Annotated in this window: 54 protein-coding genes and 1 pseudogene; 34 read left to right on the top strand and 21 right to left on the bottom strand. The window is 64.5% G+C overall.

Annotated elements, in window-relative coordinates; translation table 11 throughout:
* Positions 1 to 95: 95 nt before the first annotated feature.
* Positions 96 to 1,823, bottom strand: coding sequence for an AAA family ATPase (locus L0977_RS22150; protein ID WP_234267087.1), 1,728 nt, complete (start codon positions 1,821 to 1,823; stop codon positions 96 to 98).
* 207 nt (positions 1,824 to 2,030) lie between these two features.
* Positions 2,031 to 3,401, bottom strand: a complete 1,371-nt coding sequence (locus L0977_RS22155) for an RES family NAD+ phosphorylase (RefSeq protein ID WP_050042450.1) — start codon at positions 3,399 to 3,401, stop codon at positions 2,031 to 2,033.
* 669 nt (positions 3,402 to 4,070) lie between these two features.
* Between L0977_RS22155 and L0977_RS22160 the strand changes: the two genes are divergently transcribed.
* The 3 genes from L0977_RS22160 to L0977_RS22170 all read left to right on the top strand — a co-directional run bounded on the left by L0977_RS22160 (position 4,071) and on the right by L0977_RS22170 (position 7,280).
* Positions 4,071 to 4,895, top strand: a complete 825-nt coding sequence (locus L0977_RS22160) for a DUF932 domain-containing protein (RefSeq protein ID WP_061289679.1) — start codon at positions 4,071 to 4,073, stop codon at positions 4,893 to 4,895.
* Positions 4,896 to 4,969: 74 nt separating this feature from the next.
* Positions 4,970 to 7,006, top strand: a complete 2,037-nt coding sequence (locus L0977_RS22165) for a ParB/RepB/Spo0J family partition protein (protein WP_061289682.1) — start codon at positions 4,970 to 4,972, stop codon at positions 7,004 to 7,006.
* A gap of 61 nt (positions 7,007 to 7,067) precedes the next feature.
* Positions 7,068 to 7,280: a hypothetical protein gene (locus tag L0977_RS22170; protein ID WP_061289685.1), complete on the top strand. Its 213-nt coding sequence runs from the start codon at positions 7,068 to 7,070 to the stop codon at positions 7,278 to 7,280.
* Between the two features lie 167 nt (positions 7,281 to 7,447).
* On the opposite strand, the gene L0977_RS22175 is transcribed toward L0977_RS22170, so the two are convergent.
* Positions 7,448 to 8,116 carry a hypothetical protein gene (locus tag L0977_RS22175; RefSeq protein ID WP_061289688.1) on the bottom strand — a complete coding sequence of 223 codons (669 nt, stop codon included), beginning with the start codon at positions 8,114 to 8,116 and terminating at the stop codon, positions 7,448 to 7,450.
* A 908-nt stretch (positions 8,117 to 9,024) separates the two neighbouring features.
* Here L0977_RS22175 and L0977_RS22180 point away from each other — a divergent pair.
* The gene (locus L0977_RS22180; RefSeq protein ID WP_019726278.1) at positions 9,025 to 9,339 is read left to right on the top strand and encodes a DUF736 domain-containing protein; all 315 of its coding nucleotides are present in this window, start codon (positions 9,025 to 9,027) and stop codon (positions 9,337 to 9,339) included.
* A gap of 338 nt (positions 9,340 to 9,677) precedes the next feature.
* Here the strand turns inward: L0977_RS22180 and L0977_RS22185 are convergent, their stop codons facing one another.
* Both L0977_RS22185 and L0977_RS22190 read right to left on the bottom strand, forming a co-directional pair.
* Entirely contained in the window at positions 9,678 to 10,718 is a 1,041-nt protein-coding gene (locus tag L0977_RS22185) for a DUF4917 family protein (RefSeq protein ID WP_061289692.1), read from the bottom strand.
* A gap of 222 nt (positions 10,719 to 10,940) precedes the next feature.
* The gene (locus tag L0977_RS22190; RefSeq protein WP_074931783.1) at positions 10,941 to 11,234 is read right to left on the bottom strand and encodes a helix-turn-helix domain-containing protein; all 294 of its coding nucleotides are present in this window, start codon (positions 11,232 to 11,234) and stop codon (positions 10,941 to 10,943) included.
* 223 nt (positions 11,235 to 11,457) lie between these two features.
* On the opposite strand from L0977_RS22190, the gene L0977_RS22195 reads away from it, so the two are divergent.
* The 9 genes from L0977_RS22195 (at position 11,458) to L0977_RS22235 (ending at position 18,951) form a co-directional block, all read left to right on the top strand.
* The gene (locus L0977_RS22195; RefSeq protein WP_061289697.1) at positions 11,458 to 11,805 is read left to right on the top strand and encodes a DUF2958 domain-containing protein; all 348 of its coding nucleotides are present in this window, start codon (positions 11,458 to 11,460) and stop codon (positions 11,803 to 11,805) included.
* A 345-nt stretch (positions 11,806 to 12,150) separates the two neighbouring features.
* Positions 12,151 to 12,924, top strand: coding sequence for a DUF7011 domain-containing protein (locus L0977_RS22200; RefSeq protein ID WP_061289701.1), 774 nt, complete (start codon positions 12,151 to 12,153; stop codon positions 12,922 to 12,924).
* A gap of 83 nt (positions 12,925 to 13,007) precedes the next feature.
* Positions 13,008 to 13,298, top strand: a complete 291-nt coding sequence (locus L0977_RS22205; protein ID WP_061289704.1) for a helix-turn-helix transcriptional regulator — start codon at positions 13,008 to 13,010, stop codon at positions 13,296 to 13,298.
* 26 nt (positions 13,299 to 13,324) lie between these two features.
* Positions 13,325 to 14,185, top strand: a complete 861-nt coding sequence (locus L0977_RS22210) for a replication initiator protein A (RefSeq protein WP_061289707.1) — start codon at positions 13,325 to 13,327, stop codon at positions 14,183 to 14,185.
* Positions 14,186 to 14,438: 253 nt separating this feature from the next.
* Positions 14,439 to 15,077, top strand: a complete 639-nt coding sequence (gene parA, locus L0977_RS22215) for a ParA family partition ATPase (RefSeq protein WP_062910436.1) — start codon at positions 14,439 to 14,441, stop codon at positions 15,075 to 15,077.
* Complete coding sequence (locus L0977_RS22220; protein WP_061289780.1) at positions 15,074 to 15,349, top strand: hypothetical protein; 276 nt, start codon at positions 15,074 to 15,076, stop codon at positions 15,347 to 15,349. The genes parA and L0977_RS22220 overlap by 4 nt, the downstream gene beginning before the upstream one ends.
* Entirely contained in the window at positions 15,346 to 15,903 is a 558-nt protein-coding gene (locus tag L0977_RS22225) for a DUF2840 domain-containing protein (protein WP_061289774.1), read from the top strand. The genes L0977_RS22220 and L0977_RS22225 overlap by 4 nt, the downstream gene beginning before the upstream one ends.
* On the top strand, positions 15,900 to 16,520 hold the full coding sequence (locus tag L0977_RS22230) for a S26 family signal peptidase (RefSeq protein ID WP_061289771.1): 621 nt from the start codon (positions 15,900 to 15,902) through the stop codon (positions 16,518 to 16,520). Before L0977_RS22225 ends, L0977_RS22230 begins: the two co-directional genes overlap by 4 nt.
* Before the next feature lie 436 nt (positions 16,521 to 16,956).
* Positions 16,957 to 18,951, top strand: coding sequence for a relaxase/mobilization nuclease domain-containing protein (locus tag L0977_RS22235; protein WP_234267088.1), 1,995 nt, complete (start codon positions 16,957 to 16,959; stop codon positions 18,949 to 18,951).
* A 258-nt stretch (positions 18,952 to 19,209) separates the two neighbouring features.
* Here L0977_RS22235 and L0977_RS22240 read toward each other — a convergent pair whose 3' ends face one another.
* Both L0977_RS22240 and L0977_RS22245 read right to left on the bottom strand, forming a co-directional pair.
* The gene (locus tag L0977_RS22240) at positions 19,210 to 20,601 is read right to left on the bottom strand and encodes an efflux transporter outer membrane subunit (protein ID WP_234267089.1); all 1,392 of its coding nucleotides are present in this window, start codon (positions 20,599 to 20,601) and stop codon (positions 19,210 to 19,212) included.
* A gap of 77 nt (positions 20,602 to 20,678) precedes the next feature.
* A complete protein-coding gene (locus L0977_RS22245) occupies positions 20,679 to 20,927 on the bottom strand; it encodes a hypothetical protein (RefSeq protein WP_234267090.1) in 249 nt (82 codons plus the stop codon).
* A 79-nt stretch (positions 20,928 to 21,006) separates the two neighbouring features.
* On the opposite strand from L0977_RS22245, the gene L0977_RS22250 reads away from it, so the two are divergent.
* The 19 genes from L0977_RS22250 to L0977_RS22340 all read left to right on the top strand — a co-directional run bounded on the left by L0977_RS22250 (position 21,007) and on the right by L0977_RS22340 (position 41,779).
* A complete protein-coding gene (locus L0977_RS22250; protein WP_234267091.1) occupies positions 21,007 to 21,561 on the top strand; it encodes a TetR/AcrR family transcriptional regulator in 555 nt (184 codons plus the stop codon).
* 25 nt (positions 21,562 to 21,586) lie between these two features.
* Entirely contained in the window at positions 21,587 to 22,699 is a 1,113-nt protein-coding gene (locus tag L0977_RS22255) for an efflux RND transporter periplasmic adaptor subunit (protein WP_234267092.1), read from the top strand.
* On the top strand, positions 22,696 to 25,818 hold the full coding sequence (locus tag L0977_RS22260) for an efflux RND transporter permease subunit (RefSeq protein WP_234267093.1): 3,123 nt from the start codon (positions 22,696 to 22,698) through the stop codon (positions 25,816 to 25,818). The genes L0977_RS22255 and L0977_RS22260 overlap by 4 nt, the downstream gene beginning before the upstream one ends.
* A gap of 66 nt (positions 25,819 to 25,884) precedes the next feature.
* Positions 25,885 to 26,217, top strand: coding sequence for an SMR family transporter (locus L0977_RS22265; RefSeq protein ID WP_234267094.1), 333 nt, complete (start codon positions 25,885 to 25,887; stop codon positions 26,215 to 26,217).
* Between the two features lie 110 nt (positions 26,218 to 26,327).
* Positions 26,328 to 27,233: a LysR family transcriptional regulator gene (locus L0977_RS22270; protein ID WP_234267095.1), complete on the top strand. Its 906-nt coding sequence runs from the start codon at positions 26,328 to 26,330 to the stop codon at positions 27,231 to 27,233.
* Between the two features lie 20 nt (positions 27,234 to 27,253).
* Positions 27,254 to 27,502 carry an EexN family lipoprotein gene (locus tag L0977_RS22275; protein WP_234267096.1) on the top strand — a complete coding sequence of 83 codons (249 nt, stop codon included), beginning with the start codon at positions 27,254 to 27,256 and terminating at the stop codon, positions 27,500 to 27,502.
* A 218-nt stretch (positions 27,503 to 27,720) separates the two neighbouring features.
* On the top strand, positions 27,721 to 29,727 hold the full coding sequence (locus L0977_RS22280; RefSeq protein ID WP_234267132.1) for a conjugal transfer protein TraG: 2,007 nt from the start codon (positions 27,721 to 27,723) through the stop codon (positions 29,725 to 29,727).
* Positions 29,724 to 30,197 carry a CopG family transcriptional regulator gene (locus L0977_RS22285; protein WP_234267097.1) on the top strand — a complete coding sequence of 158 codons (474 nt, stop codon included), beginning with the start codon at positions 29,724 to 29,726 and terminating at the stop codon, positions 30,195 to 30,197. Before L0977_RS22280 ends, L0977_RS22285 begins: the two co-directional genes overlap by 4 nt.
* Positions 30,194 to 31,231 carry a P-type conjugative transfer ATPase TrbB gene (trbB, locus tag L0977_RS22290; protein ID WP_234267098.1) on the top strand — a complete coding sequence of 346 codons (1,038 nt, stop codon included), beginning with the start codon at positions 30,194 to 30,196 and terminating at the stop codon, positions 31,229 to 31,231. Before L0977_RS22285 ends, trbB begins: the two co-directional genes overlap by 4 nt.
* Entirely contained in the window at positions 31,228 to 31,620 is a 393-nt protein-coding gene (locus L0977_RS22295) for a TrbC/VirB2 family protein (RefSeq protein ID WP_234267099.1), read from the top strand. Before trbB ends, L0977_RS22295 begins: the two co-directional genes overlap by 4 nt.
* Complete coding sequence (locus L0977_RS22300; protein ID WP_234267100.1) at positions 31,617 to 31,901, top strand: VirB3 family type IV secretion system protein; 285 nt, start codon at positions 31,617 to 31,619, stop codon at positions 31,899 to 31,901. The genes L0977_RS22295 and L0977_RS22300 overlap by 4 nt, the downstream gene beginning before the upstream one ends.
* Positions 31,902 to 31,910: 9 nt before the next feature.
* Entirely contained in the window at positions 31,911 to 34,406 is a 2,496-nt protein-coding gene (trbE, locus tag L0977_RS22305; RefSeq protein ID WP_234267102.1) for a conjugal transfer protein TrbE, read from the top strand.
* A complete protein-coding gene (gene trbJ / locus L0977_RS22310; protein ID WP_234267103.1) occupies positions 34,403 to 35,140 on the top strand; it encodes a P-type conjugative transfer protein TrbJ in 738 nt (245 codons plus the stop codon). Before trbE ends, trbJ begins: the two co-directional genes overlap by 4 nt.
* A 42-nt stretch (positions 35,141 to 35,182) precedes the next feature.
* Positions 35,183 to 36,565 carry a P-type conjugative transfer protein TrbL gene (gene trbL, locus L0977_RS22315; protein WP_234267104.1) on the top strand — a complete coding sequence of 461 codons (1,383 nt, stop codon included), beginning with the start codon at positions 35,183 to 35,185 and terminating at the stop codon, positions 36,563 to 36,565.
* Between the two features lie 23 nt (positions 36,566 to 36,588).
* Positions 36,589 to 37,293, top strand: coding sequence for a conjugal transfer protein TrbF (gene trbF, locus L0977_RS22320; RefSeq protein WP_234267105.1), 705 nt, complete (start codon positions 36,589 to 36,591; stop codon positions 37,291 to 37,293).
* Positions 37,290 to 38,357 (top strand): P-type conjugative transfer protein TrbG, encoded by a 1,068-nt coding sequence (gene trbG / locus L0977_RS22325; protein ID WP_234267106.1) that lies wholly within the window; start codon positions 37,290 to 37,292, stop codon positions 38,355 to 38,357. Before trbF ends, trbG begins: the two co-directional genes overlap by 4 nt.
* A gap of 2 nt (positions 38,358 to 38,359) precedes the next feature.
* Positions 38,360 to 39,667, top strand: a complete 1,308-nt coding sequence (locus L0977_RS22330; protein ID WP_234267107.1) for a TrbI/VirB10 family protein — start codon at positions 38,360 to 38,362, stop codon at positions 39,665 to 39,667.
* Positions 39,664 to 39,936 carry a DUF2274 domain-containing protein gene (locus tag L0977_RS22335; RefSeq protein WP_234267108.1) on the top strand — a complete coding sequence of 91 codons (273 nt, stop codon included), beginning with the start codon at positions 39,664 to 39,666 and terminating at the stop codon, positions 39,934 to 39,936. The genes L0977_RS22330 and L0977_RS22335 overlap by 4 nt, the downstream gene beginning before the upstream one ends.
* A 151-nt stretch (positions 39,937 to 40,087) precedes the next feature.
* Positions 40,088 to 41,779 (top strand): phospholipase D-like domain-containing protein, encoded by a 1,692-nt coding sequence (locus tag L0977_RS22340; protein WP_234267109.1) that lies wholly within the window; start codon positions 40,088 to 40,090, stop codon positions 41,777 to 41,779.
* A gap of 210 nt (positions 41,780 to 41,989) precedes the next feature.
* Here the strand turns inward: L0977_RS22340 and L0977_RS22345 are convergent, their stop codons facing one another.
* Positions 41,990 to 42,433, bottom strand: a complete 444-nt coding sequence (locus L0977_RS22345) for a c-type cytochrome (RefSeq protein WP_234267110.1) — start codon at positions 42,431 to 42,433, stop codon at positions 41,990 to 41,992.
* 140 nt (positions 42,434 to 42,573) lie between these two features.
* On the opposite strand from L0977_RS22345, the gene L0977_RS22350 reads away from it, so the two are divergent.
* Positions 42,574 to 43,251: a cytochrome b/b6 domain-containing protein gene (locus L0977_RS22350; RefSeq protein ID WP_234267111.1), complete on the top strand. Its 678-nt coding sequence runs from the start codon at positions 42,574 to 42,576 to the stop codon at positions 43,249 to 43,251.
* 76 nt (positions 43,252 to 43,327) lie between these two features.
* The gene (locus tag L0977_RS22355) at positions 43,328 to 43,846 is read left to right on the top strand and encodes a GNAT family N-acetyltransferase (protein WP_234267112.1); all 519 of its coding nucleotides are present in this window, start codon (positions 43,328 to 43,330) and stop codon (positions 43,844 to 43,846) included.
* A 21-nt stretch (positions 43,847 to 43,867) separates the two neighbouring features.
* Here L0977_RS22355 and L0977_RS22360 read toward each other — a convergent pair whose 3' ends face one another.
* From L0977_RS22360 to tuf, 13 genes and pseudogenes are all read right to left on the bottom strand, one after another.
* Positions 43,868 to 44,377, bottom strand: coding sequence for a peroxiredoxin (locus tag L0977_RS22360; protein ID WP_234267113.1), 510 nt, complete (start codon positions 44,375 to 44,377; stop codon positions 43,868 to 43,870).
* A gap of 126 nt (positions 44,378 to 44,503) precedes the next feature.
* Positions 44,504 to 44,773, bottom strand: a complete 270-nt coding sequence (gene rpsQ, locus L0977_RS22365) for a 30S ribosomal protein S17 (RefSeq protein WP_234267115.1) — start codon at positions 44,771 to 44,773, stop codon at positions 44,504 to 44,506.
* A gap of 11 nt (positions 44,774 to 44,784) precedes the next feature.
* Positions 44,785 to 44,985 carry a 50S ribosomal protein L29 gene (gene rpmC / locus L0977_RS22370; protein ID WP_234267116.1) on the bottom strand — a complete coding sequence of 67 codons (201 nt, stop codon included), beginning with the start codon at positions 44,983 to 44,985 and terminating at the stop codon, positions 44,785 to 44,787.
* 12 nt (positions 44,986 to 44,997) lie between these two features.
* Positions 44,998 to 45,414 carry a 50S ribosomal protein L16 gene (gene rplP, locus L0977_RS22375; protein ID WP_234267117.1) on the bottom strand — a complete coding sequence of 139 codons (417 nt, stop codon included), beginning with the start codon at positions 45,412 to 45,414 and terminating at the stop codon, positions 44,998 to 45,000.
* A gap of 2 nt (positions 45,415 to 45,416) precedes the next feature.
* Positions 45,417 to 46,283 (bottom strand): 30S ribosomal protein S3, encoded by an 867-nt coding sequence (gene rpsC, locus L0977_RS22380; protein ID WP_234267118.1) that lies wholly within the window; start codon positions 46,281 to 46,283, stop codon positions 45,417 to 45,419.
* A gap of 15 nt (positions 46,284 to 46,298) precedes the next feature.
* Entirely contained in the window at positions 46,299 to 46,634 is a 336-nt protein-coding gene (rplV, locus tag L0977_RS22385; protein ID WP_234267120.1) for a 50S ribosomal protein L22, read from the bottom strand.
* Between the two features lie 11 nt (positions 46,635 to 46,645).
* Complete coding sequence (gene rpsS, locus L0977_RS22390; protein WP_234267121.1) at positions 46,646 to 46,921, bottom strand: 30S ribosomal protein S19; 276 nt, start codon at positions 46,919 to 46,921, stop codon at positions 46,646 to 46,648.
* A gap of 12 nt (positions 46,922 to 46,933) precedes the next feature.
* A complete protein-coding gene (gene rplB, locus L0977_RS22395; protein ID WP_234267122.1) occupies positions 46,934 to 47,758 on the bottom strand; it encodes a 50S ribosomal protein L2 in 825 nt (274 codons plus the stop codon).
* A 2-nt stretch (positions 47,759 to 47,760) separates the two neighbouring features.
* Positions 47,761 to 48,075 (bottom strand): 50S ribosomal protein L23, encoded by a 315-nt coding sequence (gene rplW, locus L0977_RS22400; RefSeq protein ID WP_234267124.1) that lies wholly within the window; start codon positions 48,073 to 48,075, stop codon positions 47,761 to 47,763.
* Positions 48,072 to 48,692: a 50S ribosomal protein L4 gene (gene rplD / locus L0977_RS22405; protein WP_234267126.1), complete on the bottom strand. Its 621-nt coding sequence runs from the start codon at positions 48,690 to 48,692 to the stop codon at positions 48,072 to 48,074. The genes rplW and rplD overlap by 4 nt, the downstream gene beginning before the upstream one ends.
* An 11-nt stretch (positions 48,693 to 48,703) precedes the next feature.
* Entirely contained in the window at positions 48,704 to 49,366 is a 663-nt protein-coding gene (rplC, locus tag L0977_RS22410; protein WP_234267127.1) for a 50S ribosomal protein L3, read from the bottom strand.
* A gap of 211 nt (positions 49,367 to 49,577) precedes the next feature.
* Positions 49,578 to 49,892 (bottom strand): 30S ribosomal protein S10, encoded by a 315-nt coding sequence (gene rpsJ / locus L0977_RS22415; RefSeq protein WP_066157716.1) that lies wholly within the window; start codon positions 49,890 to 49,892, stop codon positions 49,578 to 49,580.
* Between the two features lie 9 nt (positions 49,893 to 49,901).
* Positions 49,902 to 50,116 (bottom strand): annotated as a pseudogene (tuf, locus tag L0977_RS22420) (elongation factor Tu); the annotation flags it as partial.

Here is a 50,116-nt window from a genome sequence, read left to right on the forward strand (position 1 = left end):
CCGCTGTCGCGGACCTGCTTGTTGATCGGGGATAGTGTTCACGAGTCCACCAAGAGTTGAAGTGGACTCGAGGCTCCTATGAACCGCCTCGGCTTTCAAGATGGGCTGACTGGACGCTCACCCTTTAACGAGATGGCGTTGGTCTTCACGGCAGACAGGCACTTCGTGAGCTTGGCCTGGTGGGCGAGTCGATTGACGGCGGTGACGACAGCATCCTTGATCTGACTCAGTCTTACCCGTGCATCCAGTTCCAGGAACTGCTTCTGCAGGGTCGCACGGGCCTTTTCGTCCGAGGCCTTCTCCAAGGTCACCGCTTCGGCATTCAGCTTGTCAGCCAAAGCCTGAAGGCGCTCGGTCGGATTGACCAGAGGTTGACTGACGTCGTCCCACTGATGCGAGATCACTGCCGCTTTGATGGCCTCCTGGCGAGCGGCCAGGAGCGGCTCGAAAGCCTTGGCATCGGCGGCCAGTTGCGGGTCCAAGGCCTCGATTTCTCCATATGTCACGTCGTCGAGATTCAGCGTGAGAACCTGCGCAGCGAACGGCTTGTATTCCGCGTACAGGGCAACACGGCGTGCCTGGGATGTCTTCTCCGCTTCCTGTTGAATAAAGGCTTCGAAGCGCAGCAAGCGGTCGGAGCCTTCGGCAAGGGGTTGTTGGCAGAGCGGGCAAGGTGCGTCCGCGCCCAGCGCGGGGAACGATTTGTCTGGGTGGGATTCGATGGCGAACTTGCGCGCTGCCTCGAATAGTTCACGCCATGTCTCGCCGCCGGTACCCGGCAGCAGGTTCTCACCTTCCTTGAACTGCTTCGCGGCGAGGGCGGCTGCAGTCTGCGCCGTGCGATAGCTGTCTGCCAGACCTTTCAGCTTGGCGACGACAGCTTGATCCACCTGTGCGCCTTTGCTGGCCGCATTCGCTGCGATAGCTGTGATACGGCGAGCGCGCAAGCGCAGTTGCGCGGCCTTCTCCTTCGGGTTGTTCTCCTTCAGGCTCTTGTCCAGAGACGCATGTTGGGTCAGTTCCTCTGGGGTCACCGTTGCCAGCGCTTCAATCTGGGCTAGGGCCGTCTTGGCGGAAAGCGAGGCGACTAACTTGCCGACGGGTGTGTCGCCTTGCAATGGCGCAAAGGCGGACAGATCAGCGGCGGATTGGGTGTATTCAGTCTCGATCGCCGTCTTCAACTGCTTGCAGACTTTGGCCAGCCCTTCGAATACATCGAGCCCGTAGGGCACATAGGAGAAATCGTCCTCTCTGTCGAGGTAGGCGCGAGCGCAACGCGAGTCGAAAATCGCAAATGACGAAAGCGCTGCAGGAGCCACTTTGCCGTGTTGCCAGTGTGCATCTTGCGCAACTCCATCGATTGCGATTTCGAACGTGGCTTCCGGAGTCCCGGCTTTGCCTGCAGGCAAGTTGGCGTTCGGATGAATAGCCTCCGTCTGATCGCGCGCACGACATGCGCGCTTGAGCACACGGGAGTACCCCGACTTGCCTGAACCGTTATCGCCATAGATGACGGTCATTCCAGAGGCGCCGAAGGGCAGACGTTGATTCTCCGCAATCGCGTTGACGTGCCGCATGCTCTTGATGGCTCGCAGCTCAACGTGAGTTGTCGCTTGGACCGGAGCGGGAATCTGATCTGCCGTCAGCGGCTTGGGCTTGCGGTCTTTGGGATCTGGGATGCCATGTGCCGCTTTGAGTAGCGCGAAGAGGTCATCCTGATCCTCTATCGTGAGCGTTTGCTTGGCCAGCAGGCGGGCCACCGCATCGCTCTGCCACTCAGGCAACCCCTTCGTCCAGTCCAGTATCTCCTGCAATATCGACATAGGCCCCTCCCGCCGTCGTGTCATTTATCGTCCAGAAGCTCTCCCGATTCGCCGCACAGGCCATGGGAGCGCTGTTGCAAACGGAAACATTATGACCCCCCAGGGTTCCGCTGCAAGGCTCGCGCACAGTGCCTTGCGTTTCGCACCAAACCGCCACCACGCGGCATTGCCTTCTCATGCATTTGGTAGCGAGCAAAACCCTCCGCCCTAAGTCCGCTCAGATACGTCCATCAATTGCACCTCCGATTTCCGTATGTCATAGCTGATGCCTTTGATTTCGCAGATGACTATGGACTGTGGGATAAGCTCCAACGTCGGATCGGTTCTTTCCAAGAAATCCCAGTCATCGTTGAGCGATGCGGGATCTTCTTTGTACCAAACCTGTGGATGAAACCATTGATCACCCTCATCGTCCGTTTCGTATAGATAGGCATTTAACTCACGCCCATGTCTCTTGAAAAATCTCTTTACGAACGATGCTTTGTTGAATAGCGTGACGTTGAGCGGGCGCTTGTTTTCGGATGCTGGCACCTGTGCAGAGCGGAAGATTAATCCATCCAAATTGAGCTTCGCATGGGTGGCGAGATAGTCGGATATCACTTGCGTCAACAGATAGCCATCCTCACTGTGCTCAGGGAGGACGGGCTTGGTGAGTACTCTTTCGAGTTGAGAAAGAAACTTCTGCCGCCGCGCACTTTCCAGTGATGACGCATCAAACATGCTGCGATTGATGACAGATGGAATTTGCGGCAGGCGCGTCAAGTCCAGCAATCGTATTGAACGAAGAATTTTGAATTCTGCAACCGCAACACGGCTTCCAACGGGAGGCCGTACTTCGGCAATCGCGACGTCTGGCGAATTGGCGCCGTAGAACATCGAGATGCCTCTGGCGTTCATGCGTCCCGCGCTGCCAACACTCGAAGGCGGTGGTCCCAGTTGAGCGTCTGGGTCTTCCAGCGCCTTCTCTAAGGCATCGTCGTTCTGAAAAACACGTGCGCGAAAAAGAGTTCCCAATTCATGACCGGGGCCGACCGCGATAATCAAAGGTTCGCCTGAGGCAGTGGCATCTGTGTCCACCTTGTCGAAGACCATCTGGAGCACTTCGAGTGCGTCTGGGTTAACAAACCTGGCGCGCGTCCGAAGACTGTCCTGCATGTCGTGCCATCGGCGATGAAGCCAGTGGTCTGCTACGCCAGTTTTAATGAATAAGGCGTCCGCCTCTGGTGCCTGGCCATCGTATGCGTCGCGTTCCCAGATAGTCCGCACGATTTCGAATAAATCGTCGGCAAGCGCATTGGATGCGGGTTCTACCTCTTGCTGAATGACCTCCTGGAGTTCATCCCCGAGAGACGGATACCCATGATCCTCACGAAGAACATTGTCGGCAACTTGATAGTTGTCCTGGAACTCGTGGTCAAAAATCTGCGCGATTTCATATAGCTCCAAGGTCGGCGCGTTCCGTCCGCAATAGGCACACGCCACATCGGTCGTTTCGCTGGCACTTATCTTCTGGCTTAGAAACTGATTGCCGATGCATGTGCCACAGACTGCCTTTTCATCCAGATCGACTCCGCTCAAGATGCTGCTCCATTATTTTTGATTTGCTCTGTCCTCGGCGCCGCACTACACGAAGCAGGCGAAATCCTGCTAGGCGGGCGCCATGTCCCGTCCCTTTTCATGGGCGTACCAGCGTTAGATTAGCGTAACGACAAGCTACTGAGTTAGGCACTCATGCTTTGTCGGTTGTGGATGCAGGGCGTCCCCGGCCAAGAAACATGGCCGGTCGCGCTGTCGTGCTGCGCATCGAGCCCCCTTCGGGGTCTCGCCCCTGACGGGCTTCCATCGTCCCCTCGCTCCGCTCGGCTGACGCCTCCGGCCCGGCTTCCAGCTTCGGGCCTGCGCGCTTCGCTTGCCTTGCGGTCGGCGTGAATGGCGGCCGTTGCCTGTCCAGCCATCTTTCCTGACTCCATCACCTTGTCCGCGACTGTAGCCCGCGCCCGTGCGCCATCAAGGCGCGCAGGGCCGTGTCCTCGGCTGCGCCTGCGGGCCGCACCCACCCTGCGCTTGTTTCCTTGACGGCGCCCGTGCGCGCGCTCCCTTTCGTCGCGGGCGATGAACTCAGGAAAGACGGTGGCAACGAGGCCAACCGGGTTCTTCGTGCCGACCGCACCGAACAGCCGAAAGGCTGGGCTCCGAATCTAGGAATCCGGTGTGCGCTTTCTTCAACAGTCAAGTCAGGAGAACGACATGCTTGCCAACCGTTTTGCTTCCCACTCCCCCGCACTGCGCAGCGACACCCCGCTGTCGGATGACCAGATTCGCCGGGTGGCCCCGTCCATCTTCGCGGACGCCCCGCATGACAGCCGCTCCGAGCGGTACGCCTATATCCCCACGGTCGCGGTTTTGACCGAACTTCGCAAGGAAGGGTTTCAGCCCTTCATGGTGTGCCAGACCCGCGTGCGCCGCGAAGACCGCCGCGACTTCACCAAGCACATGCTCCGCCTGCGCCATGCCAGCCAGATCAACGGCGCGGAAGCCAATGAAATCATCCTGCTGAACTCCCACGATGGCACCAGCAGCTACCAGATGCTGGCGGGTCAGTTCAGATTTGTTTGCGCCAATGGGCTGGTGTGCGGAGACACCGTGGCCGATGTTCGCGTGCCCCACAAAGGGGACGTGGCGGGACAGGTCATCGAAGGCGCTTTCGAGGTGTTGAACGGCTTCGAGCGGGTGCAGGAATCCCGCGACCTGATGCGCGGCATCACTTTGGACGATGGCGAATCGGAAGTGTTCGCCCGCGCCGCGCTGGCCCTCAAGTACGACGACCCCGACAAGCCCGCGCCCATCACGGAATCGCAAATCCTGATGCCGCGCCGGCTCGAGGACCGCCGCCCCGACCTGTGGAGCGTGTTCAACCGCACGCAAGAGAACCTCACCAAGGGTGGACTGCATGGGCGCAGCGCCAACGGACGCCGCCAGCAAACCCGCCCCGTGCAAGGCATTGATTCCGACATCCGCCTCAATCGCGCCCTGTGGCTGCTGGCCGATGGCATGCGCGCCCTCAAAGCCTGACCCCTTCCTGAGTTTTCCCCGCAGGAGGGGCGGTTTCCCCTCCATTCCTTGTTTCACTCGATTGGAGATTCACCATGAACGCTGTTACCCACACCGAAGCCCGCGCCGTCACCACCGCAGCGACCATGCTGCAAGCTGCTGACCCGAGCAAGCACATGACCCTCGTTCCGCTGTCGCGGCTGGTGCTGCGCCCCACGGGCCGCAACGTGCGCAAGACCGCGCCGCGCATGTCCATCCCCGAACTGGCCGCATCCATCCAGCGCGTGGGTCTGTTGCAAAACCTCATCGTCATTCTTGCCGCCGATGGCCTGCATTACGAGGTGGTGGCCGGTGGCCGACGCCTCGCGGCCCTCAAGCTGCTGGCGAAGAAACACCGCATCGCCAAGGATTGGAACGTGCCGTGCCTGCAGGTGGCCGATGGCACGGCACGCACCGCCAGCCTTACCGAGAACGTGCAGCGTGAAGCCATGCACCCGGCAGACCAGTTCGAGGCCTTCGCCGCGCTGGTTGCCGAGGGCCGGCCCATCGAGGACATTGCGGCGGATTTCTCCGTCACGCCCCTGGTGGTGCAGCGCCGCTTGAAGCTGGCGAACGTCTCGCCGCGCCTGATGGACGACTACCGCGCCGATGCCGTGACGCTGGATCAGTTGATGGCCCTGGCCATCACCGACGATCACGCCGCGCAGGAGGCCGCGTTCTACGATGCGCCGCAGTGGCAGCGCAATCCCTCCGCGCTGCGCGAGCGCCTGACCGAGCGCGAGATCGGGGCCTCGCATCCGCTGGTGCGCTTCGTCGGGCTGGACGCCTACGAAGCCGCAGGCGGCGGCATCCGCCGCGACCTGTTCGCGGAAGGCGATGCGGGCGTGTACGTGTCCGATACCGCCCTGCTGGAAACACTGGTGCGCGAGAAGCTGGAAAGCTATGCCTCGACTCTCCGCGCCGAGGGCTGGGCCTGGGTGGATGCCACGCCCGCCATGACTTATGCCGACCTGCAAGCCTTCCAGCGTGCCCCGAGGGAGCGGCGCACGCCGAACAAGCGCGAGGCGCAGCGCATCGAGCGGCTGCAAGAGAAGATGCAGGCCGTGGGCGTTGCCGTGGATGCAGCGATGGACGCCGACGACGAGGACAAGGCCGAAGCCTTGCAAGAGGAAGGCGAAGTCCTGGGCGAGCAGTTGCAGGCGCTGGAAGAGGGCTTGCAGGGCTACAGCGCGAACGTGAAAGCCGCAGCCGGTGCCATCGTCACCATCGACCGCAACGGGGAAACCGTGATCCATCGCGGGCTGCTGCGCGAGGCCGAGGCCAAGGCGCTGCGCACGCTGGAGAAGCTGCGCCAAGGTTTTGCCGAGGGTGAAGGTGCGAACGACGATGATGGCGAAGCGGCGGAAGAAGCCCAGGCCCCCGCCGTCTCCGACCGGCTGGCGCAGCGCCTGAGCGCGCACCGCACCGCCGCGCTGCAAATCGAAGTCGCCCGGCATCCGCAAGTGGCGCTGGCCGCGCTGGTGCATGGCATGGTGCAGAGCGTCTTGCAGGGGCGCTACTACGGGCACGACATGCCGATGGGGGTTCGCTTCACGCTGCAAGACCGGCTGGAAGGCATGGCCCCGGACTGGCCGGAATCACCCGCCGCCCTGGCGCTGCGCGAGCTGCAACAGGTATGGGGCGACAAACTGCCCGAGGACAGCGCCGCACTGTTCGCCGCGCTGCTGGCGATGGAGCAAGGCGAACTGGTCCAACTGCTGGCCGTGTGCGTGGCCGCGACGGTGGACGTGGTGACGCCTCGCGCCACGCCGCACCAGCCCGGCGAGGAACTGGCGCAGGCTGTGGGCCTCGACATGGCGTCATGGTGGCAACCGTGCGCGGAAGGCTACTTCAGGCACGTTCCGAAGGCCGCGATCCTGCAAGCCGTGGGCGAGTTCGCGCCGGCTCACGTCGCTCGGCTGGGCAAGCTCAAGAAAGCGGATATTGCCAGCGAGGCCGAACGGCTGGCCAAGGGCACGGGCTGGATGCCTGCCATCTTCAAGGCCGAAGGGCCACAGGAGGTAGGGCCGGAAGAAGGCGCGCAAGCCAGCGCCTCCGCAATGGATGAACTGGCCGAAGCATTGGCCGCCTGAACCTCGACGCAGAGCAGCGCCCCGGCCCCGGCCGGGGCGCTGGCTTGCAAGGAGCCAGATCATGCCCACCACCGACACCACAAGCCGCCCGCGTATGGCGGCGACCTATGCGCCCGGTACGGTGCGCGCCCGCCGCTGGCACGGCGAGGGCGACGTGCGGAGCTACCGTCCGCCCTCGGGGTGGACGGCCCGCGCCGACCTCACGGACGTTCACCCCATCACGGGCCGCGCCCTGGCGCGCGCCGCGTGGTGGATCATCGAGACGAAAGACTGATGCCGGCACCCGGCCCAGGCCGTTCCGGCCTGGGCCGGGTGGATTCAAAAATCCGGGCGCGGCAGTGGCCGCGCCCGGTGTCGAACCCCGAAGGCCAACCAGAACGCCACAGCCTTCGCGACCGCTCCGGTTGCGGCGTTGGCGCGCGCTTGATGGCGAGGGCCCGATCACACCTTGATCGGGCCAAACATCCCTGTGTAGATCAGCGTTTCCCAAACCTTCTTGATCCCCTGTCCGGTCTCCTGGCTCACGAACAGCGACGACCTGGCGCCGTGAGGGGCGCCCAGGAAATACGAACGCATTGACTCCCAGGTCTCCGCGACCTGCGACCAGGTCCAGCACGGAACTTCTTTCTCCAGGATCAAGGGCACAGCGATGGCCAGCGGGATCATCTTGTCCATGGGCAACGGCTCTTCCCAGTTGCACTTGACCAGGATCGGGGTTGCCTCCGCGCTGTAGAACTGCACATCCAGCTTCTCTGCCGTGATGTACGCGGCGTGGTGGCGAGGCAGGGCCAGCACGGAATCCAGGACCTTCTGGCCATCGCCATAGGGGCAGGTGATGAATCCGTGGGCGAAGTACCGCGTGTGATCGAGGCCCTTGTAGCCGCAGCGATCGCTGGGGGTCGTAACGGGATGGCGGTCATCGTGATTGCGTACCAGCGGGTGCCATGAGGGGTATCGGTCAACTACCGGCCCGAGTTCAGTCACGATGTCTTCTAGCGCCCTTTTGCTCCGGAGGCGCTGCGATTCGTCCGCATCCCGAGGGCGGGGGACAAGGTACTTCTCCACCTCTTCGTATCCTGCTTGTGCTGCTTCATCTGCTCGGAACGCCATGATTCACCTCGTTTTGCTGTGTTGTGCGTGAATGTATTGTGTTACGCATGAAATGTCAATATTGTGCGTAAATTGATTGATTCATGGTAGTTGGCGGTCCGTAGTTCGACGACCATGAGCGTGCCGGCGCAACGCGCCGTCGGGCTCTCGGGCTGCGCCCCGTGCCGACTTCGCTGTCACGGCCATTCGGCTTCCATCCCTCACGCCTTCGCGCCTGCGGCGCTGCGCGCTTCGCTTGCCTCCGGGGGACAGTCCTACGGACTCTCCCCGCCGCGCATGGCTTGGCGCCCCTCAATACCGCCGAACCGGCATGCGCCGGATCGGCCGGGCCAGCGCCCCGCTGCGATGGACGGGGCGCTGGCGAACACGCCGGCGCTTGCTGCGGCAGGTTGTGCAAATGCGTGCTGTCCTCAACGCTGGCGGTTCGTGCCCATCACGTCACGAAGGACGGTTCACGGACAACCCGCCCGGCATCGCTATGGAGCTTCCACGCCACGCCTCAAGACCGGCACTGCAGAGTGCGGCCGGGGCGTTCTCGCCCGTCGTTGGCTGGTTGACTTGGCCCGCGTCACGAGGCGAGCCGGAGCAGCCTTCGGGCGGGGATGCTGAGTCGGCCTTGTCTCCTTTCGGTTTGGGGGTGGTTCGGCCCAAGGCGTCCTTGTCTCGTTGTGAATCCTGGCTGTGGCACGGCTGCGCCTCGGTCTTCATGGCTGCAACCGTCCGGCGAAAACAATTTCCCCGCCTTTGTCACTGCGTTCGGCGGCTTCCTCGCGCAGCAAATTCTTTTCGCCTCCCGGTCCTCCACGGTGTTGCGGCCGCAAGCGGTGCAGCCAGCCCGTCCCCCGCCGGCCGGATCACAACAAGGACGCGATGGGCGCGAACCTTGTTCAACCAAAAGGAGTTTCATCATGGCCAACATCGGTACCTTCACCGCAGACAAAGACGGCTTCACCGGCACGCTTCGCACCCTGACGCTCAACGTCAAGGTCAAGCTGGTCCCCAACGACAAGGGCGACAACGAGAAGGCCCCCGACTTCCGCCTGCAGGCCGCCAGCCACGACATCGGCGCGGCGTGGAAGAAGACCAGCGAGGCCGGGCGGGAGTACATCTCCGTGACCCTCGACGATCCTTCGTTCCCGGCCACGGTCTACGCCCGTCTGATCGAAGGCGAGGACGGCACGCACGACCTGATCTGGTCGCGCAGCAAGCCCCAGGCGGCCTGACGGCCGCCAGCGCCCCGCCCACGGCGGGGCGCTGCGTTGTGGGTTAGTCCCGAACGCGGCAACGGCAGATGGTGGTCCATAGCGAGCTGCGGCCCCCTGTTTGGGAGCGGTGTCTGTGTTTACGGCCCGGGGCATGGCGTGTCGGCGCGATGCGCCGCCGGGCTTTGCGGGCTGCGCCCCGTGCCGTCTTTGCCGTCACGGCCATTCGGCTCCAATCCCTCACGCCTTCGCGCCTGCGGCGCTGCGCGCTTCGCTTGCCTCCCGGGGATCGGCGCAAGGCCCATCCCCGCCGCGCGGTCCTTGGCGCCCTCGACACTGGCTGGGCGTCCAAGACCGCCTTACTGCCCGAATTGACCAAGCCCAGGGGGAGGCGGCACTGCGTTAATCCAGCAACCGGGGCTTTCGCTATCGAAAAAATCTACCTGAACAGGTCCAAGATCATCTTGAATGACTTGATACACGTAATTGCAGTAGACCTGATCACCACGGAATACAGAGACCGCCACCCGCCGAATTCCGGTCCCACGCATCCGCTGCAGCAGATGCCGGTCATGCTCCCCGAGTCCCCAACCGAACAGCGTCAACGTGAATCGCTGCGACGTGAGCACCTCGCGGTACACCGTGGCCAGATAGTAGCTATTCTGGATCGAGGACACCTTCTGCTGCATCGTTCCCTCGCTGACAAACAGCGGCACGACTTGCTCGCTGCGCCACGCCTGCAGGATCGCCTCCAGCAAGCCCGCTCCTGCACTATGGATCTTGAGCTCCTGTTCCACAGCGTTGCGGCATAGAGCCAAGTTTCCATGGGGATAGAACACCAATGTGTTGGTTCGCTCCCGATAGGGCTCACGGAACCTCTGCCACGCATCATTGAAGGCGCCGTGTGCGCCGTTCCCGAGGAAGCAATCCTTGAACAGATGTCCGTCTTGGACATTGAGCCCATAGGTCATAGTCCAATAGACCAGCAAGTCGTAGTTCAGCGAAATGACCGTGTCGAACCCCTTCAGGAACTGGTACATGCTGGGCAATCGGCCACTCACCAGATCATATTCAGGATGCACATTCCGAACGGCTTGAATCAAACACTCTCTGACGTTCAGGTAGGCCTGATGCGTGCGATGGTCTGGTATCTCCAGCGACTTGTTGACGTTGGACGCCTGCCAGACCAGGCGAAGAATCAGCTCAAAGTCGGATGTTCCGAAAAAGCGAAAGAGGCGATTTACATCATCGGCGAGCAATCCCGTTCGCTGGGCATGCTCCAGCAATGAGCCGTAGCCGAAGCTGGGCGAGACAGCCATGCTCGCTCCGTTGCCCAGAAGAATCGTTCCTTGTTGGTAGTTGGGCGCAATCTGCGTCCACTGCGCGATGGGGTATGGCATCCCTGGCTCCTCCTTGTTGTTCGATTACATGATGACATTTTCGGGAGTGATCAAGGACTCATAACCTGCAAGTACCGCGGATAGGTCACTCGTGCCCCGTTTTCAGTCTGCCGCGGCTGCACGCTTCGCAGTACCCCAGGGGAAAGCCCTGCGGGCTATCCCCGCCGCGCGCAGCTTGAACACCGCCGAACCGGCTGAGCCTTGCCAGCGCAGGCGCACACGCTAGAGCGTGCCACCCTTCTTCGTCACCATCTCCAGTTCCTGCCGCACCTGCGCCAGCAACTGGTCGGCCTGCCCCAGGTCCTTGCCGGCATAGGCCAGCGTCAGCAGCGTGAGCGGGTGGACCTCCATGACGTCGCACAGCTCGGCGAGCTTGTTCAGCGTCGGGCTTTTCATGTCACGCTCCAGCGTGCTCATGTAGGTGCGGCTGGAGACGTCGGAGAACGCCTCCTGGCTCAATCCACGCGCTTTCCTGATGGTCTTTAGTGCCTCCGACAATGTATGTTTCGCTGCCAACCCTGGATCTCCCCAAAATCCAAGATGACAGCCGATTGAGTTCTATAGGGCTACAATCTATAGTGTTCGTCTATGCCGATCTGCCGCTTTCGTGCTTTACGGAAATCCGTATCTGCGGCTTCGCACAGAAGCGCAAAGCCGCTTCTGTGTCTTTGCGCCAACCCGCCGATACGGTTCTGCGCTTTCACGCTTCAGCGGCTTTGTGCGAATGAGGGGGTAACCCGTGGACCGACTCATCACCGAGGACGAGCGCAGGCAACTGCTGGAGCACGGCGCGGTTCGCGCTGCCGGCCAGGCCATCGACCCGCAGCCCGTCGTGCGGCTCTTCACCCCGGACGCACACGCCACCTGGCTGCTGGCTTCGCTCAACCCGGCCGATGGCGACACGGCCTACGGGCTGATCGACTTGGGGATCGGCATGCCCGAGCTGGGCGAGATCAAGCTGTCCGACCTCGCCTCCATCGTCGGGCCGCGCCGGCAGCCCGTGATGCGGGATCGGTATTTCCGGGCGGCACGCACGCTGTCGGCGTACACCCGGCTGGCCCAGGAGAACGGTTCCATCCTCGATTGAGCGGTTCGCGCCACGGCCAAACCGGGCGCATAGAGGCTATTTGGGTCTTACTTCAGACCTGTCAGGTCTTAGTCGGCACTGTTGCACCAAACCGGTGCCACTCTGGCGAAACCGGCCATGACGCAGCGCGCGTCATGGGGCACGGTGGATGGCGCAGGAGGCGGCATTTCCTCGCACGCCACCGTCGCATTCAGACGATCCGCACAACAGACGGTGTTGCATTTCGTCTTGACACGCAAGTTACCAATCTACCATCTTATTCACGAATGGATGCTAGTTTGATGCGGTGACGTTGGCGTGCGGAACCGGTGACGGCTTTCCTGCGGTTTCAAGGGAGCTTGCGTCATGGCCGAGCCGCATCACCTTGCGCACTGGTATCCAACAGCGGCGTATCTCTACGTCCTGTACCTGGACGCGCTCGCGCTGGCCTGGGAGTACCTGCGCCGCCATCCCGACTACCGGCTCGACTGGCTGCGCCACCATCACCGGCAACCCACACACCAGGCCGCACAGCACGCGGCGCGCCGCTGGGGCCTGCGCCTGCTGGAAGACCCGGCCCTGGATGCGCGCGACGCGCATCCGGCCTGGCTGCCCGGCCACGATGCTGTGGTGCAGCTCCATCCCGATGCCGATCCGCCGCCCGAGGCGGCGGCCTTCGCGTTCTGGAGCATTCCCGGCCACAAGCAACTGCTGCATGACGGCAAAGGGCTAGCGCTGATCGCGCGCGGCCCTGGCCATTGCGCGCGCTTCGCGCTGGCGCCCGGCCTGGAGGACGGCATGGCGGTCGCCTATGCCCACCGCGGCCGTGGCGCTCCGCATGTGCCTGATACGCCGGCCCCGATGGCCCGGCCCCGGCCACCGCCTGCGGCGCTGCTGGAGCTGCACACCTTGCAGGCGCTCGACGCGACCCTGGCGGGCGCGTCCTTGCGCGAGGTGGCCGAGGGTCTGTTCGGTGCCGATGCCGTGGCCGCCGACTGGCACGCGGATGGCGACCTGCGCGCCCGCGTGCGCCGCCTGGCGCGCCGGGGCGATGCGCTGATGCGCGGCGGCTATCGCCGCCTAGCACAGCTCCCCCCGCTTGAGAAGGGACGTTTTGAAGGGGACGCAAAACGTCCCTGAGCAGCAGAGCTTCGTTTTCTGAGACTGCCTCCATCCGGTTGCGCTCTGTGGCCGGAGCTTTGAAAGCTATGGAGGTACACCCCATGCGTCCTGCTCCCCTGCGGCCTGCCGCCGCTCCCGCAACTGCTTCGACCGCTGCCGCGCAGCCGCAGCGCTATCTCACCAACGACGAAGCCGCCGACTACCTGCGGCTGTCGCCGCGCACGCTGGAGAAACAACGCGTGCTGGGTGGCGGCCCCAAGTTCCGCAAGTTCGGCCGGCGCGTGATGTACGCCGTGGCCGACCTCGATGCCTGGGCCGCCGAGCGCAGCTTCGAAAGCACCTCCGATCCCGAGTACGCCGAGCACCATGCGGCGGACACCCGTGCGCGCTGATCGCTGGCACGCGCCCGGCCATCGCCATGTCCCGCCCTGCGCTGCCGTCCCGGCAGCGGCTATCGCAAGAACGCGAACAGCTCGACCTGTTCCGCGCCTTGCCGGGCGACATGGCGCCGCGCGACAGCCAGGACCTGATGGCCTTTCCGTTCTTCTCGCTGGCGAAGTCGCGGCGCACGGCGCCGATCGACTTCCAAGCCAGCGGCGTGACGATCCGCGTGGAGGGCACGCAAGAGCACGGCATCGCCACCATCTGGGATGCGGACGTGCTGATCTGGGCCGCCAGCCAGATCGTGGAAGCGCGCGACGCGGGCCTGCGCCCGTCGCGGCTGATGCAGGCCACACCCTACGAGATCCTGCGCTTCATCGGGCGCGGTACGTCGCTGCGCGACTACCAGCGCCTCAAGGCGGCCTTGGATCGCTTGCAGTCCACCACGGTGGCCACGTCGATCCGCGAGACCACGGGAAGGCGTCTGCACCGCTTCTCGTGGATCAACGAGTGGAAGGAGCTGGCCGACGCCCGCGGCACGCCGCTGGGCATCGAGCTGATCCTGCCGGACTGGTTCTATGGTGGCGTGCTGGATGCGGCACTGGTGCTGACCATCGATGCGGGGTATTTCCGGCTGACGGGTGGCATCGAGCGCTGGCTATACCGCCTGGTGCGCAAGCACGGCGGGCACCAGCCCGGCGGCTGGCAGTTCGATTTCCGGCACCTGCACCGCAAGTCGGGCAGCACGGCGAAGCCCTACGACTTCGCCTGCGACCTTCGCGCGCTGGTCGCGCGGCAGTCGCTGCCCGGCTATGTCCTGGGCATCGAGCGGATGGACGGAGTCGAGCTGCTGACGTTCCGCCCGGTGCGTCCCGTGCCGTGGCCGGCACGGGGATAAACGGTGCGAAGCCTGTGGACGAGCTCGTGCTATCAGGCGTGCCAGGTCTCGTGCTATCAGGCGTGGGACTATCGTGCTATCAGGCGTGTCATTCGCCCGCAAAGCCAATGCTGGCACGGGTTTCGGCCTCCCTTAACTTCCCTAACTTAAATGCTCTAACTTCTAGTAGAAGCACCGCGCCTCGGTGGACAACCGCCGCGCGGGCAGAAACGCAGCAGCAACAGCCGCGCTTTCCAACGCGGAGGGCTAGGCCATGATCGTCGCGCTGCTCAACCAGAAAGGCGGCGTGGGCAAGACCACGCTCGCCACCCACATTGCCGGCGAGCTGGCGATGCGCGGCCAGCATGTCGTGCTGCTGGACGCCGACCCGCAAGGTTCATCGCTGGACTGGACACAGCGTAGAAGCCAGCAAGGTCTGCCACGGCTGTTCAGCGCCGTGGGCCTGGCACGCGAAACGCTGCACCAGGAAGCGCCAGAACTCGCCAGGCGGGCCGATCACGTCGTCATTGATGGGCCGCCCAGGATCGCCGCCTTGGCGCGCTCTGCGCTGCTGGCGGCCGAGCGCGTGCTGATCCCGGTGCAGCCGAGTCCCTACGACCTGTGGGCCAGCGCCGAGATGGTGGCGCTGATCCGCGAGGCGCAAGTCTTCCGGCCTGTGCTGCGCGCGGCCTTCGTCATCAACCGGCGCGTCAGCACCACCGTGATCGGGCGCGAGGCTCGCGGGGCGCTGGCCGATCAGCCGCTGCCCGCGCTGCGCGCGGAAGTGCATCAGCGCATCGTGTTCGCTGACAGCGTGGCCGCTGGCCGGCTCGCACGCGAGACGGCGCCCGACAGCACCGCCGCACGCGAAGTCACCGCCCTGGTGGACGAACTGCTGCGGTGGCCGCCATGAACAGCCCCGCCAGCAAGCGCGCGGGCAAGCGCATTGGCATCGGCGCGCGCCCGCCCGCGAATCCGCACGCCGAAGCGTGGATTCGCCAGGGCAGCGCCGACGAACTCCAGAAAGGCGATGTCTATACGGCTCGCCTGACCCTTGACATCACACCCGCCATGCGTTCGCGCATCAAGGTCTCGGCTTTCACGCAGGGCGTGACGGTGGCCGACCTGCTGCGCGCGCTGCTGGAGCGCGAGTTTCCCGAACAACGCAGGGAGAACACACCATGACCGCATCCGCTTCGCCTGTTTGTGCGCCCGCCGCTGACGCGGCCACGGCTGCGCCCCAGCCATCATCCGTCGCGCCCTGCGGCCAGCCGGCCAGCGCGCCGCTGACGCGGGTGGCGCTGGCCTACATCGAGGCCCGTTTCAAGCTCTACCTGCGCTTCGGCGAACCCGCGCGTACGCACCAGCTCGACCGCTGGCGGCGCAGCGCTGTGTTCCTGCCGGGCGCGCTCTTTTGCCGCATCCGCTGGCAGGCCAATGACTATGGCACCGTACGCTGGCAGCTCATGGTGATGCAGGCCTGCACGCCGTTGGACGGCGCCCAGCGCATCCCCGGCGTGCAGCCGGGGGCGCGCCTGCTGCTGCACGCCGAGGGCGAGGGGCAAGTGCGCGCCGTGCTGGAGCGCATCGACACCATCGAGGCGCTGGACATCGCACCCGCCGCCGTCTCGCCCGCGTACTGGCGCACGCTCGCCAATCGGCTCGCCGCCCGCCTGCCTCTGCCCGAATACACCGCCGAGCGGCACGCCGCCTGGCTGGCCGGGAGGGCGCTGCCATGAGCGCCGTTTCCACCACTGGCACCACGCCGCGTCCTCGTTCGCACACTCGCTCAAGTCGGCGCGCTCGCATCGTGCTCGCAGGCCTCGCCGCCTGCGGCCTCGCTGCGCTGGCCTGGGCCTCCTTCGTGCATCCGCTGCCGCGCCTGGCCTACAACCCGTCCGACAGCGTGGCGGTCGGCTGGTATCGCGTCGATCCGCTCTATCCGCCCGCTCCGGGGGCGGGTTCGCTACCCCGTCCGCTACCACCGTCATTGCACGTCGGTAGCATCGTCCTGACCCGCTTGCCGGCAGACGCCGCCGCGCTGGCCGCGCAGCGCGGCTACCTGCCGACGCGCGTGCCCCTGCTCAAGCGCGTGGGTGCCGTCGCGCCGCAGGAAGTGTGCATCGCGGGTGGCAGCGTCCGCATCGACGGCGTGCCTTCGGCCGCCGTGCTGCCCGCTGACCGGCTGGGCCGTCCGCTGGCGTCCTGGCCGCAGTGCAGGCGGCTTCAGCCGGGTGAGCTGTTTCTGCTTAGCGTCACCAATCCGGCGTCGTTCGACAGCCGGTACTTCGGGCCGATCAGCGCATCCACAGTGATCGGCATCGCGCATCCGGTCTGGCTGGAGAAACGCCCGTGATGGCCGCCGACGCGCTGCACGTTGCCGTGCATCTTGTCGTGCCATCGGGCGTGTTGATCCGGTGGCATTCAACCTGTCGCCACGCGTGCAGTGCAAGCGCCCATCCTGCGGCTTGGGCGCTGCTTTCTCACGTGCAGGTGTCTTGCCTCGAACCTGCCGGGCCTGTGGCCCTGGCCGCGTTCGCCGGGGCGCTCGCTGCTCACGCAGCAGCGCCACCGGGCCGCAGGGGCTGGGAGCGGATGCGGGAGGCCAATGCGGAAGGCAAGACAAAAGGACGCGGCACCAGGCCGCGTGGAAAGCCAGTCTGCACGTGGGGTTGGCGCGGCACGGCGCGGCTTCGCCGCCGTGCCGCGTGTGGCGCAAGGCCCGCGCCGATGCAGGCATGTCCGCGTGCTTCTCACGACAGGACACGCTGTGGCTTCACTGGAGAGCGGCCATGAGAAGCCGCCGCGATGACGATTTCCGCGTGCGGCCGAGTGCCCCGAAGAACCGGGGCAAGAGCCAGGGACAGAGCTTCGTCTCCAAGGTGCTCAAGCAGGCCGGCAAGGTTAGTGGCGGCAAGTCCTCGATGCGACATTCCGCAGCCGGTGGCAATGGCGCGCGAACCGGTCAACGTCCCGGATCGCGCTTGGGGCGCGGCCATACGGCGGCGCGCTTCGCGGGGGCGAAGCTGACGCCCACCTCTCGGCGCGTGACTATCAAGACGCTGCTGGTGAATCACAAGCGGGCCAGCCCGCAGTCGCTCGCCAAGCACCTGCGCTACATCGAACGCGATGGCGTGGGCCGCGATGGCGAACCGGGGCAAGCCTACGGGCCGCAAACTGATGTGGCCGACCTTGACGCCTTCAAGGAACGCTGTGCCAATGACCGGCACCATTTCCGTTTCATCGTTGCGCCCGAGGATGGCGCGGAGCTGGAAGACCTGCGCACCTACACGCGGCACCTCATGGGCCGCATGGAAGCAGACCTGGGCACGAGCCTCGATTGGGTGGCGGTCGATCACTGGAACACAGACAACCCGCACACCCACCTGATCGTGCGCGGGCGCGACGACACGGGTGAAGACCTCATCATCGCGGGCGACTACATTGCCCACGGCTTCCGCCACCGAGCCGCCGAACTGGCGACGGAATGGCTGGGGCAGCGCACCGAGTTGGAGATCCATCAGAACTTGCAGCGCGAGGTGGAGCAAGAGCGGTGGACAAGCCTGGATCGGACGCTGCAAAGCGAGGCTGGCGAGAACGGCCAAGTGCATGTCGAACGGCTCAACGAACCCCACTTACAGCGCCAACGCCTGCTGCTGATCGGCCGTCTACAACGTTTACAGCATCTGGGCCTGGCCGACGAGACGCAACCCGGCATCTGGGCCGTCCATGTCGATGCGGAGAAGACCTTGCGTGCGCTGGGCGAGCGCGGCGACATCATTCGCACCATGCAGCGGGCACTGCGCGGCGAGCCGCGCGAACTAGCGGTATTCGAGCCGGGCAACGAGTACCGCACCATCATCGGGCGCGTGGCCGCTAAGGGACTGGCCGACGAGATGCACGACCGTGGCTATCTGGTCATCGACGGCGTGGATGGCAAGGCCTACTACGTCGCGCTCAATGCCCGCGACGAACTGGCGAACTATCCCACTGGCGCTGTGGTGGAAGTGCGCGGTTCCTCCGAGGTGCGTGCCGCCGACAAGAACATCGCCGCGCTGGCGAGCGATGGCCTGTATCGCACCGATCATCACTTGGCGATAGAGCAAGGACAGGCCAAGGCTGGCCGCGACCCCCAGGAAGTGGTCGCGGCCCACGTCCGTCGGCTGGAAGCCTTGCGGCGTGCCGGCATCGTGCAGCGTGTGGCCGAAGGGCTATGGAAGGTGCCGGACGACTTGGCCGAGCGCGGCCGCCAGTACGACGCGCACCGGCTGGGCGGTGTCGCCGTGGAGCTGAAATCGCACCTCCCGATCGAGCGACAAACCCGAGTGATTGGGGCCACCTGGCTTGACCAGCAACTAGTCGGCGGCGCTCAAGGGCTGCGGGACCTGGGCTTTGGCAGCGATGCCAAACAAGCCCTGCAGCAACGTGCCGACTTCCTCGAAGAATTGGGGCTAGCCCAGCGGCGCGGGCAGCGCGTGATTCTTGCGCGAAATCTGCAGCGTAAGCTGCGCAACCAGGAGCTTGCCCGGACCGCGAAGGACATCGCCGCCGAAACGGGCCTGGAGCATCGCGCGTCAGCAGATGGGCAGCGCGTGGCTGGCATTTACCGGCGCTCGGTCATGCTCGCCAGCGGGCGGTACGCGATGCTTGTCGACGGCCTAGGCTTTAGCCTAGTACCGTGGCGGCCGGTGATTGAAAAGCTGCTAGGACAGCAACTCGCGGCGACGGTGACCAGCGGTGGCGTGTCGTGGGAGGTGGGGCGCGCCAGGGGGCCATCAGTCGGCTGACACTTGGCATTCTCTCGGCCAAGACAGCGTTGGTCTGCATCGTGACACCGCGGTAGCCATCTGATTCGCAAGGCACCGCCTCGAATTCTTAGGCAGGTCGATGCGCAAGTCATCCAGGGGGCGGCAGAGTTGCGGCACGCAAACGGGAGGGAGCCAAATTTCCCCGAGTGCCCGTGCCGCGACTGTTCCCCCACAAGCTCCACGAACGCGTCCACCCGGCCAGGGAGGGTAGGTAGCGAGAAATGCGCAGGCTGAAGATCAAACCCGGCCCGCAAAGGCCCGTCGTATTGCCACCGCTGCGGCCCACTGAGCGGCTTGCCCCTGCAGCAGGCCATCGCTTGCTTTCAGGTAGCTGCGGCGCGCATCGAGCACCGTATTCAGATCCACCAAGCCCGCGTCGAACAGTCGTTCGCTTCTGGACGCCGCGTCAGCGCCAGCCGTCTGAGCCCGCGCAAGCGCTGTGACACCAGCGCGCGCAGCCTCCAGTTGCACGGCTGCCGTCTCGGCATCGGCGAGCGCACTCAACATGGCTTTCTCATAGGCCATCATCACCTCCTGTGCCTTGGCCTCGTGGATCTCGATGTTGGCCCGGATGCGTCCTCCATCGAAAATGGGCAGAGAAAGTGCCACGCCATACCCCACCACGGTCGTGGGTGATGCGCTGGCTCCCGCAATACTCAGGCGTTCCCTGCTTCCTGACCAGTCGAGCGCGATACGTGGGTACAGGTCGCGCTTGGCAACCCCCAGGCGAGCGACCGCGGCCTCGACGGCGCGTGCTGGCCCTCGTACATCAGGCCGTCGCTCCAGCAATTCGATGGGCAGCAACACGGCCGGCATCGCGACCGCACCGTCGGCGATGGCAGGGAAGCGCAAATCCAGCGGTGGTTGTGAGGTGCCCAGTAAAACGGCCATCTGCCGCAGCCTCACATCCCGCGCGCCACGCAACTGCGCCGCGTTGGCGCGCTCCTGCCCGAGTTCGGCCGTCAGCCTGTCGATGTCCAGCTTGCTGACCTGGCCTGCCTCAAAGCGCCGCTGCGCCACATCGATCTGACGTTCCAGGGTGGCCCAGGCTTCGCGCGCAATGCCCTCTCGTTGGGTCAAGGACTGCGCGTCGAAGTAGGCCGTCATCACCTCTGCGGCGATCGCCACGCGCATTGCCTGTCGTGCAAGCTCGGCACTCTCAAAGTCCCTGTCCGCCGCAAGACTGGCCAGTCCCTTGTCCCCGAAGAAATCCGGCTCCCAGCTTGCTTGAAAGCCACCACGCGCGAGCGTGGCCTTCGGGTCTGCAGCTGAGTCTCGCCCGCGTCGCAGACCGGCGCCCACATTCAACTGTGGGTAGTGATCGGCGTCGGCCGTGCGCACCAGTGCGCGAGCCTGTTCTACCCTGGCCGCAGCCATGCGCAGATCCCGGTTGGCCAGCAAAGCGGATTCGACCAGCGCATCCAGTTCCGAGTTGCCGAAGTCTCGCCACCATGCGGTGTTTGACATGGGCTTGCTGTGCGCACCTGCCCCGGCATCGAAGCTCCAGGCCGGTGGCACAGGGCTAGATGAGGTGGCGATCGGAGGTGGCGTTGAGCACCCTGGCAGCAACACAAGCGCGAGCACTGACAGGGCGATTTTGGATCTGTGGTGGTTGACGAGGACGAGCATGAGAATTTCCTGAAGTTGCTTCGATGCGACCGGACGGCACTTGCTGTGGACGGCTTGGCTTTCGGCTAAGCCTGGACTCACTGCAAGAGGTTCACGCAGCCATAGCCGCACTGACGAAGCAGTTCCGCATCTTTGGCCGCCTGCGAGCGGCGCCTCTGCTCAGTTGCTTCGAGGTCGCTTGAAGTCCCTGATGTGGGGGCAGCGAGCCCTTTGCCCTCGACCGAGGACGGTGCGCCGGATGAGAGGGACGAGCACCCGGCGAGCGTGACGAGCACGAGCGCCGGAATGGCGAGAAGGGATCTGTGGGTCTTGGCAAGGGCTTTCATAGAAATCTTCCGACGGTTGACGTTTGGTTTCCATGACTGTACTATACGTGCAGTATAGTTTCAACCAGCAATCAGAACCATGCCCAATTCGTTAACACGCATCAGCGCGAAGCAGCGACTGATCGACGTCGCCTCCGAGATCGTTGCCACACGCGGCGTTCAGGAACTCACCCTTGAGGGCGTTGCTGCCGCGGCCGGCGTCACCAAAGGAGGTCTGATCTATCACTTCAAGACCAAAGACGACCTGCTGGCGGCTGTAGTCCAGGCGTTGATAGAACAATGGGAGCAACGCAGCCGGGCCAAGGCCACGCAAGCGGGTAACACCAGCGGCGACATGCTGCGCGCCATGATCGATGACACCTTCGACATGCCCTCGGCCGAGCAACTGTTGATCAGCAATCTGCTCGCAGCAGCATCCAGCTATCCGCATCTGCTGGGCCCTGTGCGCGACCTCTACGGCCGCCTTTACAGCGAATTTTCCAAGTCCGGACCGAAGACCGGAACCGCATTGGTGATCGCCGCAGCACTCGACGGAGTTTCGATGCTCGAGCTTCTTGACTTCCATCGGTTCGATGAAGCCCAACGCAAAGCCCTGCGCCAAGCGCTGCGCGCATTGGCCAAAGAAATTCCCTGATTCATTCCATCTCGTTAGGACGACCATGTCATCGTTGACCTCTATGGCCGCGGCCGCCGCATTGCTCGCCGCGCTGACCGCCGGCTGTGCACGCACGCCCGCCCCCGCCCCCGCCATGGCCCGCCCGGTCAAGGTGGAGACCATCTCCAGCACCGCAGTGCAAGCGAGTGAGTCCTTCGTCGGCACCGTGCGTGCGCGCCAGCGCTCCGAACTCGGCTTCGAATCTTCGGGACGCATCAGTGCCATCCTCGTGGATGTCGGAGACCGCGTGCGCTCGGGACAAGTACTCGCCCGCCTCGATGAAGCGCCAGCGCTTCGTCGTATTGAGAAAGCAGAAGCAGACCGCATCGCCGCTGCAGCGACATTGACCGAGCGAACGACCCAGTTGCGCCATAACGAGTCGCTGGCCAAGGATCAGATCGTCTCCCCGGTCACCCTGGAATCCGCGCAAACGCAATATCGCCTCGCCCAAAGCCAACTCCAGGCGGCCGAAGCGGCGCTGGCGCTGGCTCGGCGAGAATTGGCGCTGTCTCGCATCACCGCCCCATTCGACGGCGTGATCGTTGCGCGCAACGTCCAGCCCTACTCCGACATCAGCGCAGGCCTGGCCGTGTTCCAGATCGAAGCCGGTCAGACGCTGGAAGTGGTGGCCATGCTGCCCGAGGCCGTGGCGGCGCGCATCGCCCCGGGCCAGGCGGCTCAAGCATCCATCTCGCAACCAGCCCAACCCAGTGCCACGCTGCCGCTGAAGCTGGAGCGGATCTCCAGCCGCAACGACAGCGGCTCATTGGTGCAAGCCATTTTCCGCATCGACGGCGTCGCGCCGACGCTGCGCAGCGGCGCCATGGTATCGCTGGAACTACCTGGGGTCGTGAACAAGCTGGTTTCGATCCCCGCTGCGGCGCTCGTGCCCGATACACAAGCCGGGCGGGGCAAGGTCTTCGTGCTGGAGAACGCCAAGCTCGTCGGGCGACCTGTTCAACTGGGAGAAGGATTGCTGCCCGACGGACGCATCCCGGTGACGTCTGGATTGAAGACCGGTGACCAAGTGGTGGTGGCTGGGGCGGCCTTCCTGAGCGAAGGCCAGGCGGCGGTTGCCCATGCGCCCACGACCCTGCTTCACGGAGCCAAGCCATGAAGCTCACCGAATCGGCACTGGGATCCAGCCGCCTCACCCTGTTCGTCGCGGTACTGGTCCTGTTTGCGGGCGTCTTCGCATTCCTGCGTTTTCCCTCCCAGGAAGAGCCCTCGACGACCATCCGCGATGCGATGATCTTTGTCTACAACCCCGGGCTGCCAGTCGAGCGGATGGAGCAACTCGTCGCGCGCCCACTGGAAGCACGTCTTCGCGAACTGCCCGAACTCAAGCACGTGGTCAGCACTGTGCGCACTGGGTCCGTGATCGTGCAGGTCACCATCCTGGAGCGCTACGCAGACCTCGCGCCGATCTGGCAAAAGGTCCGTGCCAAAGTCACTGAAGTGACGCCGCAGTTCCCCACCGGCACCTTGCCGCCGGTCGTCAATGATGACTTTGGGCGCGTCGCGGTCGCGTCGATTGCGGTGACCGCACCAGGCTTCTCGATGAGCGAGATGCGCGAGCCGCTCAAGCGGGTTCGTGATCGTCTTTACGAGCTGCCAGGTGTGCAGAACGTCAGCTTTCACGGCCTGCAGGACGAGCGCGTTTACATCGAGTTCGATCGGGCACGCCTGGCCGGATTGGGCCTGGCGGTACCCGCCGTGCTCCAGCAGTTGCAGCAACAGAACGTGGTGCTGTCGGGTGGTCAGATGGTGATGAGCGGACTCAACAGCGCGCTGGTGGCCTCCGGCGAAATACGCTCGATGCAGGCTCTGCGTGAGTTCGTGCTCAGCGTGCCGGATCGCAATGGGCGCTCCGAGAACACCATCCGACTGGGCGACATAGCGCAGATCAAAGTCCTGCCCGCCGATCCGCCCGATTCCGCCGCCATCTACAAGGGCGAGCCGGCCGTGGTGCTCGGTGTGTCGATGCGCGCAGGCCAGAACATCAAGGCATTCGGCCAGAGCTTGAAGGAACGCATGAGCGAACTTCAGCAGCTATTGCCCGCCGGGTTCACGCTCGACTACGTCACCTTCCAGGCCGATGTCGTGGAGCGCGAGATGGGCAAGATGAACCGCGTGATGGGCGAGACCATCGTGATCGTCATGACGGTGGTCGTGCTCTTCCTCGGCTGGCGCGCCGGGATCATCGTCGGCAGCATCGTGCCCCTGACCATTTTGGGCACGCTGATCGCCATGCAGTTCCTGCACATCGAGCTGCACAGCGTCTCGATGGCCGCCATCATCATCGCGCTGGGTCTACTGGTGGACAACGGCATCGTCATCGTGGAGGACGTCGAGCGCCGACTGGCGGCCGGCGAGGCGCGGCGCGAGGCCTGCATCCAGGCTGGCAAGACACTGGCCATTCCCCTGCTCACGTCCTCGCTGGTGATCATCTTCGCGTTCTCGCCCTTCTTCTTTGGCGACACCTCGATCAACGAGTATCTGCGCCCGCTGGTGGTGGTACTAACGATCGCCTTGCTGGGTTCCTGGCTGTTGTGTCTGACAGTGACGCCGCTGCTGTGCTACTACTTCCTCAAGGCATCGCCCCACGCCGCGCACGATGCAGCTGGTGCCTCGAACGCTGGCCCTCACTCCGAAGCCCGCTTCTACAGGGCCTACCGTCGTGTCATCCATACGGTGCTGGATCACAAGCTGGTCTTCTTCGGCGCCATGGCGGCCCTGCTGGCTCTCGCCCTGATGCTTCTATCGACGGTACCTGCGGGATTTCTGCCGAAGTCGGACCGCCCACAGTACCAGGTCTCGATCGAACTCCAGCCGGGCAGCGACTCACGGGCCACACTTGCCAAGGTGCAGGAGATCAGCCGTTGGCTGTCCGACAAGAAGATCAACCCGGAGGTCACGACCAGCATTGGCTATGTCGCAGATGGGGGGCCACGCATCATCCTCGGACTGAACCCGCCCCTGCCTGCTTCGCACATCGGCTATTTCACGGTCGGCGTCACCTCCAAGAACGAGCTCGATACCATGATTGCGCGCACGCGCACCCACCTGTCGCAGACCTATCCGGAGATTCGCGGCGAGGTCAAACGGTTTTCGCTGGGCTCCAGCGACTCGGGTACGGTGGCTTACCGCATCTTCGGACCGGACGAGGCTGTGCTCAAAAGCCTTGGCGAGCAGATCAAAGGGGAACTGAGCAAGGTGCCAGGCGTCGTGGGCGTGCGCGACGATTGGAACAACCGCATCCCACGCGTCGATGTTCAGATCGACCAAGCCAAGGCTCGCCGACTGGGCGTGACCAGCGAGGACGTGGCCACCTCGCTTGCCGCCCGATTCTCCGGCGTCGATGTCTCGATGCTGCGCGACGGCGACACGCTGGTGCCCGTGGTCGTGCGCGGCACGCCGCTTCAACGTCAGCAGACGGAAGATGTAGCCAACACGCTTGTGTATCCGGTGGGCTCAACGCCAGTCCCCCTGTCAGCGATCGCCAGGGTGTCGCTGGCATCCGAACCCTCCGTCGTTCGACGAAGAGATCTCTCGCGTACGTTGACTGTGGAGGGGCGCAGCGAAACCGAAACTGCCCAGCAGGTCGTGGATCGCTTGGCCCCCTTTGTCTCCGCATTGAAGCTGCCCTCAGGCTATTCCATCGAACTGGGCGCAGAGATCGAGGAGGCTGCCGAAGCCAACGCGGCACTCAGCGAGTACCTGCCTCATGCGGCGATCGCAATGCTGATCTTGTTCATCTGGCAATTCGGCTCTTTCCGCAAGCTGATGCTGATCCTGTCCATCATCCCGTTCACGCTGATCGGCGTGGCACCTGCGCTGAAGCTGGCGGGTGAGCCCTTGGGCTTCATGGCGAACTTCGGCCTGCTCTCGTTGGCCGGGATCATCGTCAACAACGCAGTCCTGCTGCTGGAGCGCATCGAGGCCGAACTTCACGCGGGCCGCCACCCGCGCGATGCGGTCGTCAACGCGGCTGTTCAGCGTTTGCGCCCCATCGTGATGACCAAGCTGACCTGCGTGGCGGGCCTTGTGCCGCTGCTGCTGTTCGGTGGTCCGCTGTGGTCGGGCATGGCCATCACGATCATCGGTGGCCTGGCACTTGGCACCCTTGTCACGCTCGGCATGGTTCCGGCGCTGTATGAAACGCTGTTCGACGGCCGCTTGTCGCGGTGGCTGGCTCGAAGGGCCGATCCGGAGGCCGTCGCGCGTCCAGTCTGAGCCTCTCTGCGAGGCGCAGTGGGCCCCGTATCACCAAAACGTCAAGTCAAGAGAAGAAAGTCCGTCGTGAATATCTACCTTTACCTCACCGCCGCCATCGTCCTCGAAGTCATCGCGACTTCCTTCTTGAAGGCCTCTGAAGGCTTCACCAATCTGTGGCCAAGTTTGGCCACAGCCGCGGGTTATGCTGGGTCGTTTTACTGCCTTTCCTTGACACTGAAGGTCTTGCCGGTAGGCATTGTGTACGCCCTGTGGTCCGGTGCTGGCATCGTGCTCACGGCCATCGTTGCATGGATCGTTTTCAAGCAGCGACTCGATGCTGCTGCGATTGGTGGCATGGCGATGATCATTGCCGGTGTGATCGTGATCAACGTGTTCTCAAAAAGCACACCTCACTGACTCGATACGACGGTCGGCATCGTCGGATGTATATCCATGCCAAAGATGGCCCCGCTCGAAACTGCCGCCGCAGCAGCGGCGCGCGATATTCAATGATCTAGGAATATGGAATGGAGTTGCGGCATCTTCGTTGCTTTATAGCCGTTGCTGAAGAGCTGCACTTCGCACGGGCTGCCGAGAAACTGCACATCGAGCAGTCGCCGCTGTCGCGGGCTATTAAGGAACTCGAAGAAGACCTGGGTGTGCGCCTGTTCGAACGAACCACTCGCAGTACGCGACTGACGCATGCCGGGCACGTCTTCCTTGAGCACGTACCACGCGTCTTCGCAGCACTGAGCCAAGCGCGCGACAGCGTCAAAGCCATCGCGGCCGGCTACCACGGCCAGCTCCGCATCGCACTGTCCGACAGTATTTCGCAGGGCCGATTGACCGCTCTGCTGGCCTTGTGCCGAGAGCAAGAGCCGGATGTGGACATCCGCCTGTACGAGGTGTCCTTCGCCCAGCAGGTCAAGGGCTTGTCGGGAGACTTGTACGACGCAGGCTTCGCACAGCGCGCTGACGTGGAGGATGGTCTCGTCGCTGTGCCAGCATGGAGCGATCCCATGGTAGTGACCGTTCCTGCAAGACATCCACTGCTGGCGCACAAACGTATTCCTCTGGAGGAAGTGCTGCGCTACCCGCTCGTACTGTGCGATCCCGATGCTTGCGAAGGCTGTAGTCGCCAGCTAGCCAAGATGCTTCGTACGGTGGACCGTGAACCCCTCATTGCGGAGCAGGTCGTGAGTCACGAACTGATGCTCACGCTTGTGGCAGCTGGCTTCGGGTTGGGCTTCGCGACCGAGGCGCACGTCTCGGCATGCAATCACCCTGACATCGTAACCCGGCATTTGGCGGGTCAGTCCCCGGTGCTGACGACCTTCTTGCTGCGCCGCGATACCGAGCCGCCAGAGCAATTGCGCAGATTCATCGAACGAATTCGTCCGGGCGGTTCCGAAGGATCGCCTTCTGTGCCGTGAATGTCCTAGGAGAAGACGAGATGAGGAACCGCATTTTGCTGCCAATGACATTGGCACTGGCCGCCTGCAATCCGTCGGCGCCCACCGACACGGTCGAATCTCTGGCAGCTAACCCTGAGCGGCTCAAACTGTTGCGCGAGCAATGCAAGGCCGACCGCGCCAAGCTCGGCGATACGCTGTGCAATGCAGTTGCCGAAGCCACGCGCCTCCGCTTCATGGGCGATGGCAAGGTGCCCTACACACCGCCAAAAGAGTCACCGAAGTTCTGATCGTTTTCGGACAGGCACACTCCTTTTCAGCACCTGCTCAGCACGCCGCAATGCGACTGTGCTTGCGGTGTTCCTTTTGTCTGCGACCCTGCAATAAATCTTGCTTTCTTGTCGACCTTTGTCCCGATAACGGTCTTTGACCGGCACTGACCCGACACCGATCCTGACGCCTGCGGCACGCCTTCGTGCCGCACGGCTTGCAGAAATCGGAGGGCAGGATGCAGGGAGCCAGTGTGCTGTTCGGTCAGGTGCTGACGGTGTTCGCCATCGTCATCGCCGGCGTATGGGGCGCCACGCAATGGACGGCTGCGGCTCTGGGCTATCAGTTGCGCTTGGGCACACCCTGGTTCGATTGCTTCGGCACGCCTGTCTACCACCCGTGGAGGCTGTTCGAGTGGTGGTTCTTCTTCGATGCCTACGCGCCGAAGGTCTTCGACACCGGGGGCGCCATCGCGGGCGGCAGCGGCCTGGCGGCCGTCTTGGTCGCCATCGGCATGTCGATCTGGCGCTCTCGGCAATCCAAGCTGGTTACGACCTACGGCTCCGCTCGCTGGGCGGATGCGGCTGAGATCCGCAAGGCGGGTCTGACCGGCCCGACCGGCGTCTTCCTCGGCCTGCACGACGACCAATACCTGCGCCATGAAGGTCCCGAGCATATTTTGACCTTCGCACCCACCCGTTCGGGCAAGGGAGTCGGCTTGGTCGTACCGACCTTGTTGAGCTGGCCGGCATCTGCCGTCATCCACGACATCAAAGGCGAGAACTGGAACATCACCGCGGGCTGGCGCTCACGCTTTTCGCACTGCCTGCTGTTCAACCCGACCGATCCCAAGTCAGCCGCATACAACCCGCTTCTGGAAGTCCGCCGTGGCGCGCATGAAGTGCGCGACGTGCAGAACATCGCCGACATCCTGGTCGATCCCGAAGGCGCGCTGGAGAAGCGCAACCACTGGGAGAAGACTTCGCACGCGCTGCTCGTCGGCGCGATCCTGCATGTGCTGTACGCGGACGAAGACAAGACGCTGCGCGGCGTCGCCAACTTCCTGTCCGATCCGGCGTGTCCTTTCGAGGTGACGCTGCATCGAATGATGACGACAAAGCATCTCGGTGAAGAGGTGCATCCCGTCGTGGCCTCCGCTGCACGCGAAGTGCTCAACAAGAGCGACAACGAACGCTCGGGCGTGCTGTCCACGGCCATGTCCTTCCTGGGCCTTTACCGCGACCCCACAGTGGCAGAAGTCACCTCGCGTTGCGACTGGCGCATTGCGGACCTCATCTCCGCCGAGCACCCCGTCTCGCTGTACCTGGTGGTCCCGCCTTCGGACATCAGTCGCACCAAGCCGCTGATCCGCTTGATCCTCAACCAGATCGGCAGGCGGCTCACCGAGTCACTCGACAGCTCCGATGGCCCACACGGAATTCGGCGCCGCCACAAGCTGCTGCTGATGCTCGACGAGTTCCCGGCGCTCGGCCGCCTGGACTTCTTCGAGACGGCGCTGGCCTTCATGGCCGGCTACGGCATCCGCAGCTTCCTGATCGCACAGAGCCTCAACCAGATCGACAAAGCCTATGGCCAGAACCACTCGATCCTGGACAACTGCCATGTGCGCGTGACCTTCGCGACCAATGACGAACGCACCGCCAAGCGCATCTCCGAGACGCTCGGCACGGCGACCGAGTTGCGCGCTCAGCGCAACTATGCCGGTCACCGACTGTCGCCCTGGCTGGGCCACCTGATGGTGTCGCGCCAGGAGACGGCACGACCTCTTCTGACGGCCGGCGAGGTGATGCAACTGCCGCCCGACGAGGCCGTGGTGATGGTGTCCAGCGTGGCGCCCATCAAGGCCAGGAAGCTGCGCTACTACGCGGACGCAAACTTCAAGCACCGCGTGTTGCCCGCGCCGCTGCTTGGCGCAGGCCGGTACGCCGATGCGCCACCATCGCGCCCCGACGACTGGCTCGGCCTGGCGATCCCCGCCGTACCCGTGACCCCTTTGGTCCATGCCAGCGATGGCCTGGGCAGCGGCGACGACGGCGGCCCCCGCCACCAGCCCGAACTCTCCGACACCGTCGCCTACGACCCCGAGCTGGCCGCGCCTGCGGTCGACCTGTCGCTGTTCGATGACGACGACATGCCGCTTTCCCTTCCTCGCCAGCTCGATCCGGCCCTGCAGAGCCCGGCCCGGCTGGCTTCTCTCGACCCTGACGACGGCATCGACCTATGACCCAGCACCGATTGAACCTGTTCATTCAGCCCGAGCATGCGAGGCGCCTGGACGAGCTCGCCGCCAAGAAGGGCGTCTCCAAGTCGTCCATCGTGGCCGCGGCGCTGGCCTCCTGGCTCTCGCCGGATGCAAGCGATCAGCGCGAGGCGGCCATCGCCAAGCGGCTGGATCGCTTGTCGCGCCAGGCCGAGCGCCTGGAGCGCGATCAGAACATCCTGATCGAGACCCTGGCGCTGTACGTGCGCTACTTCCTCACCGTCAGCACGCCCGTGCCCGAAGCGCACCAGGACGCCGCCCGCGCCCAGGGCAAGGCCCGCTTCGAGCAGTTCGTCGAACAACTTGGTCGCCACCTGATGCGCGGGCGCAGCCTGGTGCGGGACGTGGTGGAGGAACTGCATCCGGACCCGATGCGGATGGCGGACGAAGCCGTCTCGGCTGTCGCTGTCGATGAGCGTGAGGGTGCCTCATGAGCGTCGTTCCGTCCTCCTTCGCGGCCACGTCGCTGGATCGCCGCATCCAGATGCTGCGCACGGCCATGGGACCGTTGATCGCCACCGCCCTGGAAGACCCGGACGTGGTGGAGATCATGCTCAACCCCGACCGCAGCCTGTGGGTGGACCGACTGTCGTCGGGCCGTGCACCCATGGGCGTGGAGCTGTCCGAGGCCGATGGCGAACGCATCATCCGGCTGGTGGCCGCCCACGTCGGCGCCGAGGTGCATCGCGGCCAGCCGCTGCTGACGGCCGAGTTGCCCGAGACCGGCGAACGCTTCGAGGGCATCCTGCCGCCCGCAGCGCCCGGGCCGGCCTTCGCGCTGCGCAAGCGCGCCGTTGGGGTGATTCCGCTGTCACGCTACATCGCCGACGACATGATGACCGCCGCCCAGGCGGGCCTGCTGGTGCGCGCCGTGCGCGAGCGCCAGAACATCCTCATCGCTGGCGGCACCAGCACCGGCAAGACCACGCTGGCCAACGCCCTGCTGGCCGAGATCGCCGCCACCGGCGACCGCGTGCTGGTGCTCGAAGACACGGTGGAGCTGCAGTGTGCCGCCCGCGACCACGTGCCGCTGCGCACGCGCCAAGGCGTGGTATCGATGACGGAACTGGTGCGCTCGTCCATGCGTCTGCGACCGGACCGCGTCGTCGTGGGCGAGGTGCGCGGCGCCGAGGCGCTGGACCTCATCAAGGTCTGGGGCACGGGTCACCCCGGCGGCATCGCCACGATCCATGCCGGCTCCGCTCTGGGCGCATTGCTGCGCCTGGAGCAACTGATTCTCGAAGTGGCCGTGAACCCACCGCGTGCGCTGATCGCCGAGGCGGTCAACGTGGTGATCCACATCGCAGGGCGCGGGCGCAAGCGCCGCATCGAGAGCATTGCCCGGGTCGTCGGCTTCGACGGCGCCGGGTACCACTTGGCGGAGGCGCTGAAGGCCCCGTTTCCGGAGCTGACGCCGCCCTCTGACCTCTCCTCCCCGTCCCTTGACCCACCTGGAGAACTGTCATGACGCAGATGAACGCTGTTGCTTTCCGGATTTCCGCAAACCCGTGCGCCAACCTGTCCAACTCGTGGCGTTTGGAGCGCCTTGTTCGCCCCGCCTTGCAAGGCCTGGTGCTGGGCGCGCTGATGCTGCTGCTGGCGGGCACCGCGCAGGCCGCCGGTTCCTCCATGCCGTGGGAGGGGCCGCTGCAGTCCATCCTCGAATCCATCCAGGGGCCGGTGGCGCGCATCGTCGCGGTGATCATCATCATCTCGACGGGGTTGGCGCTGGCCTTTGGTGATACGTCGGGCGGCTTTCGCAAGCTGATCCAGATCGTCTTCGGGCTGTCCATCGCCTTCGCCGCGTCCTCGTTCTTCCTGTCCTTCTTCAGCTTCTCGGGCGGGGCGGTCGTATGAGCGCCGGCCATGGAGGAAGCCAAGGCTTGGCGCCCGGTTTTGAGATCCCGCTGCACCGCTCGCTCACCGAGCCCATCCTGCTGGGCGGTGCACCACGCACCGTGGCGATCGCCAACGGCACGCTGGCCGCCGCCGTCGGGCTGGGTCTGCAGTTGTGGATCCCCGGCCTGGTGCTCTGGATCGTCGGCCATTCATTGGCGGTTTGGGGTGCGCGCGTCGATCCGCAATTCATGCAGGTCTTCGCGCGGCACATCAAACACCGGCCGCTGCTGGATGCATAGGAGGTCACCATGCTGAACCTCGCCGAATACCGCCGTCGGCCCGCGCTGCTGGCAGACTGGCTGCCCTGGGCCGGTCTGGTGGCCTCAGGTGTCGTGCTGAACAAGGACGGTTCGTTCCAGCGCACCGCTCGGTTTCGGGGGCCGGACCTGGACAGTGCCACGCAGGGCGAGTTGATCGCCACATCGGCACGCCTGAACAACGCGCTGCGCCGGTTGGGTTCGGGCTGGGCCTTGTTCATCGAGGCCGAGCGCCGCGCTGCAGCCGGCTATCCGCGCTCCGATTTCCCGGAGCCGCTGTCCTGGCTGGTGGACGAGGAGCGCCGCGCGGCCTTCGAGGACTCCGGCAACCACTTCGAGAGCGGCTACCACCTGACGCTGGTGTACCTCCCGCCCGAAGAGTCGCGCGCCCGCGCGGCAGGGCTGCTGTACGAGAACCGGCCCGCCGAAGGCGTGAACTGGCGTGAGCGCCTGCAAGCCTTCCAGGCGGAGACGGACCGCATCCTCGACCTGCTCGACGGTGTGATGCCGGAAGCCGCCTGGCTCGACGACGTCGGCACGCTGACATACCTGCACGCCACGGTCTCGACCCGGCGCCACGGCGTGAGCGTGCCCGAGGTGCCGTTCCACCTCGACGCGCTGCTGGCGGATGCGCCGCTGGTCGGCGGCCTGGCGCCCATGCTGGGCGACCAGCACCTGCGCGTGGCGACGGTGCGAGGTTTCCCAACCTCGACCTGGCCGGGCATCCTGGACGATCTGAACCGCCTGGGCTTTGCCTACCGCTGGTCCACGCGCTTCCTCTGCATGGACAAGGCCGACGCTGAGAAGGAACTGGCCCGGCTGCGCCGCCAATGGTTCGCCAAGCGCAAGAACGTCGTGGCGCTGCTGCGCGAGACAATCTTCCAGCAGGAGAGTCCGCTGGTGGATACCGACGCCAGCAACAAGGCCACGGACGCCGATGCGGCCTTGCAGGAACTGGGCAGCGATCAGGTGGCCTTCGGCTACCTCACCGCGACGGTGATGGTGCTCGATGCAGACGCGAACACCGCCGACGAGAAGCTGCGGATGGTGGAGCGCGTGATCCAGGGCCGTGGCTTCGTCACCATGCCCGAGACGCTGAACGCGGTGGAAGCCTGGCTGTCCTCGATCCCGGGCAACGCTTACGCCAACGTGCGCCAACCCATCGTCTCGACGCTGAACCTGGCGCACCTGATGCCGGTGTCGGCGGTCTGGGCGGGGCCGGAGCGCAATGCCCATTTCGATGGCCCGCCGCTGATCGTGACACGCACTGAGGGGGCCACGCCTTTCCGGTTGGTCACGCACGTTGGCGACGTGGGGCACACCCTGGTCGCGGGGCCGACCGGCATGGGCAAGTCGGTCCTGCTCGCCACGCTGGCGATGCAGTTCCGCCGCTACGCCGGCTCGCGCATCTTCGCGTTCGACATGGGACGCTCGATGCGCGCCACGATCCTCGGGCTGGGCGGCGAGCACTACGACCTGGGCACGAACGCAGAGGATGGGGGTGAGATAGCCTTCCAACCCCTGGCCCGCATCGACCACGAAGGCAACCGCACCTGGGCTGCCGAATGGATCGAAGGCCGGCTGCGGCACGAGGGCATGGCCGTTGGGCCGGACGAGAAGGCCGCCATCTGGTCGGCGCTCGGCAGCCTGGCCGGTGCGCCCCTGCAGCAGCGCACGATGACCGGCCTGTCGGTGCTGCTGCAATCGAACGCGCTGCGGCAGGCACTGGCGCCCTATGTGCTGGGCGGTGCCCACGGCCGGCTGCTGGACGCCGACCAGGATCGCCTGGGCGCTGGCGATGTGCAGTGCTTCGAGATGGAGGAGCTGATGCACAGCAAGGCCGCCGTGATGGCGGTGCTGGGCTACCTGTTTGCGCGCTTCGACGAACGCTTCGATGGCGCGCCGACGCTGCTGATCCTGGACGAGGCCTGGCTGTTCCTCGACGACCCGGTGTTCGCCGCGCGCATTCGGCAGTGGCTCAAGACGCTGCGCAAGAAGAACGTGTCGGTCATCTTCGCCACGCAGAGCCTGGCCGACATCAAAGATTCGAGCATCGCGCCGGCCATCATCGAGAGCTGCGCCAGCCGCATCTTCCTGCCGAACCCGCAGGCCACCGAACCGCAGATCCGCACGATCTACGAAGGCTTCGGCCTCAACAGCCGGCAGATCGAGATCGTCGCGACGGCGCAGCCGAAGCGGGACTACTACTACCAGTCGCGGCTGGGCAACCGGCTCTTCGATCTGGACCTCGGGCCTGTGGCGCTGGCCTTCGCGGGGGCGTCCACGCCGCAGGACCAGCGGGACATCGACGTGGTGCTTAGTTCGTCGCCAACAGGCGCGCATTCGTCAATTGCATCTACCCACACCTTCGCGGTTGCCTGGCTGCGCCACCGCGGCCTGCACTGGGCAGCGGCCCTCATGTCGTCTTTCCGGTCTCTCTCGCCCGTCCCGTCCCTTGTTTCCTCATCCCAGGAGATCCAACCATGAAGACCTCTCGAACCCTCGTCGCTGCGGCCATGGCCGCAGCCTGCCTGTTCACGCTGCCGGCCGCCCAGGCGCAATGGGTCGTGATCGACCCGAGCAATCTGGCGCAGAACCTCATGACGGCGGCCAACACGCTGGAGCAGATCAACAACCAGGTCAAGCAACTGCAGAACGAAGCGCAGTCGCTCATGAACCAGGCGCGCAACCTCGCGACCCTGCCGTTCAACGTCGTGAGCCGCCTTCGGTCCAACCTGGACACGACGCGTCAGCTGATCGCGCAGGCCCAGGGGCTGGCCTACGACGTCCAGCACATGGACCAGCAGTTCTCGCAGCTCTACCCCTCGCAGTACGCGGCGGCGACCAGCGGCAGCCAGATGCTGCAGGACGCGCGCCAGCGCTGGCAGAACACGCTGGGCGGACTGCAGACCGCCATGCGCATGCAGGCCCAGGTCTCGGAGAACGTCAGCCAGGACGAAGGCGTGCTGGCCGACCTGGTGGGCCAGAGCCAGTCGGCCACCGGCGCGCTGCAGGCGATGCAGGCCACGAACCAGTTGCTGGCCCTGCAGGCCAAGCAGGCGATCCAGACCCAGCAGCTCCAGCTCACACAAGGGCGCGCCACAGCCTTGGAACTGGCCCGCCAGACGGCGGCGGCCGAACGGGGGCGCGAGGTGACGCGGCGCTTCCTGGGCTCAGGCACAGCCTACACGCCGCAGACCGTTGACTTTTACGGCCACTGAGCCCCGGCCGTCGAGACAGCCCCCCATTCGATCGGAGCCGCCATGAACGACGTGTCCATCATCGACCAGTTCCTCAACACCTTCTCGACCTACATCGATTCCGGGTTCGGGCTGGTGCACGGCGAGGTCGCCTTCCTGACCGCCACGCTGGTGGCGATCGACATGACGCTCGCCGGCCTCTTCTGGGCACTCGGCCACGCCAGCGGCCAGGGCGACGATGTCATGGCCAAGCTGATCCGCAAGGTGCTGTACGTGGGTGCCTTTGCCTACATCATTGGCAACTTCAATGCGCTCTCGGGCATCGTGTTCCGCTCCTTCGCGGGACTGGGCCTGCAGGCCAGCGGCTCGACGCTGAGCATGGCGGAATTCCTGCAACCGGGACATCTCGCCAAGACCGGCATCGATGCGGGCGCGCCGATCCTGCAGCAGATCAGCGACTTGGCGGGCTTCCCCGAGGTCTTCATCAACATCACGCCGATCGCGGTGATGTTCCTCGCCTGGCTCACCGTCATCGTCTGTTTCTTCGTGCTGGCGGTGCAGCTCTTCATCACGCTGATCGAGTTCAAGCTGACCACGCTCGCGGGCTTCGTGCTGGTGCCGTTCGCGCTCTGGAACAAGACCAGCTTCCTGGCCGAGAAGGTGTTGGGCAACGTGGTGTCCTCGGGCATCAAGGTGCTGGTGCTGGCCGTGATCGTCGGCATCGGCACGGGGCTGTTCTCGCAGTTCCAGACCACGCCGGCGGAGCCCTCCATCGACCATGCGCTGGTGGTCATGCTGGCGTCGCTCGCGATGCTGGGCCTGGGCATCTTCGGGCCGGGGATAGCGACGGGGCTCGTGTCGGGCGCGCCGCAACTCGGCGCGGGCGCTGCGGCCGGTACGGCGCTCGCTGCGGGTGGCCTTGCTGTCGCAGGCGGTGCGGCATTGGCCGGTGCAGGCGCTGCCGTGACGGCTGGTGCCCGCATGGCGCCCGGTGCCGCCCGCACCGCCATCGGTGGTGGCGCGGCGGCTGCGCGTTCGGCCAGCTCGCTGGCCAGTGGAGCAAAGACGGCCTACCAGGCTGGTGCTGCTGCCTCGCCGGGTGGCCCGCTGCGCGCAGCCGGAGCCGGCGTTGCCAACGTGGCGAAGAGCGGCGCCAGCGCCGTGGGTCAACGCGTGGCCGAAGGCGCCAAGGCGATGAAGGACCGGGTCGCCGGCTTCGTGGCCGACATGGCGGCGCCGGCATCCGGCGCTGGTGCTGCAGCCGCTGCTGCTTCCGATTCGGCAGCCGGTGCTTCGGCGCCTCCTGCCAGCGAACCCGACTGGGCCAAACGCCTGCACCGCCGCCAGCAGATCGGCCATGCGGCCAGCACGGCCGCGCACACGCTTCGCGCGGGTGACGGCGGTGGTTCGGGCAGCGGCCCGAGCCTTGGCCATTCCGGCGAATGAACAACACTTGAGGAGAACCATCCATGCGATTCAGACGACCGCAGGTGCGCTATGCCGACACACCGCAGGCTGCCACCCCGTATCAAGCCGCAGCCCAGGTCTGGGACGAGCGCATCGGCTCATCCCGCGTGCAGGCGAAGAACTGGCGCCTGATGGCCTTTGGCAGCCTGACGCTCGCGCTGCTGATGGCCGGCGGACTCGTGTGGCGCTCGGCGCAGTCCATCGTCACGCCCTACGTGATCGAGGTGGACCAGGCTGGCCAAGTGCGTGCCGTCGGCGAGGCCGCCACGCCGTACCGACCGGGCGATGCGCAAATCGCCTTCCATCTGGCGCACTTCGTGACGCTGGTGCGCTCGCTGTCCATTGATCCGATCGTGGTGCGGCAGAACTGGCTCGATGCCTACGACTACACCACCGACCGCGGTGCGGCGGTGCTCAACGACTACGCGCGCACGAACGATCCGTTCGCGCGCGTCGGCAAGGAATCGGTGACGGTGCAGATCACGAGCGTGGTGCGGGCGAGCGACTCGTCCTTCAACCTGCGCTGGACCGAGCAGCGCTTCGTGAACGGTGCGCCGGCCGGTACCGAGCGCTGGACCGCCAGCGTTTCCACCGTCCTGCAGACCCCGCGCACCGAGCAGCGGCTGCGCAAGAACCCCCTGGGCATCTACGTCAATGGCCTGTCCTGGAGCCGCGAACTGGACGCCAACGAAGGAGCAAAACCATGAATGCACGTTTGCACAAATCCGCATTGCCGTTGACCCTGCTGGTTTTCACCCTGTGGGTGTCGGGCTGCGCCACTCAGGGCAAGCCGCCACCGGTGATCGCGTTGGACGAACCCGTGCTGGCCCAGCCATTGCCCGAGCCGCCGAAGCCCGTGGAGGTGGTGGCCATCTCGCAGCCGTTGCCCCTGCCGGCGCAGATGAAGCCGGTGCCACAGGTGCCGGACGTTCAGCAAGGGTCGCCTGCGCAGCAGACGCAGAACGAGCCGCCCGCACCCGAGCCCGCCGACGAGAGGCTGCGGGTTTCGCGGGCCAACGCCGAGGCGCGCATGCCGCCGACGCGCGAGGGCTACGTCAACGCGATCCAGGTGTGGCCCTTCACCGATGGCGCGCTGTACCAGGTCTATGCAGCGCCCGGGCGCGTGACGGCCATTGCGCTGCAGCCCGGCGAGGAACTGGTGACCGTAGCCGCGGGCGATACGGTGCGATGGATTGTTGGCGACACCTCCAGCGGATCGGGTGAGGCGTTGCGCGTCAGCGTGCTGGTCAAGCCGATCCGCTCGGGCCTGAAGACCAACCTGGTCGTCACGACCAGCCGGCGCACCTATCTGGTCGAGCTGACCTCGACCGAGAAGGCGTGGATGGCATCGGTCTCTTGGGAGTATCCGAAGGACCGCATGTTGGCCCTGCAGCGCCAGGCCAGCCAGGCGCAGGCGGCTGCGCCAGTCGACGTGGGGCTGTCGCTGGAGCGGATTCGGTTCCGGTACGCGATCAGCGGCAGCAATCCGTCGTGGAAGCCATTGAGAGCCTTCGACGATGGCGAGAAGGTCTACATCCAGTTCCCGGCCGGCATCGCGCAGGGCGAGCTGCCGCCGCTCTTCGCCATCGGGGCGCAGGGGGATGGGCAGTTGGTGAACTATCGGTTCCGGTCGCCGTACTACGTGGTGGACCGGCTCTTTGGTGCCGCCGAGCTGCGGCTCGGCGCTGACAAAGGAGACGTGGTTCGTATCGAGCGCACGGATGGCGTGACGGGCGTGACCGGCTCATCTGGCACCTCGCGGAGGAACTGACGATGAGCCAGGACGACACTCCCAACCTTGCCGCGCCGCGTACGGAGAAGGTGTCGCCGGAGGCAGTGGCGCTGCGCGCGCAGCCGCGTCCGGTCACGCGCCTGAACCGGCGCACGTTGGCCATCATCATCGGCGGCCTGTCGGTCGCCGTGCTCGGGGCCACGATTTGGTCGCTGCAGCCGGCGCAGCGGCGTGGTGGCAAGGACCCGGCTGAGCTGTACAACGTCGACCGCGTCTCGCGGTCGGAGGGGCTGGATCAGTTGCCGAGGGACTATTCGAAGCTGCAGGCAAAGGTGCCCAAATTGGGGCCGCCACTGCCCGGTGACCTGGGGCCGGCGATCGTGAAGTCGCAGTCCGCGCCTGCGGTTGTAGCCCGCTATGGGCCGCCCAATCAAGACCCGGGCGCGGCCGAGCGGGACGCGATGCGCAAGGAGGCGGAAGCGGCGGCGGGATCGTCGGTGTTCTTCCGGTCGAGTGGGCAGCGCGCTGCGCCAGCGCAAGCCGGCGCGTCCACGACCGTTGCCTCGGCCAGTCCGGTATCCCGGATGGCCGGCTTCGATCCGCAGGGCGCCGGGCCAGCGTCGACAGTGGCGCAGCCTACTGCGACCAATGACCCGACTGCTGTGCAGAGTGGGCAGGATCAGAAAGAGGGCTTCCTCAAAGCCGGTTCTACGGAAACCCGCAACGCCGGAAATCTGAAGATGCCGGCGTCGCCGTACCAGGTGATGGCAGGCACGGTGATCGCCGCGGCGCTGGTGACGGGGATCAAGTCGGACCTGCCGGGCGACGTGATCGCGTCGGTGACGGAGCCGGTCTACGACACGGCCACGGGTCGATTCCTGCTGATTCCGCAGGGTTCGCGCATCCTGGGGCGCTACAACAGCCAGGTGAGCTACGGGCAGAGCCGCGTGCAGGTGGTGTGGAACCGGGTCATCCTGCCGGACACCTCGTCGCTGACGCTGGACAATCTCGCCGGCAGCGATCCAGCGGGCTATGCCGGGCTGGAGGATGGTGTGGATTGGCATTGGGACCGGATCGTTGCAGGAGCGGCGCTCACGACGCTGCTGGGCGTCGGGGCAGAACTGGCGGCCCCGGAGAACCGGCAGGAGGGCAACCGCATCGTGATCGCGGGGCGTGACAGCCTGCAGGACAGCGTGAACCACGTCGGGCAGGAGCTGACGCGGCGCAATTTGAACATCCAGCCGACGCTGACGGAGCGGCCGGGCTTGCCGGTGCGGGTGATCGTGAATCGCGATCTGGTGCTGCGGCCGTATCAGCCGCTGTTCTTCAACAGGGGAGCAATGCCATGAGCGCCGCCAAGAAGTTGCGGCTGGGGCCGCTGCCAAAAACGGAGAGCGTGAAGGTGACCTTCGCATGTTCTGTCGGGCTCAAGGCCGATCTTGATCGCTATGCGGCGTTGCATGCGCAGACTTATGGCGAGGCGGTGGATGCGGCGACGCTGATTCCGCACATGCTGATGGCCTTCATGGCGCGGGACCGAGGGTTCAAGCAGACAACCGCTGCCCGAATGCTCGTCGGTCCACACGTACAAGAGACCGGCACGACCGTGACGAAATAGAAGGTTCACCGCTACCATCCTGTCAAGCAGTCTCGTTTGCATTCTGTAAACGCTGCTCGGCGGGATCACGCGCAAGTCTTGACTCGTTCTGCACTTTGGCCTGCTCCTGTCCCGATACCTTAAGCCCGCTTCGCGGGAGAACGGAGCGACCATGGCCATCGAACTGCGTGCGTTTGCCAACGGCGATGACTGTCTGGTCATCTGGAAGACGCCAGAGATCGCAGACTGCCTCGGCTTCGCCATCGGGAGGGAGCGCAAGCGCCCCAACGGCATCGAGCGGCTCGTGCTGCCCAATCGGCTGGGGTTCAAGGGAGAGCCGATGGCACCGGGCGAAACCCGACCCTCCACGGTCTGGCCCTTCCAGCGGTATGACTGGACGGACCACAGCGTCAGCACCGGCGATGAAGTCCGCTACTGCGTGACGCCAGTCATCCGCCAGGCTGACGGCTCGGTCGCGCCGGATGCTAGTCAGGCAGCGGATTGGACGCCATGGGTCACCTTGACGCCGACGGCTGGCGATACCTCGGTCTACTTCAACCGCGGACTGGTCATGTCGCAATTCATGGCGCGAGCCCTGAAGGGTGACTACTCCGTGAAGGCGCTGAAGAAGTTCAAGGCGAACCTCAAGGACCATGAAGACGGCCTGCGCAAGTTCCTGGGTGGCGATCTGCTCGGCAAACTGCTGAGCCTGTTGGCCGCCGCCAAATCGGACGGCCTGCATGTGTGGGCTGTGCTCTATGAGCTGTCGGACCTGGAATTGATCGACGGCCTGGGCGCCTTGCGTTCGCGGGCGCACCTCATCCTGTCCAACGGCAGTGATAAGTCGGGCGATGGCAATGCGGCGGCAAACAAGGCACTGCGCGGCACCATTGATCTGCACCGCCGCATGCTCAAGAGCAAGGGCCTCGGGCACAACAAGTTCGTCGTCTTCACGAACGCAAACCGGGAACCGCTTTCTGTCTGGACCGGCAGCACCAACTGGGCGGAGACCGGGCTGTGCACCCAGGTGAACAACGGCATCCTCATCGAGGACGCGGCACTGGCGGCGGATTATCTGGCGCAGTGGGATCGCATCAAGGGGGCGGGGGACGACTTCACGGATCCCTTGAAGACTGCCAACTCAGAGCTCAAGCAGGTGGCCGACCGCTATTCGCTCTACTTCACGCCGACGAAGCAGCGGGTGGACATGGACTACGCCGGTTCGCTGATCGAATCGGCGAAGGAGTCCATCCTGTTCCTGATGTTCAAACCGGGGACCAATGGACTGCTCAACGACGTCCAGCAGGCCAGGCTCAAGGACAAGGGCCTGTACCTTTACGGTGTGATCAACGACCTGACCATTGCGGTGACCCAAGGTTCTGGCGACCAGAAGCAGACCGCCATCGTCAAACTGGTCAGCGATGAAGTGACGAAGAAGTATCCCTTCGCTGTCCTGGAGCCAGAAGGTGTCAAGGCGCCTTTGGCGACCTGGGCGGCGGAAGTCACGCGCAAGGACTTCTTCGGCTCGAATCAGCAGTTCCCTACGGTTGGACACGCCATCATCCACGCGAAGGTGATGGTGATCGATGCCTTGGGCGAGAACCCGCTGGTGATCACCGGCTCGCACAACTTCAGCGACTCGGCTTCGCGCAAGAACGACGAGAACCTGCTGGTCGTTCACAAGAATCGGGATCTGGCTCTGAAGTACTCGGTGGCCATTGCGGCCGTGTACGACCACTACCGTTGGCGGGCGCTTCTGGCCACCGGCAAGGTCAAGGACCCGGGCCTCGACCCCAAGCCGCAATGGCAGAAGCGCAAGCGGTCGGGCGATGCGCTGCGCAAGATCGACCACTGGGTGCGGTGACTGGCTGGTGGGTCATGGCTCCAACTTACGCCGTGGTGCGCTCTCACCGAATACCGCAAGGCTCCTGCGTGGCTCCTGGGCCAAAATGCGGGAAGCCAAGCGCAAAAGCCCTGATCGCGCTAAGTCGGTGATACGTTTGAGCTTTCGAGCCGCTGCCAATTTGCATGAAGCACTTGACAGCGGCCATTTTTCATGGGGTGGTCTGCGGCTTCAGTTGCGGAAGGCGTCGTGACAGGCCTTGCAAGAGGCGCCTGCATTGCCCACCGCCGCCTTGATCGCATCCAGGTTACCGGTCTTGGCGGCAGCGGCCACCTTCGCCACCTCGCCCTCGGCACGGCTCGCCGCTGCCTTGAACTTGTCCTGTTCCTTCCAGATGTCCGAATCGGCCTTGCCGCCTTCCGTGCCCGGACCGAAGCCGACCCAGGGCTGCTTGATCAGCTCGGCCGCGCGGGCTGCGCTGCTCTCGGCCACCCCCGCATCGAAAGCGGCACGCCCGTTGGCCATGTCGGCCACCCGCTTGAAGTTTTGCTGCAGCTCCTTCAAGGTGGCCTGCCGGAACTTGATGGCTTCCTGGGCGTTGGCAAAAGTGGGCGTTTCGGCCAGAGCCGAGACGGACAGGGTGGCGGCGACAGCAAAAGCGGCGATAGCTTTCATGGATACTCCTCAGCGTGGGTCAATGGAATGGACAGGCACAAAAAAACCATTGTGACTGACCGGGCATGCGCCCCGAAGTTCCGGGAACCCCGTGCCCGCCAATGTCTCCATAATCAACTTCGCAGCATTTGGAGCCTGACATGCCTACCCTTCGCGTCTGGGACCTGCCCACCCGCCTCTTTCATTGGGCGCTGGCCTTGTCGGTCATCGGCCTTGTCGTGACCGGCAATGTGGGCGGGTCGTGGATGAACTGGCATTTCCGCTTCGGCTACACGGTGTTGGCGTTGCTGATCTTCCGTGTCGTCTGGGGCTTCGTCGGCGGACGCTGGTCGCGCTTCTCCACCTTCGTGCGTGGCCCCGGCGAGGTCCTCGCCTACCTGCGTGGAAAAAGTCGGTCCGAGCACCACATCGGCCACAACCCCCTGGGCGCGCTGTCGGTGCTGGCGCTCCTCACCATGCTCGCGGTGCAGGTGGGCACCGGGCTCTTTGCCGATGACGAGATCGCGCTCGCCGGCCCTCTTGCAACGTTGGTGTCCAGCGACATGGCCGGCAGCATCACCCGCTACCACAAGGGTCTGGGCAAGCTCTTCGTGATCCTGCTCGTGGTTCTGCATCTGGCCGCCATCGTCTTCTACCGGTTGTTCCGCCAGAAACGCCTCGTGCGCGCCATGATCTCGGGGGACCAGGAAGTCTCCGCCAATGCTGAGCCCTCGCGTGACAGCGCAGGCACTCGCTGGCTCGCGCTCGCCCTGTTTGCCCTCGCTGCGGTGGCCGTGTACGCCCTGGTCGATTTCGGTTACGCCGCCGCAGGCTATTGATCCCCGGCCTCGCGCCTGCAGGGCCTTCAGTGGCCACTGCCGTATAGTCCGGCCTGAACCACCGTGCCCCAGCCGCATGCCCGACCCCTCCCACACCGCCGACATCGCCTTGCGCGTCGCCACTTCGCCGGAAGATATCGAGGCTGTGCGCGCCTTGTTCATCGACTACCAGGCCGACCTGGGTATCGATCTTTGCTTCCAGGGTTTTGACGCAGAGTTGCAGGCCCTGCCAGGCGCCTATGCCACCCCCACAGGCCTCCTGCTCCTGGCCACGGTGGACGGTCAGGCCGCCGGCTGCTGCGCATTTCGTGCCCTGGACAACTCGGACCATCTCAACGCCTGCGAGATGAAGCGCCTCTTCGTGCGCCGCGCGTATCGCAGCTTCGGACTCGGACGTCGGCTGGCCGAGGAGGTGCTCTCGCGCGCAACCATCGCCGGCTACACCACCATGCTGCTCGACACCCTCAGCGACATGGAGGCCGCCCGTGCCCTCTATGAGGACCTGGGCTTTGTCGAGGTCGCGCCGTACTACCACAACCCGATTGCGGGGGCGCACTACCTCATGGTTGATCTGAGCAACGCGTCGCGGCTCTAGCGCCCCGCAACGCGTTCCCCATCAGGCCTCTTTGGCCTGGGCGAGCAGCGTGTCAGCGTCGCTGACTTCAAACTGCCCCGGTCCTTCGACATTCAGGGTGCGCACCACACCATCCTTGACGAGCATGGAATACCGGTTGCTACGAAGCCCGAGGCCGCGAGCTGTCAGATCCAGCGTCAGGCCCGTCGCCTGCGCAAATGCCGCACTGCCGTCGGCCAGCATCCGGACCTTGCTCCCGGTCTTCTGATCACGCGCCCATGCGCCCATCACAAAGGCGTCGTTGACGCTCAGACACCAGATCTCGTCGACACCCGCGGCCTTGAGCTCGTCGTAACGCTCAACATAACCCGGCACATGCTTGGCCGAACACGTCGGCGTGAAAGCGCCCGGCACCGCGAACAGCGCAATGGTCTTGCCCGCGCTGGCCTGGGCGGTGTCCACCGGATTCGGGCCGATGCTGCATCCGTTGCCCTCGACCTCGCTGAACTCCATCAGTGTCATGGCGGGAATCTTGTCGCCAACCTGAATCATGAAAATCTCCTCATCACTGTGACTGGGCCTTCGCCCGGGGTGGGCCGCCGGGACCCGGAAATGAAAAAAGCGACCGAGATTCTCGGTCGCTTTTCGGCAGTCTGCTGGCCCGGGGGCCGAACAGGCTTACACCAGCGCAGCCTTTTGGACCAGGCGGGTAGCCACCCAGTTCTTGGTCTTGGACAGCGGACGGCTTTCGGTGATCTCGATCAGGTCACCCATCTTGTAGTCACCGTTTTCGTCATGAGCGTGGTACTTGCTCGACTTGATCACGATCTTGTCATAGATGGGGTGCTTGACGCGGCGCTCAACCAGCACGGTCACGGTCTTGGCACGCTTGTCGCTCACCACCTTGCCAACCAGGGTGCGCTTGAGGGATGTTTTGGCTTCCGTCATTTCGTCACTCCTTACTTGGCGGCGCGTTGCTTCTCGGCCAGAACGGTCTTGGCACGAGCGATGGCGCGGCGGGTGTCGCCCAGCGTGGCGGTGTTGTTCAACTGTTGCGTGGCCTTCTGCATGCGCAGGCCGAAATGGGCCTTTTGCAGCGATTTCACTTCGGCCTCCAGGCCGGCCACATCCTTCTGGCGCAGTTCAGTAGCTTTCATCAATGTTCTCCTGAATCACTGACCCAGCATGCGCGCCACGAAGGTGGTGCGCAGGGGAAGTTTGGCCGCAGCCAAGGCGAAGGCTTCGCGAGCAAGTTGCTCGGGCACGCCAACGATTTCGTACAGCACCTTGCCTGGCTGGATTTCAGCCACGTAGTACTCCACACCACCCTTGCCGTTACCCATACGGACTTCGGCGGGCTTCTTCGAGATCGGCTTGTCGGGGAACACGCGGATCCAGATGCGGCCACCACGCTTGACGTGGCGGGAAATCGCACGACGAGCGGCTTCGATCTGACGGGCCGTCAGACGGCCGCGGTCGGTGGACTTCAGGCCGAAGTCACCGAACGCCACGGTCGCGCCACTGGTGGCGACGCCCGTGTTGCGGCCCTTTTGCTCTTTACGATATTTGCGACGAGCAGGTTGCAGCATGTTTATTCTCCTTTGCCGTCCGCAGGTGCCCCTGCGGGTGCGTCTTTGCGAACGCGCTTAACGGCGGGTTTGTCGATCGCCTCGGCAGGCTTGTCGCTGCCATCTGCCGGCGCAGCGTTGCCGCCACGGCGCACAGCGGCACGGGCGGCCGGGCCAGCCGGACGCTCGCGGCGCGGGCCGCGCGGACGGCGCTCTTCGCCTTCGGGGCGCGGCGTGCTGTCGAGCGAAGGCGCGTCGTTGCGGCCCAGGGTGTCACCCTTGTAGACCCACACCTTCACGCCGATGATGCCGTAGGTGGTCTTGGCTTCGGAGGTACCGTAATCGATGTCGGCGCGCAGGGTGTGCAGCGGCACACGACCTTCACGATACCACTCGGTACGGGCGATTTCGATGCCGTTCAGACGACCAGAAGACATGATCTTGATGCCCTGGGCGCCCAGACGCATGGCGTTCTGCATGGCGCGCTTCATGGCGCGGCGGAACATGATGCGCTTTTCGAGCTGCTGGGTGATCGAGTCGGCGATCAGCTTGGCATCGATTTCGGGCTTGCGCACTTCTTCGATGTTGACGGCAACCGGCACGCCGAGCTTGACGGCCAGATCCTTCTTCAGCTTCTCGATGTCCTCGCCCTTCTTGCCGATCACCACACCCGGACGGGCCGAGTAGATGGTGATGCGGGCGTTTTTGGCCGGACGCTCGATCACGACGCGCGAAACGGCGGCGTTCTTGAGCTTTTCCTTGAGGTACTCGCGCACCTTGATATCTTCGGCCAGCATGCCGGCGAAGTCACGGTTGTTGGCATACCAACGGCTGGCCCAGTTGCGGGAAACAGCCAGGCGGAAGCCGGTCGGGTTGATTTTCTGTCCCATGTTCCAGTGACCTCTTCAGTTGCCGACCGTCACGTAGATGTGACACGTGGGTTTGCTGATGCGGTTGCCGCGGCCCTTGGCGCGGGCCGTGAAACGCTTGAGCGTGGTGCCTTGCTCGACGTAGATGGTCTTGACCTTCAGTTCGTCGATGTCAGCGCCGTCGTTGTGCTCGGCGTTGGCGATGGCCGACTCGAGCGCCTTCTTGACGATGCCAGCGGCCTTCTTCTGCGTGAAGGCCAGGATGTTCAGAGCCTGGTCGACCTTCTTGCCACGAATCAGGTCGGCCACCAGACGGCCCTTGTCCACCGACAGGCGCACGCCGCGGACGACACAGCGGGTTTCAGTAGTCATGATGGTGATCCTTACTTCTTGGCTTTCTTGTCGCCCGGATGGCCCTTGAAGGTGCGCGTCAGGGAGAACTCGCCGAGCTTGTGACCGACCATCTGGTCGGTGATGTAGACCGGCACGTGCTGCTTGCCGTTGTGCACGGCAATCGTCAGACCGATGAACTCGGGCAGGATCATGGAGCGGCGCGACCAGGTCTTGACCGGCTTCTTGTCCTTGGTGGACACGGCCTTTTCGACCTTGGCCAGCAGGTGGTGGTCAACGAAGGGACCTTTTTTGAGAGAACGAGTCATTTCGTCAACCCCTTACTTCTTGCGACGCGAGACGATCATCGACTGCGTGCGGCGGTTGTTGCGGGTGCGGTAGCCCTTGGTCAGGTTGCCCCACGGATCCACCGGAGCGCGGCCTTCGCCGGTCTTGCCTTCACCACCACCGTGCGGGTGGTCGATCGGGTTCATGGCGGTACCACGAACCGTCGGGCGAATGCCCATGTGGCGCTTCACGCCGGCCTTGCCGATCTGGCGCAGGCTGTGCTCGGTGTTGGAAACTTCACCGATGGTGGCGCGGCAGTCCACGTGGATCTTGCGCACTTCGCCCGAACGCATACGGACCTGGGCGTAGATGCCTTCGCGGGCCAGCAGCACGGCAGAGGCACCGGCCGAACGCGCGATCTGCGCACCCTTGCCGACTTGCAGCTCGATGCAATGGATCGTCGAACCCACAGGGATGTTGCGGATCGGCAGGGTGTTGCCCACGCGAATGGGCGACTCAGCGCCAGACAGCAGCGTGGCACCGACTTCAACGCCGCGCGGGGCGATGATGTAGCGGCGCTCGCCATCGGCATAACACAGCAGCGCAATGTGCGCCGTGCGGTTCGGGTCGTACTCGATGCGTTCGACCTTGGCCGGGATGTTGTCCTTGTTGCGACGGAAGTCCACCACACGGTAATGGTGCTTGGCACCACCACCCTTGTGGCGCACCGTGATGTGGCCGTTGTTGTTGCGGCCAGACTTCTGGTGCTGGGGTTCCAGCAGCGGCGCAAAACCGTCGCCCTTGTGCAGGTGGTCGCGCGTGACCTTCACCATGCCGCGACGGCCTGGCGAAGTTGGTTTCATCTTGATGACTGCCATGATCAGACGGCCTCCCCACCGAAGTTCAGCTCTTGACCCTCAGCCAGCGTCACATACGCCTTGCGCACGTGATCACGGCGGCCCACGGTCTTGCCGAAGCGCTTGGTCTTGCCCTTTTGGTTGAGCACGGAAACGCCTTTGACCTGGACCTTGAACAGCAGTTCGACGGCGGCCTTGATCTCGGGCTTGGTAGCGTCCTGCAGCACCTTGAACAGCACGGCATTGGACTTTTCGGCAGCCTGCGTGGCCTTCTCGGACACGATCGGTGCCACGAGGACCTGCATCAGGCGACCTTCATCGAATTGGGCGGCGCTCATGCGAACATCTCCTTGAGCTGGTCGATGGCACCCTTGGTGACGATCACCTTCTTGAAGTGCACCAGCGACACCGGATCGGCGTAACGGGGCTCGACCACCAGCACATTGGGCAGGTTGCGCGAGGCCAGGTACAGGTTCTCGTCGACTTCCTCAGAGATGACCAGAACGTGGTTCAGGTTCATGGCCTTGAACTTGGCGGCGAGCGGCTTGGTCTTGGGCGAATCGACCTTGATCGAGTCCACCACGGCCAGGCGGCCTTCACGAGCCAGTTGCGAGAAGATGGAGGCCATGCCGGCGCGGTACATCTTCTTGTTCAGCTTCTGGGTGAAGTTTTCGTCCGGGCTGTTCGGGAAGATACGACCGCCCCCACGCCACAGCGGGGAAGACGTCATACCAGCACGAGCGTTGCCGGTGCCCTTTTGCTTGAACGGCTTCTTGGTCGAGTGCTTGACCATTTCCCGGTCTTTTTGCGCACGCGTACCTTGACGGGCATTGGCCTTGTAGGCCACCACCAGCTGGTGGATCAGCGATTCGTTGTAGTCACGACCGAACACGGTCTCAGGCACGTCCAGCTTGGACGCGGCTTGACCCTGGTCGTTCAGGAGTTCGACTTGCATCAATGGGCTCCTCAGGCTTGCTTGGCCTTGACGGCAGGGCGAACGGTCACGAAACCGCCCTTGGAACCGGGGATGGCGCCTTTGATCAGCAGCAGCTGACGGGCTTCATCCACGCGGAACAGGTCCAGGTTCTGGATGGTCTTGGTCTCATCGCCCATGTGACCGGTCATCTTCTTGCCCGGGAACACGCGGCCCGGATCCTGGGCCATGGAGATGGAGCCCGGCACGTTGTGCGAACGGCTGTTACCGTGCGACGCGCGCTGCGAGCTGAAGTTGTGACGCTTGATGGTGCCAGCGTAGCCCTTACCGATCGAGGTGCCTTGCACGTCGACCTTCTGGCCCGCAGCGAACACGGCATTGGCTGCCACGGTGGTGCCCGGCTGGTACTGGGCGGCCACTTCGGCGGTCACGCGGAATTCCTTGATGACTTCACCCGCTTCGACACCGGCCTTGGCCAGATGGCCCGCTTCGGGCTTGGTGACGCGGGAGGCGCGACGCTGGCCGAAAGTGACCTGCAGCGCATCGTAGCCGTCGTTGGCTTCGGTTTTGACTTGTGTCACACGGTTGTTCGACACATCCACCACCGTGACAGGCACTGCGTCCCCGTCATCGGTGAACAGACGCATCATGCCCACCTTGCGACCCAACAACCCGAGGGAGTTGCTAAGACTCATTGTTTTCTCCGTTCCCGACTTCAATTGGCCGGGGCTGATGTTGGCCTGGCCAGCCCAAAGGCTTCCAGGTCGGGGTCGACACATCGCGTTCTCAACGAACCCGCCGCATCGGCATGCGAAAAATCCGGCCCAAAGACCGGAAAGCCCGCCAGTATAACCAGTGGGCTTTTTTTGTGCAAGGCCCGGCCGTCGCCGGTCAGGCCACCCAGTGTTACTGGAGCTTGATTTCGACGTCGACGCCGGCCGGCAGATCCAGCTTCATCAGAGCGTCGACCGTCTTGTCGGTCGGGTCGACGATGTCCATCAGACGCTGGTGCGTGCGGATTTCGAGCTGATCGCGGCTGGTCTTGTTGACGTGCGGCGAACGCAGGATGTCGAAACGCTTCATGCGGGTCGGCAGGGGCACCGGACCCTTGACGATCGCACCGGTACGCTTGGCGGTGTCGACAATTTCGGCAGCGGACGTGTCGATCAGCTTGTAATCGAACGCTTTCAGGCGGATGCGGATCTTTTGCTTGGTGGACATGGTTGTTCCTTAGGCAATGATCTTGGCCACGACGCCGGCGCCGACGGTACGGCCGCCTTCACGGATGGCGAAGCGCAGGCCTTCTTCCATGGCGATCGGGGCAATCAGCTTGACGGTGATCGACACGTTGTCGCCAGGCATGACCATTTCCTTGCCTTCGGGCAGCTCGATGGAGCCGGTCACGTCGGTGGTACGGAAGTAGAACTGCGGGCGGTAGTTGTTGA

The sequence above is a fragment of the Hydrogenophaga sp. NFH-34 genome (genome assembly GCF_021401345.1).
In the GTDB taxonomy this organism is placed as follows: Bacteria; Pseudomonadota; Gammaproteobacteria; order Burkholderiales; family Burkholderiaceae_C; genus Hydrogenophaga; species Hydrogenophaga electricum.

What these genes read in the sequence shown, in the direction of transcription:
- L0977_RS22170 (WP_061289685.1), top strand. Translation starts at nt 7,068, where the DNA reads ATGCCCACCACCGACACCACAAGCCGCCCGCGTATGGCGGCGACCTAT.
- trbL (WP_234267104.1), top strand. Translation starts at nt 35,183, where the DNA reads ATGAACGACGTGTCCATCATCGACCAGTTCCTCAACACCTTCTCGACC.
- rplV (WP_234267120.1), bottom strand. Translation starts at nt 46,634, where the DNA reads ATGACTACTGAAACCCGCTGTGTCGTCCGCGGCGTGCGCCTGTCGGTG.
- L0977_RS22345 (WP_234267110.1), bottom strand. Translation starts at nt 42,433, where the DNA reads ATGAAAGCTATCGCCGCTTTTGCTGTCGCCGCCACCCTGTCCGTCTCG.
- L0977_RS22205 (WP_061289704.1), top strand. Translation starts at nt 13,008, where the DNA reads ATGCGTCCTGCTCCCCTGCGGCCTGCCGCCGCTCCCGCAACTGCTTCG.
- rplP (WP_234267117.1), bottom strand. Translation starts at nt 45,414, where the DNA reads ATGCTGCAACCTGCTCGTCGCAAATATCGTAAAGAGCAAAAGGGCCGC.
- L0977_RS22220 (WP_061289780.1), top strand. Translation starts at nt 15,074, where the DNA reads ATGAACAGCCCCGCCAGCAAGCGCGCGGGCAAGCGCATTGGCATCGGC.
- L0977_RS22150 (WP_234267087.1), bottom strand. Translation starts at nt 1,823, where the DNA reads ATGTCGATATTGCAGGAGATACTGGACTGGACGAAGGGGTTGCCTGAG.
- L0977_RS22255 (WP_234267092.1), top strand. Translation starts at nt 21,587, where the DNA reads ATGTCATCGTTGACCTCTATGGCCGCGGCCGCCGCATTGCTCGCCGCG.
- L0977_RS22175 (WP_061289688.1), bottom strand. Translation starts at nt 8,116, where the DNA reads ATGGCGTTCCGAGCAGATGAAGCAGCACAAGCAGGATACGAAGAGGTG.
- rpsJ (WP_066157716.1), bottom strand. Translation starts at nt 49,892, where the DNA reads ATGTCCACCAAGCAAAAGATCCGCATCCGCCTGAAAGCGTTCGATTAC.
- trbB (WP_234267098.1), top strand. Translation starts at nt 30,194, where the DNA reads ATGAGCGTCGTTCCGTCCTCCTTCGCGGCCACGTCGCTGGATCGCCGC.
- rpsC (WP_234267118.1), bottom strand. Translation starts at nt 46,283, where the DNA reads ATGGGACAGAAAATCAACCCGACCGGCTTCCGCCTGGCTGTTTCCCGC.
- L0977_RS22235 (WP_234267088.1), top strand. Translation starts at nt 16,957, where the DNA reads ATGAGAAGCCGCCGCGATGACGATTTCCGCGTGCGGCCGAGTGCCCCG.
- rplC (WP_234267127.1), bottom strand. Translation starts at nt 49,366, where the DNA reads ATGAGTCTTAGCAACTCCCTCGGGTTGTTGGGTCGCAAGGTGGGCATG.
- L0977_RS22270 (WP_234267095.1), top strand. Translation starts at nt 26,328, where the DNA reads ATGGAGTTGCGGCATCTTCGTTGCTTTATAGCCGTTGCTGAAGAGCTG.
- L0977_RS22280 (WP_234267132.1), top strand. Translation starts at nt 27,721, where the DNA reads ATGCAGGGAGCCAGTGTGCTGTTCGGTCAGGTGCTGACGGTGTTCGCC.
- rplB (WP_234267122.1), bottom strand. Translation starts at nt 47,758, where the DNA reads ATGGCAGTCATCAAGATGAAACCAACTTCGCCAGGCCGTCGCGGCATG.
- L0977_RS22355 (WP_234267112.1), top strand. Translation starts at nt 43,328, where the DNA reads ATGCCCGACCCCTCCCACACCGCCGACATCGCCTTGCGCGTCGCCACT.
- L0977_RS22275 (WP_234267096.1), top strand. Translation starts at nt 27,254, where the DNA reads ATGAGGAACCGCATTTTGCTGCCAATGACATTGGCACTGGCCGCCTGC.
- L0977_RS22210 (WP_061289707.1), top strand. Translation starts at nt 13,325, where the DNA reads ATGTCCCGCCCTGCGCTGCCGTCCCGGCAGCGGCTATCGCAAGAACGC.
- L0977_RS22340 (WP_234267109.1), top strand. Translation starts at nt 40,088, where the DNA reads ATGGCCATCGAACTGCGTGCGTTTGCCAACGGCGATGACTGTCTGGTC.
- L0977_RS22285 (WP_234267097.1), top strand. Translation starts at nt 29,724, where the DNA reads ATGACCCAGCACCGATTGAACCTGTTCATTCAGCCCGAGCATGCGAGG.
- L0977_RS22245 (WP_234267090.1), bottom strand. Translation starts at nt 20,927, where the DNA reads ATGAAAGCCCTTGCCAAGACCCACAGATCCCTTCTCGCCATTCCGGCG.
- L0977_RS22240 (WP_234267089.1), bottom strand. Translation starts at nt 20,601, where the DNA reads ATGCTCGTCCTCGTCAACCACCACAGATCCAAAATCGCCCTGTCAGTG.
- rplW (WP_234267124.1), bottom strand. Translation starts at nt 48,075, where the DNA reads ATGAGCGCCGCCCAATTCGATGAAGGTCGCCTGATGCAGGTCCTCGTG.
- parA (WP_062910436.1), top strand. Translation starts at nt 14,439, where the DNA reads ATGATCGTCGCGCTGCTCAACCAGAAAGGCGGCGTGGGCAAGACCACG.
- rpsQ (WP_234267115.1), bottom strand. Translation starts at nt 44,773, where the DNA reads ATGACGGAAGCCAAAACATCCCTCAAGCGCACCCTGGTTGGCAAGGTG.
- L0977_RS22335 (WP_234267108.1), top strand. Translation starts at nt 39,664, where the DNA reads ATGAGCGCCGCCAAGAAGTTGCGGCTGGGGCCGCTGCCAAAAACGGAG.
- L0977_RS22260 (WP_234267093.1), top strand. Translation starts at nt 22,696, where the DNA reads ATGAAGCTCACCGAATCGGCACTGGGATCCAGCCGCCTCACCCTGTTC.
- rplD (WP_234267126.1), bottom strand. Translation starts at nt 48,692, where the DNA reads ATGCAAGTCGAACTCCTGAACGACCAGGGTCAAGCCGCGTCCAAGCTG.
- rpsS (WP_234267121.1), bottom strand. Translation starts at nt 46,921, where the DNA reads ATGACTCGTTCTCTCAAAAAAGGTCCCTTCGTTGACCACCACCTGCTG.
- L0977_RS22165 (WP_061289682.1), top strand. Translation starts at nt 4,970, where the DNA reads ATGAACGCTGTTACCCACACCGAAGCCCGCGCCGTCACCACCGCAGCG.
- L0977_RS22185 (WP_061289692.1), bottom strand. Translation starts at nt 10,718, where the DNA reads ATGCCATACCCCATCGCGCAGTGGACGCAGATTGCGCCCAACTACCAA.
- L0977_RS22295 (WP_234267099.1), top strand. Translation starts at nt 31,228, where the DNA reads ATGACGCAGATGAACGCTGTTGCTTTCCGGATTTCCGCAAACCCGTGC.
- L0977_RS22250 (WP_234267091.1), top strand. Translation starts at nt 21,007, where the DNA reads ATGCCCAATTCGTTAACACGCATCAGCGCGAAGCAGCGACTGATCGAC.
- L0977_RS22160 (WP_061289679.1), top strand. Translation starts at nt 4,071, where the DNA reads ATGCTTGCCAACCGTTTTGCTTCCCACTCCCCCGCACTGCGCAGCGAC.
- L0977_RS22300 (WP_234267100.1), top strand. Translation starts at nt 31,617, where the DNA reads ATGAGCGCCGGCCATGGAGGAAGCCAAGGCTTGGCGCCCGGTTTTGAG.
- L0977_RS22330 (WP_234267107.1), top strand. Translation starts at nt 38,360, where the DNA reads ATGAGCCAGGACGACACTCCCAACCTTGCCGCGCCGCGTACGGAGAAG.
- L0977_RS22180 (WP_019726278.1), top strand. Translation starts at nt 9,025, where the DNA reads ATGGCCAACATCGGTACCTTCACCGCAGACAAAGACGGCTTCACCGGC.
- trbJ (WP_234267103.1), top strand. Translation starts at nt 34,403, where the DNA reads ATGAAGACCTCTCGAACCCTCGTCGCTGCGGCCATGGCCGCAGCCTGC.
- L0977_RS22360 (WP_234267113.1), bottom strand. Translation starts at nt 44,377, where the DNA reads ATGATTCAGGTTGGCGACAAGATTCCCGCCATGACACTGATGGAGTTC.
- L0977_RS22200 (WP_061289701.1), top strand. Translation starts at nt 12,151, where the DNA reads ATGGCCGAGCCGCATCACCTTGCGCACTGGTATCCAACAGCGGCGTAT.
- trbE (WP_234267102.1), top strand. Translation starts at nt 31,911, where the DNA reads ATGCTGAACCTCGCCGAATACCGCCGTCGGCCCGCGCTGCTGGCAGAC.
- L0977_RS22225 (WP_061289774.1), top strand. Translation starts at nt 15,346, where the DNA reads ATGACCGCATCCGCTTCGCCTGTTTGTGCGCCCGCCGCTGACGCGGCC.
- trbG (WP_234267106.1), top strand. Translation starts at nt 37,290, where the DNA reads ATGAATGCACGTTTGCACAAATCCGCATTGCCGTTGACCCTGCTGGTT.
- L0977_RS22350 (WP_234267111.1), top strand. Translation starts at nt 42,574, where the DNA reads ATGCCTACCCTTCGCGTCTGGGACCTGCCCACCCGCCTCTTTCATTGG.
- L0977_RS22230 (WP_061289771.1), top strand. Translation starts at nt 15,900, where the DNA reads ATGAGCGCCGTTTCCACCACTGGCACCACGCCGCGTCCTCGTTCGCAC.
- trbF (WP_234267105.1), top strand. Translation starts at nt 36,589, where the DNA reads ATGCGATTCAGACGACCGCAGGTGCGCTATGCCGACACACCGCAGGCT.